Here is a 41985-nt window from a genome sequence, read left to right as displayed (position 1 = left end):
CAGGGGCAGGGTCTCGGAGGCGGTGACCAGTTCCCGCAGCGGGTGCCGGGCCAGGACCGCGTCCACCTCCGGCGTCAACGCCGCCGCCAGACGGGCGGCCGCGGGGCGGGTCTCGTCCCGCAGGGCCGCGACGGCGCCCAGTACAACGTCACATTCCACTGGCGCGAGACCGGCCGCAGCCCGTTCGTACAGCCGCGCCCCCTCCTCCAGCACGAGATCCGTGTCCATCCCCGCCGGGATCTTGATCTGGGCGTGGTGACGCCAGGTGGTGACGGGGTCACCCCAGGCCTCCACGGTGTACGTCCACCGGCCGGGGGCGCCCGCGGTGACCGTGGCGCCCCAGCGGTCGGTGCCGGGCGCCAGCTCGCGCATCGGCGTCCAGGGGCCCGGGCGGCCCTCGGGGTCGGTGAGGACGACGTTGGCGGCGACCGCGTCATGGCCCTCGCGGAAGACGGTGGCCGAGATCTCGAACGACTCGCCGGTGACGGCCTTGGCCGGCCTGCGCCCGTGCTGCACGATCGGGCGGACGTCCAGGACGGGTATGCGCCCGACCCCGGTGGCGTCGGCCGCGGAGGGTGGCTCCGGGGTCGGCGGTGCGGCGTCGGCGGGGCGCACGAAGGGCGCTTCGGTGTCGCGCGTCGGGGGTGCTGACGTGTGGTGCGTGGCGGGCATGACCGCTCCTGTCCGCGTCATACGTGGGTGGGCGGATGGTTGTGGGGAGTGGGTCCTGCGGGTGGGGTGGTGCGTGGTGTTCCTGTGGAGTACCCGAGAGACGGGCCGGTGTACCGCAGGAGCCTTCCCACCCTATTCGGGTGGGCAATCCGGCACTTTGTTAACTACTCACGCGTATGTCTACGCACAAGACCGGCCCCGTTCGTGAACGAACGGGGCCGGAAACAGGGCTCTTCGGTGACGAGTACGACACTGTGCCCTAGGAGGGCGGCACCTGCAGGAGTTCGTCCGGTGAACCGAGGCCCCGGCCGGAGACCTTCCCGGACGCGGCCCCTTTCACGAGCGCCGTGGCCACCTGGGCCGGCGTGGCCTTCGGGTGGCCGGCCAGATACAGCGCGGCCGCGCCCGTCACGTGCGGGGTCGCCATCGACGTACCGGAGAAGGTCGCCCTTGCGGTGTCGCTCGTGTACCAGTCCGAGGTGATCGACACGCCCGGGGCGAACAGGTCGAGGGCCGAGCCGTAGTCGGAGAAGGCGGCCCGCGCGTCCTTCTGGTCACTCGCGCCGACCGTGATGGCCTCCCTCACGTCCGCCGGGGAGTACAGCGCGGCCGGCAGGCCGTCGTTGCCCGCGGCGACGGCGTAGGTGACGCCGGACGCGATCGAGTTGCGGACGGCCGCGTCCAGCTGGGCGTTGTAGGTGCCGCCCAGGCTGAGATTGGCCACGGCGGGCTTGTGCGCGTGCCGGGTCACCCAGTCGATACCCGCGATGACCTGCGACGTCGTACCCGATCCGGAGTTGTCGAGGACCCGCACGGAGACCACCCTGGCCTTCTTGGCCACGCCGTACGTCGTGCCGGCGATGGTGCCGGCGACGTGGGTGCCGTGGCCGTTGCCGTCGGAGGCGGTCGCGTCGTCGTCGACGAAGTCCCAGCCGTAGCTCGCGCGCCCGCCGAAGTCCTGGTGGCTGATCCGGATGCCGGTGTCGATCACGTAGGCGGTCACCCCGGCGCCCCCGGAGTCGGGCGAGGTGTAGCTCCCGTCCAGCGGCAGGCTCGGCTGGTCGATCCGGTCCAGGCCCCAGGACGGCGGGTTCTGCTGGGTGCGGTCGAGAGCGACGCGGGTGTCCTGGACGACCGAGGCGACCTGCGGGTCGGCCGCGAGCAGCCGGGCCTGTCTCTCGTTCGCCCTGATCGCGTATCCGTTGAGGACCGTGCCGTAAGTCTGGCTGATTTTCGCCCCGTATTTCTCGGCGATGCCCTTTCCGTCCGCCGACGGGGCCTTCGTACCCCCCTTGAGCGTCACCAGATAGCTTCCGCTGACGGAGCCGGGCTCACCGGCGCCGAGTATCCGTCCCTCCGGTGCGGCGTGCGCGGGCAGGGTGCCGGACGAGAGCGCGGCGACGCAGGCCACCGCGGTCAGGCCCCCCAGCCGGCGCAGACGCCGGGTGCGCGTCCGTGCCATGTCCGAGTTCCCCCCTCTTTCGACTGCACCTCGCAGCCTCTCGTGCGGGGTGAAGCGCCACAAGGGTGCCTACGGGGGTGGAATCGGCCATGTCCGCCATGGCGGACGGGTGAGGGTTGCGGTGATTTCCGGACTGTGTACGACTGTGCGACCCACCTTGGGTGTCCCGTGGTTCCGGACCCCCTTCGCCCGATACCGTCGATGTTGACGACGGGACGCACACCGCCGTGCGTCCTCCTGTTGTGCACGTATGCCGAGGTGGAATGTGAAGGCGATCCGGCGATTCACTGTCCGTCCCGTTCTCCCCGAACCCCTCCGGCCGCTCGGTGACCTGGCGCGCAACCTGCGCTGGTCCTGGCATGCCGAGACCCGTGACCTCTTCCAGTCCGTCGACCCCGAACGCTGGGCCGCCTCCGAGGGCGATCCCGTACGGCTCCTGGGCGGGGTGTCGCCGACGCGCCTCGCGGAGCTGGCCGAGGACCGCGCCTTCCTGCGCCGCCTCGGCGCGGTCCTGGACGACCTCGACGACTACCTGAACGGCGAGCGCTGGTACCAGGCGCAGTCCGGTGAACTGCCCGCCGCGGTCGCCTACTTCTCGCCCGAGTTCGGCATCACCGCCGCCCTGCCGCAGTACTCCGGTGGCCTCGGCATCCTGGCCGGTGACCATCTCAAGGCGGCCAGCGACCTCGGCGTCCCGCTGATCGGCGTGGGCCTGCTCTACCGGCACGGCTACTTCCGCCAGTCCCTGTCCCGGGACGGCTGGCAGCAGGAGCACTACCCGGTCCTCGACCCGAACGAGCTGCCGGTGGCGCTGCTGCGGGAGGACGACGGCAGCCCCGCCCAGGTCCGGCTGGCCCTGCCCGGCGGCAAGCAGCTGCACGCCCGGATCTGGCTGGCCCAGGTCGGCCGGGTCCCCCTGCTGATGCTCGACTCGGACGTCGAGGAGAACGACCTCGGCGAGCGCGGGGTGACCGACCGGCTCTACGGCGGCGGCAGCGAGCACCGGCTGCTGCAGGAGATGCTGCTCGGCATAGGGGGAGTCAGGGCCGTACGGACGTACTGCCGGCTCACCGGCCACCCCGCACCCGAGGTCTTCCACACCAACGAGGGACACGCGGGCTTCCTCGGCCTCGAACGCATCGCCGAACTGTGCGCCGAGGGGCTGGACTTCGACTCGGCGCTGGAAGCCGTGCGTGCCGGGACCGTCTTCACGACGCACACCCCGGTCCCGGCCGGTATCGACCGCTTCGACCGCGAACTCGTCGCCCACCACTTCGGGACCGACGCCGAGCTGCCGACCATCGATGTCGAGCGGATCCTCCAGCTCGGCATGGAGACCTACCCCGGCGGCGAACCCAACCTGTTCAACATGGCCGTGATGGGCCTGCGCCTGGGCCAGCGCGCGAACGGCGTCTCGCTGCTGCACGGTCAGGTCAGCCGGGAGATGTTCTCCGGGCTGTGGCCGGGGTTCGACCCCGAGGAGGTGCCGATCACCTCCGTCACAAACGGCGTCCACGCGCCCACCTGGGTCGCCCCCGAGGTGTTCCGGCTCGGCGCCCGGCAGATCGGCGCCCAGCGCACCGAGGACGCGCTGACCGTCGGCGGCTCGGACCGCTGGGACGCCGTCGGGGACATCCCCGACCAGGACATCTGGGAGCTGCGCCGCAACCTGCGCGAGCAGCTGGTGGACGAGGTACGGGCCCGGCTGCGCGCCTCCTGGCGCCAACGGGGCGCGGGCGACGCCGAGTTGGGCTGGATCGACGGGGTTCTCGACCCCGACGTCCTCACCATCGGGTTCGCCCGCCGGGTGCCGTCGTACAAGCGTCTGACGCTGATGCTGCGCGACCGGGACCGCCTGATGGAGCTGTTGCTCCACCCCGAGCGTCCCATCCAGATCGTCGTCGCCGGCAAGGCGCACCCCGCGGACGACGGCGGCAAACGCCTCGTGCAGGAACTGGTCCGCTTCGCCGACGACCCGCGGGTGCGCCACCGCATCGTCTTCCTGCCCGACTACGGCATGGCTATGGCGCAGAAGCTCTACCCCGGCTGTGACATCTGGCTCAACAACCCGCTCCGCCCGCTGGAGGCCTGCGGCACCTCCGGCATGAAGGCGGCCCTCAACGGCTGCCTCAACCTGTCCGTCCTGGACGGCTGGTGGGACGAATGGTTCCAGCCCGACTTCGGCTGGGCGATCCCGACGGCGGACGGCGTGGGCACGGATCCCGACCACCGGGACGACGTGGAGGCCGCGGCGCTCTACGACCTCCTGGAGCAGCGGGTGGCGCCCCGCTTCTACGAACACGGCCGGCACGGCCTGCCCGACCGCTGGATCGAGATGGTCCGCCAGACCCTGACCCTGCTCGGCCCGAAGGTGCTGGCCGGCCGCATGGTCCGCGAGTACGTCGAGCGGCTCTACACCCCCGCCGCCCACGCCCATCGCGCCATGGACCCCGACGCGGCGCGCGAACTCGCCGCCTGGAAGGGGCGGGTGCGGGGGGCCTGGCACGGCGTGCACGTGGAACACGTGGAGACGTCGGCCGTCACGACGACGGCGGAACTCGGCAGCACGCTCGGTCTCCGGGTGAGGGTGGGCCTCGGGGACCTGGGCCCGGACGACGTCGAGGTGCAGGTGGTCTCCGGCCGCGTCGACCCGGAGGACCGCATCGCCGACGCCACGACCGTCCCCCTCAAACCGGCGGGCGGCCCCGACCCCGAGGGCCGCTGGATCTACGAGGGCCCCCTGTCCCTGGAGCGCACCGGCCCCTACGGCTACACCGTCCGCATCCTCCCGACCCACCGCCTCCTCGCCTCCAGCGCGGAGTTGGGCCTGGTCACGGTCCCGTCGGAGGAGACGGCGGAGGGAGCGGGGGTACTGTTCCGCTGACCGCGCGGGGGCGGGCGGCCTGTGCCCGCCCCCTGCCGGCCAGGGAACGAGGTCGCGACCCGGCTGGCGGAAACCGGCAGGGAGGCCGGGGTCCTCGACGCGTCAGTCAGCGGCCGAGCGGCCGCCGCAGCCGTGGCCCCCGATCGTCGCCGCCTTCGGGTTCACCCCCATTGATCTGGACTGAGCGACGGTCACCACTCGGAGGTGTCGGCGCACAGTCGGCGCAGGATCTTGCCGCAGCGGCGGGCGTAGGCGGTCTGCAGGCCGCGGGTCGCCGGGCCGCCGGCCTTGGCGAACCACTTGGCGGGGCGGCTGAAGGCCGTCACGGTCAGCCAGACCGTGCCGTCCCCCGTGCGTTCCACCAGGAAGGACTCCTCGCCGCACTCGGGGTGGCCGGTCAGCGTGCCGTACGCCCAGCCGGCCCTACGGGGTTCCTCGACCGTGTAGATGACACGGCAGGGCGCCTTGATCATGCCGGCGAGGGTGACGGTGACGTCGACGTCGGGGGCGGCCCGGTCGGCGCTCGCGTCGATGCCGACCCCGAGTTCCCGGTGCATCTCCCAGGTGAGGACCGCCTCGGCCGCCCGGCGGAAGCACGCCTCGCCCTCCCCGATGCGCGTGCGCACGTCCAGGTGCCGGAAGCCCGGTGGGCAGAAACCGGCTCGCCGGGTCGCGCCGACGTCGTCGTAGGTGAAGTCGCTCGGGGGCATGGGACACAAGAGTAGGGCGGTACCCGGGGCTGCCGTCGCCCCGGGTACCGCCCGCCAACCACCCTCGGGTCAGCTCACGTTGACGGCGGACCAGGCGGCCGCCACCGCTTTGTACTCGGTGCTCCCGGAGCCGTACAGCGCGGCCGCCGCGGACAGCGTGCCCGCGCGGGCCGACTTGTAGTCGGTCGTCGACGTGAAGTACGTCGTCAGCGCCTTGTACCAGATCTGCAGCGCCTTGGCGCGGCCGATGCCGGTGACCGTGGAGCCGTTGGACGTGGGCGAGTTGTAGCTCACCCCGTTGATGGTCTTGGCGCCGCTGCCCTCCGAGAGGAGGTAGAAGAAGTGGTTCGCGACGCCGGACGAGTAGTGGACGTCGAGGTCGCCCACCGAGGAGGACCAGTAGTCGGCGCTGCCGCCGTCCTTGCTGGGCTTGTCCATGTAGCGCAGCGGGGTGCCGTCGCCGTTGATGTCGATCTTCTCGCCGATCAGGTAGTCACCCGGGTCGGAGGCGTTGTTGGCGTAGAACTCGACGCCGGTGCCGAAGATGTCCGAGGTCGCCTCGTTCAGGCCGCCGGACTCACCGCTGTAGTCCAGGCCCGCGGTGTTGGCGGTGACGCCGTGGCTCATCTCGTGGCCGGCCACGTCCAGCGAGGTGAGGGGGTGCGTGTTGCCGGAGCCGTCGCCGTAGGTCATGCAGAAGCAGGAGTCGTCCCAGAACGCGTTCACGTACGAGCTGCCGTAGTGGACGCGCGAGTACGCGCCGACACCGTCGTTCTTGATGCCGCTGCGCCCGAAGGTGTTCTTGTAGAAGTCCCAGGTCTCCTGCGCGCCGTACGCGGCGTCCGCGGCCGCCGTCACGTCGGTGCTGGAGCTGGAGGCGGTGCCGGTGCCCCACGTGTTGGTCGTGTTGGTGAACAGCGTGCCGGTACCGGAGCTGGTGCCGTGCTTCAGGTTGTACGTCTTGTGGTTGCCGCGCGAGGCGTCGGTCAGCGAGTACGTCGAGCCCGACAGCGAGGTGGTGAGGCTGACCGTGCCCGAGTACAGCGTCTTGCCGGTGCCGGTCGCGTTCTCGATGCCCTGGTACTCGAAGAGCTTCTTGCCGGTGGTGGCGTCGGTGATGACGTGCAGCTGGTTCGGGGTGCCGTCGTCCTGCAGGCCGCCGACGATCGTCTCGTAGGCGAGGACGGGCGTGCCGGAGCCGGCCCAGATGACCTTGCGGGCGCCGTCCGCGGTGGACTGGGCGGAGCCGAGGGTCTTGGCGGCGGACACGGCCTGTTTCTCCGCCTTGGCCGCGGTGATCTGCGGCTTGAGCGAGGCGACCTTGACGGCGGCCTTGGTGGCTCTGGTGACGCCCTCGGTCCTGCCGGACTTCGCGGTGTGCACCACGAGGTCGCCGCCGAGGACCGGCAGACCGGCGTAGGTGCGCTCGTAACGGGTGTGCACGGTGCCGTCGGCGTCCTTGACGACGTCCTTGACGACCAGCTTCTCCTTGGCGCCGAGGCCTATCTGCTGTGCCGTCTTCGCGACGTCGGCCTGGGCCTGCTGGATGAGCGCGGTGCGGGCGGCGGTCGACAACAGGGTCGGGGCCGCGGCCGGGTGGGCGATGGCCGGGGCCGCCTGGGTCTGGGCGGAGGCCGCACCGGTGGTCAGACCGGTGGTGAAGAGGGCTCCGGCGGCAACGGCGGTCGCGATGGCCAGAGTCGAGCGCTTGTGACGCGCGTAGAGGGGGGTCACACAAGCTCCTTCGGTGGGGGAGCTCCCACCCGGCGTGGGGCGGCCGGGTAAGAGGTTGGAGTGAAGTTGTGCGGCGGTTGTGAGGAAGCGTGACATCAGGGACGCGTACATGTCATGACCCCCACGTGATGTTGACCGAAAACCGACTCCACGGTGAACGTTTCAGGAATGTAAATGGGCGCCGCCCTGGGGGAGTTGGCCCCCTCCGGGACGGCGCCCTCACGCCGGTGCCGTCACCCGCGGCCTACGGGAACGTCACCTTCCAGCTGTTGAGCGTGCCGACGTCCTGCGCGGCCTGGTCCTGTACCCGCAACATCCAGGTCCCGTTGGCCGTCTCGGCGGACGCGTTGACGGTGTAGGTCTCCTGCACGTTGTCCGCCGAGTCCGAGGAGCTGAAGTTCTTCAGCCGGTACGCGGTGCCCGACGGACCGAGCAGATCGATCACCAGGTCGCCCCGCCAGGTGTGCGTGATGTCGACGCTCACCTGGAGGTTGCTTGGCGCGTTTCCGCTCCTGCCGGAGACCGTGATCGAGGAGCTGACGGCGGGCCCGTTGTCGGGGATCGCGACCGGCGTCGTGTTCTCGTACGACGTCCCGCCCCCGCCGCCCCCGCCGGAGCGGGCGCCCACCGCGACGGCCGCCCAGGCGTCCTGCACCGCCTTGTACTCGGCGCTCGTCGTGCCGTAGAGCTCGCCGGCCGCCGCGAGGGTGCCGGTGCGGGCCGAGGCGTAGTTGGTGGTGGACGTGAACTTCGTGGTCAGCGCCCGGTACCAGATCTGCAGCGCCTTGTCCCGGCCGATGCCGGTGACCGGAAGCCCGTCCGCGGTGGGCGAGTTGTAGCTGACGCCGTTGATGACCTTGGCGCCGCTGCCCTCGCTCAGCAGGTAGAAGAAGTGGTTGGCCGGGCCGGAGGAGTAGTGCACGTCCAGGTTGCCGAGGCCCGAGTACCAGCTGTCCTTGGACGAGCCGTCCTTGCTGGGCTTGTCCATGTAGCGCAGCGGGGTGCCGTCGCCGTTGATGTTGATCTTCTCGCCGATGAGGTAGTCGCCGACGTCGGTCGAGTTGTTGGCGTAGAACTCCACACCGGTGCCGAAGATGTCGGAGGTCGCCTCGTTGAGCCCGCCGGACTCGCCGCTGTAGTTGAGTCCCGCGGTGTTGGAGGTGACGCCGTGGCTCATCTCGTGGCCGGCCACGTCGAGGGCGGTCAGCGGGTCCGCGTTGCCGGAGCCGTCGCCGTAGGTCATGCAGAAGCAGCTGTCGTCCCAGAAGGCGTTCACGTACGAGTTGCCGTAGTGGACGCGGGAGTAGGCGCCCACGCCGTTGTTCTTGATGCCGCTGCGCCCGAAGGTGTTCTTGTAGAAGTCCCAGGTCTCCGCGGCCCCGTAGTGCGCGTCGGCGCCCGCCGTCGCGGCGTTCGAGGTGGTGCCGTCGCCCCAGGTGTTGCTCGTCTGCGAGAACAGCGTGCCGGTGCCGGAGGTGCCGTGGTTCAGGTTGTACGTCTTGTGGCCCCCGCGGTCGCCGTCGGTAAGCGTGAAGCTGGAGCCCGACTGCGTCGTGGTCAGCGGGACCGTGCCGCTGTACTGGGTGTTGCCGGTGCCGGTCGCGTTCTCGATGCCCTGGTACTCGAAGAGCTTCTTGCCGGTGGTGGCGTCGGTGATGACGTGCAACTGGTTCGGGGTGCCGTCGTCCTGGAAGCCACCGATGACGGTCTCGTACGCGAGGACGGGCTTGCCGCCCGCCGCCCAGACGACCTTGCGGGCGCTGTCGGCGCTCGCCTTCGTGCCGCCGAGGGCCTTCGCCCGGCTCACGGCCTGCTTCTCGGCGGCCGCCCTGGTGACGGCCGGGGTGAGGTTCGCGATCTTGATCGCGGCGCTGGTCGCCTTGATGACGTCCTTGGTGGCGCCCGACGTGGCGGTGTCGACGACCAGGTCGCCGCCGAGGACCGGCAGACCGGCGTAGGTGCGCTCGTAGCGGGTGTGCACGGTGCCGTCGGCGTCCTTGACGACGTCCCGGGCCATCAGCTTCTCCTTGGCGCCCAGGCCGATGTCCCGGGCGGTCTGCGCGCGGGAGGTGTCGGCGTCACGCAGCAGCTCGGCGCGCTGTGAGGGGGAAAGCTGCACGGCCGCGTGCGCGGGGTTGCCCTTGACCGCGGGCGACGGGGTCTTCTGGGCGGGGGCTGCGGACGCGGCACCGGACTGGACGGCCGCGGCGAGCAGCGCGGTGACGCCGGCGAGGGCGACGGCGGCGGCCCGGCGGTGCGTGACGTGGGAGGTGCGTCTGCGAGAGGAACTGCTTCTCAACACTGACTCCTTCTGCGTGGCCGCGGGGTGCGCGGCCAGGGGAGCCGGACGGTGGGTCGACCGTCCGGGCAGAACTGGGGGTGGAGCTGTGGGGTTGCTGTGTTGAAGCTGTGGGAAGGGTGGCAGCAGCTCGCGGTTTCTGTCAGGAGCGCGTCAGGAGGTTGGCCGGAAATGGTTCGTTGTCCGGATGTTCATGTTCGCTATACGGACGGCTGGTCGAACGGCCGCGGAAGGCCGTTCACGGCTCCCCGTGCCAGGTCCGCCACAACGCCGCGTACGCCCCGTCCGCGGCCACCAGCTCCTCGTGCGTGCCGAGTTCGGTGAGCAGGCCGTTCTCCATGACCGCCACCCGGTCCGCGTCGTGCGCGGTGTGCAGCCGGTGCGCGATCGCGATGACGGTACGGCCCTCCAGCACGGCGGCCAGCGCGCGCTCGGTGTGCCGGGCGGTCGTCGGGTCGAGCAACGCCGTGGCCTCGTCCAGGATCAAGGTGTGCGGGTCGGCCAGTACCACGCGGGCCAGGGCGAGTTGCTGGGCCTGCGAGCCGTCGGTGGGCGAACCGCCGTCGCCGAGCCGGGTGTCGAGGCCGTCCGGCAGCTCCCGCACCCACCCGTCGGCGCCGACCGTGGCCAGGGCGGACCACAACTCCTCGTCGGCGGCAGACGGTTCGGCGACCAGGAGGTTGTCGCGGACCGAGCCGAGGAACACGTGGTGCTCCTGGGTGACCAGCACGACCTGCCGGCGCAGCTGCTCGGGACCGAGCTCGACCACGGGTACGCCGCCGACCGCCACCGTGCCATCGGTCGGCGCGTCCACGCCCGCGAGCAGCCGGCTCAGGGTCGTCTTCCCGGCGCCGGACGGCCCGACCACCGCCAGCCGCTCGCCGGGCCGCACGGTCAGGTCGACGCCGCCGAGCACCTCGCCCCCGCGGTCGTAGGCGTACCGCACACCGGTCACGTCGATGCGGTCGCCGTCCGGGACGGGGGCGTCCGTCGGCCGGGTGCGCGGGGCCCGGGCGAGGCCCTCGACGCGGGCGAAGGAGGCGCCGCTGCTCTGCAGTTGCTCGATCCGCATCAGGATCTGGTCGAGGGGGTCGCTCAGCCGCTGCAGGTACAGGGCCGCCGTGACGACCGCGCCCAGGCTGAGGGTACCGCGGTCGTGCAGGAACCCGCCGACCAGCAGGACGGCGGCCACGGGCACGAGGTAGCAGACCTCCACGGCGGGGAAGAACACGGTCCGCAGGAACAGCGTGTACAGCCGGGTGCGCCGTGAGGTCTCCAGCGCGTCCCGGCCGGCCGCGACCCGGCGCTTCTCCAGCCGCAGCGCCTCCACCGTACGGGCACCGGACGCGGTCGCCGCGAGGATCTCGGCGACGTCGGAGGTCGCGGCGCCCTCGGCGAGGTAGCCGTCCCGGGCGCGCCGCAGGTACCAGCGCAGGGCACCCCAGATGCCGACCAGGCCGAGCAGGCCGCAGGCGCCGAGGAGGGGGTTCAGGGTGAACACCGCGCCGAGCAGGAACAGGGCCTGGACCGTGTTGACGAGCAGTTCGGGCCCGACGTCGCGCAGGGTGGTGCCGACGAGCGCCACGTCGGCGGTGCCGCGGGCCGTCAGGTCGCCGGTGCCGGCCCGTTCCACGACGGCGGCGGGGAGGGCGAGGGCGCGGTCGACGAACTGTTCGCGGACCCGGGCGAGGGTGCGTTCGCCGAAGCGGTGGCCCGTGTACCGGGCCCAGCGCGCCAGCAGCAACTGCGCCAGGGAGCACAGCAGGATCCACAGGGCCAGACGGTCCACGGCGCTCACGCCCTGGCCGCCGCGTACGTCGTCGACGATGCGGCCGACCAGGTACGGTCCTGCGAGCCCGGCCGCGGCGGCCAGGGAGTTCAGGACGAGGGTGGCGGTGAAGGCCCCGGCGTCGGCGCGCAGCAGGCGTGCCATCGCCCGGCGGACGTCGGCGGGTTCGGCCACGGGCAGCCTCGACGCGGTCAACGGACGGCCTCCTCGGCGTCTTCCTCCCGGGCGACCAGGGCCCGGTACCCCGGTTCGCCCTCCAGCAGGTCGCGGTGCCGTCCCACCGCCTCCACCTTGCCGTCCACCAGGAAGTACACGGTGTCCGCACGGTCCAGTACGAGCGGTGACGTGGTCGTGACGAGGGTCGTACGGCCCTCACGCGCCGCCCGCAGCCGCTCCGCCACCCGGGCCTCCGTGTGGGCGTCCAGGGCCGACGTCGGCTCGATCGCCAGCAGCACCTCGGGATCGGCGAGCAGCGCGCGGACCAGGCGGACCCGCTGGCGCTGACCGCCGGAGAGGTTGCGCCCCTGGGCGTCGACCGGGGAGTCGAGGCCGTCGGGCAGCCCCTGGACGATGTCGTCGGCGACGGCGGTGTGCACGGCCGACGCGATGTCCTCCTCCGTCCGCTCCCGCCGCCCGGCGACCAGTTCCCGCAGCGTCTCGGCGAACAGGTCCGCCTCGTGGTCCGCGACCAGGACGCGCTCCCTGACCTGCCGCAGCGCGATCTCGCCGAGCGGCACCCCGCCCCAGGTCGCCGCCGACGGGGCGTAACGGCCGAGGCGGTCGACGACGGCGGCCGCGTCGGTGGGGCGGGCACAGGCCAGCGCGGTCAGCCGGCCCGGGGCCACCAGCACGCCCGACTCCGGGTCGTGCAGGGCCGACGGCTCGGCGGGCGCGTCGCGGGTGCCGTCGTCCGGCATCGGCTCGAGCCGCAGGAACCGTACGACCCGCCGGGCCGACACCAGGCCCCGGCTGATCTGGTAGCCGCACTCCACCCAGAAGGCCACCGGGCCCACCAGGACCGCCACATAGCCGTACACCGAGACCAACTGGCCGATGGTGATGGAGCCCTGGGCGGCGAGCCGGGCCGCGAGCCAGGTGACGACGGCCAGGAACAGGGTCGGCAGGCCGACGCCCAGGGCCTGGACCCAGCTGGTCACCGCCCCGACCCGGTAGCCCTGGCGGCGCAGCCGCTGGGAGTCGCGCTGGAAGGCATCCGCGAACAGGCCCTTGCCGCCGAGGCCGTTGAGGACGCGCAGGCCGCCCGAGAGGTCGGCGATGCGGGCGGTGAGCACGCCCTGCCGCTCCCGGTACTCGGTCTCCGCGCCCTGCAGCCGGGCCAGCAGCGGTCCGACGAGGACCACGATCACCGGCATGCCCAGCAGGACGACCGCCGCGATGAGCGGCGAGACGGACAGCAGCAGCCCGGCCACCACCAGGTACGCCACCACCGCGCCGACCCCGGGCCCGACCACCGTCAGCGAGGTGCTGATCGTCTGCACGTCGCCCACGCCGATGGTGACGACCTCCCCGGCCCCCACCCGTCGCTGCAGCGCGGACCCCAGCCGGACCGCGTGACCCACGATCACCTTCACCGTGCGGAAGTTGGCGTCCATCCGCACCCGGGTCATCGTGCGGTGCCGCATGATGCTCAGCCAGGCGTTGAACACCCCCACCCCGAACAGGGCGGCCGTCCAGCGGGCCAGGGCCGGGTAGTCTCCGGGCTGCAGGCCCTCGTCGATCGCCCGGGACAGCAGGTACGGCGTGGCGGCGAGCAGCACCATCCACACGCTGCCCAGCACCGCCCCGGCGACGGACCGCCCCGGCTGGCAGCGCACCAGCCACCACAGATAGCGGGCGCCACCACGCCGGTCCGGCTCGCCCGGATCCTCGTATGCGTCGATCACCTGTCCCCCTGGAGCCTCACGCCAGACTGTCCCGCCACGCCCGGTGGAGGTCGGCGAACCGGCCGGTCCCGGCGACGAGTTCGGCCGGGCTGCCGTCCTCGACGATCCGGCCGTGCTCCATGACCAGCACCCGGTCCGCGATCTCCACCGTCGAAAGGCGGTGGGCGATGACCACGGCCGTACGGCCCCGCAGGACCGTCAGCATGGCGCGCTGCACGGCCCGTTCACCCGGGATGTCGAGCGAGCTGGTCGCCTCGTCGAGGATCAGCACGGCCGGGTCGGCGAGCAGGGCGCGGGCGAAGGCCACCAGTTGGCGCTGGCCGGCCGAGATCCGCCCGCCGCGCTTGCGCACGTCCGTGTCGTAGCCGTCGGGCAGGGAGCTGATGAACTCGTGCGCGCCGATCGCCTTCGCGGCCCGCTCGATCTCCTCCCGGGTGGCCTCCGGCCGCCCGATGGCGATGTTCTCGGCGACCGTGCCGGAGAACAGGAACGCCTCCTGCGTCACCATCACCACCCCGCGCCGCAGTTCCGGCACGGACAGGTCGCGCAGGTCGACGCCGTCCAGGAGCACCCGCCCCGCGGAGGGGTCGTAGAAGCGGGCGAGCAGCTTGGCCAGCGTGGACTTGCCGGCGCCGGTCGAGCCGACGACCGCGACCGTCTGCCCGGCGGGCAGGGTCAGGTCGAAGCGGGGCAGGACCTCGCCGCCGGTGCGGTAGCCGAAGCGGACGCCGTCGAAGACGACCTCCCGGCCGGGGTGCTCGCCCTCCCGGGGCGGCAGTTCCCGGGGCTGGGACGGCGCGGGCACGGACGGGGTCTGGGCGAGCAGACCGGCGATCTTCTCCAGGGAGGCCGCCGCCGACTGGTAGGAGTTCAGGAACATGCCGAGCCGGTCGATCGGGTCGTACAGGCGGCGCAGGTAGAGCACCGCGGCGGCCAGCACGCCCAGTTCCAGCGAGCCGCCCGCGACCCGGTAGGCGCCCCACAGGACGATCGCCGCGACGGCCGTGTTGGCGACCAGCCGGGAGCCCACGACATAGCGGGCCATCTCCAGGAGTGCGTCGCCGTTGACCTTCTGGTGCCGCCGGTTCAGCTCCCGGAACTCGGCGTCGTTGGCGGCCTCGCGGCGGAACGCGCGCACCGGGCGGATGCCGTTCATCGTCTCGACGAACTTCACGATGACGGCCGCGATGGCGGTGGACCGCAGCCGGTACACCCGCACCGCACGGCGCTGGTAGACCCGCACGAGGAGGTACAGCGGCACGAAGGACACCACCGCGACCGCGCCGAGGCCCAGGTCCAGCCAGAGCAGCATGGCCGAGATGTAGACGAAGGACAGGATGACCGTCACCAGCTCCTGCAGGCCCTCGTTCAGCAGCTCCCGCAGCGACTCCACGTCCGTGGTGGAGCGGGAGATCAGGCGGCCGCTCGTGTAGCGCTCGTGGAAGTCGACGCTGAGCGCCTGGGCGTGCCGGAAGATCCGGCCGCGCAGGTCGAGGAGCACGTCCTGGCTGACCCGGGTGGAGGCGATGACGAACGCGTACTGCAGCCCGCCGGAGACCAGCGCGGACAGCAGGTAGGCGGCTCCCACCGCGATCAGCGGGCCGTGGTCGGCGCGCCGGAACGCCGGTACGGCGGTGTCGATCGCGTACGCCACCAGCAGCGGGCCCGCCTGCACCGCCGCCTGCTGCAGCAGCAGGAGGAAGCTGGTGAAGGCGACGCGGGCCTTCATCGGCGCGAGCAGGGAGCGCAGCAGCGCGCCGGTGGCGCCCGGCGGCGTGGGCAGGACGTCCCGGTCGAAGGGGTCGCCGGCGTCCTTGCGGCGGGGCAGGTCCGGTTCGTCGTCGGCGGCGGGGACGGATGTCGTCGGGGCCGTCATCGATGGTCCTCCGCTTCCTCGGTGCCGGACATCAGGTGGGCGTACTCCGCGTTGGTGCGCAGCAGTTCGTGGTGCGTGCCGACGGCGGCGATGCGGCCCCCGGACAGCAGGGCGACCCGGTCCGCGAGCAGGACCGTGGACGGGCGGTGCGCCACGATCAGCGCGGTCGTGTCCGCGAGCACGTCCCGCAGGGCGGCCTCCACGGCGGCCTCCGTGTGCACGTCCAGGGCCGACAGCGGGTCGTCCAGGACGAGGAACCCGGGTGTGCCGACGACCGCCCGCGCGAGCGCCAGCCGCTGCCGCTGGCCGCCGGACAGACTGAGGCCCTGCTCGCCGACCTGCGTGTCCGTGCCCTGCGGGAGGGCGTGCGCGAAGTCCGCCTGCGCGACGGCGAGCGCGCGGTCCAGCTCGGCCGCGCCCGCGCTGTCGTCGGCGCCCATCAGCACGTTCTCCCCGACGCTCGCCGAGAACAGGGTGGGCTCCTCGAAGGCGACGGCCACCTTGGCGCGCAGTCGCTCACGGGACATGGCGGTGATGTCCTCGCCGTCCAGCGTGATACGGCCGGACGTCACCTCGTGGAGCCGGGGCACGAGCGCGGTGAGGGTCGTCTTGCCGCTTCCGGTGGCGCCGACCAGGGCCATGGACTCACCGGGGCGGATGTGCAGGTCGACGCGGTCGAGGACGGGTGGGGAGTCCGCGGGCGCGTCCGGGTAGCGGAACCGGACGTCCTGGAAGCGCAGCCCCCGTTCCCCGGCGACCTGCGAGGCCGTACCGACGGTCCGGTCCTCCGGCTGCTCGTCCATCACCTCGAAGTACCGCTCCGTCGCCGTCGCCGCCTCCTGGCTCATCGCCAGCAGGAAGCCGATCGACTCCACCGGCCAGCGCAGGGCCAGCGCCGTCGACAGGAACGCGACCAGGGTGCCCGCGGTCAGCGAGCCGTCGGCCACCTGCACCGCGCCCACCACCAGCGCCGCACCGATCGCGACCTCCGGCAGGGTCACGATGACCGCCCAGATCGTAGCCAGCAGCCCCGCCTTGCGCAGCTCCGTCCCCCGCAGGGTCCGCGTCAGCTCCCGGAAGGCCCGCGCCTGGCTGCGGTGCCGGCCGAAGCCCTTGATGATGCGGATGCCGAGCACGCTCTCCTCGACGACGGTCGTCAGATCGCCGACCTGGTCCTGCGCGAGCCGGGCGACCTCGGCGTACCGCTTCTCGAAGACCACGCACATGACCATCACGGGCAGCGCGGGGCCGAGGATCACCAGGCCCAGGGTCCAGTCCTGGAGCACCATGATGACCACGCCGATCACGATCGTCACGCTGTTGACCAGCAGGAACGTCAGCGGGAAGGCGAGGAACATGCGCAGCAGCATCAGGTCCGTGGTGCCCCGCGACAGCAGCTGGCCCGAGGCCCAGCGGTCGTGGAAGGCGACCGGCAGCCGCTGCAGATGCCGGTACAGATCCGCCCGCATACCCGCCTCCACGCTCGACAGCGGACGGGCCACCAGCCACCGCCGCAGGCCGAACAGCACCGCCTCCCCGATGCCGAGCAGCAGCAGGTACAGCGCTCCGAGCCACACGCCCGCCGGGTCCCGGTCGGCGACCGGCCCGTCCACCATCCACTTCAGGACCAGCGGGATGACGAGGCCCGCACAGGAGGCGACGATCGCGACGAACGCCGCGGTGAACAGCCGTACCCGCACGGGCCGGACATACGGCCACAGGCGCAGCAGGGTTCGTACGGCCGACCGGTCCTTGGTGGTTGCACGTGTCGTCGTCATCAGGGCTGAGCCTACGGACCGGCACTGACAACGCCCACCGAGTTTTGGCCGGACCGGGATCGGCCGCAGGTCCTACGACCTGGGCGTTCGAGGGGTCGTACAGGAGGGGCGAGGGGGGTCTTACGCGGGCATCAGCCGATCGGTTGATGCGGCTTCGAGCGCGACGGCCGATGTGGGGGCGGGCCGCCGACCGCGAACCTGATGCCATGTCCGTCATCGAAGTCAGCGAACTGCGCAAGTCCTACGGCGGCCGGACCGTCGTCGACGGCGTCTCCTTCGCCGTCGAGGAGGGCGAGATCTTCGGGATCCTCGGCCCGAACGGCGCCGGCAAGACCACCACCGTCGAGTGCGTCGAGGGCCTGCGCGTCCCCGACGCCGGCCGGGTCCGCGTCACCGGCCTCGACCCCGTCGCCGACCACGCGCGCGTGGCCCGCGTGCTCGGCGCCCAACTGCAGCAAAGCGAACTGCAGCCCAAACTCACCGTCCGCGAGGCGCTGGAACTGTACGCCTCCTTCTATCCGAGCCCGCTCGACTGGGCGCCGCTCGCCGAACGCCTCGGGCTCACCCCGAAGCTGGCCACCCGGTTCGCCAAGCTGTCCGGCGGCCAGAAGCAGCGCCTGTTCATCGCGCTGGCGTTGATCGGCAACCCGCGTGTCGTCGTCCTCGACGAACTCACCACCGGCCTCGACCCACGCGCCCGCCGGGACACCTGGCAGCTCATCGAGGACGTGCGGGCGAGCGGGGTGACGGTCCTGCTGGTCACCCACTTCATGGAGGAGGCCCAGCGGCTGTGCGACCGCATCGCCGTCATCGACCAGGGCCGGGTGGCCGCCCTGGACACCCCGGCCGGGCTGATCCGCCGCTCGGCGGGCGCCACCGTCATCAGCTTCACCCCGTCCGCCCCGCTGGACGACCGTGACCTCCAGGCCCTCCCCGGGCTGGCGTCCGTCGAGCACCGGGACGGCCGGATCACGCTGGCCGGCACCGACGAGACGGTCAACGCCGTCATCACCCTCCTCGCCCGCCACCGCGTCACCGCCCACCAACTCCGCGTCGTGGACGCCACGCTCGACGACGCCTTCCTCGACCTGACCGAGGCCGACACGAAGGAGGCAGCGTCATGAGCACCGCCGTCCTGCGGACCGAGGTCCGCCTCTTTGGCCGCGAACCCGGCGCGATCTTCTGGATCCTGCTCTTCCCGACCCTGCTGCTGGTGATCCTCGGCTCCATCCCCGGGTTCCGGGAGCACCACAGCGACCTCGGCGGACTGCGCACCATCGACGTCTACGTCCCGGTGGCCGTCCTGCTCGGTCTGATCGTCGGGGGCCTGCAGTCCATGCCGCAGACCCTCACCGGCTACCGGGAGCGCGGCATCCTGCGCCGGATGGCCACCACACCGGTCCGCCCGTCCGCCCTGCTGTCCGCGCAGATGGTGGTGTACGGCGCCGCCGCCGTGGCGTCGGCGCTGCTCGCGCTCGCCGTCGGACGGCTCGCGTTCGACGTGCGGCTGCCGCGGCAGGCCTTCGGCTACCTCCTCGCCCTGCTCCTGGCCGTCCTGGTCGCCCTCGCTCTCGGATCGGTGGTGTCGGCGCTGTCCCGTACGACGAAGATCGCGGGAGCGATCGGGTCGGCCGTGTTCTTCCCGTCGATGTTCTGCGCCGGAGTCTGGCTCCCGGTGCAGTCCATGCCGCATCTGATGGGCAGGATCGTCGGGTACACCCCCTTCGGGGCGGCCGCGCAGGCGCTGAACCAGGCGGCGGCCGGGCACTGGCCGGGGTGGGGTCACCTGGGCGTGCTGGTGGCGTGGATCCTGCTGCTGACGGGTGCGGCCGGCCGCTGGTTCCGCTGGGAGTAGGGGGAGGCCGTGCAGACTGGCGACATGACCGCGAGGGACCGGCAGATCGAGCGGCGCTGGGAACAGCTGCACACCTGGGGGCCGTACGGACTGCTCGCCATCGGTCTGGCCCCCGCGCTCGCCACCTCCGACCCGCACACCCATCCGGCGAAGTGGTACACCGGCTGGGCCCTGGTCGCCACCGCGGTCGCGCTCCAGCTGTGGTGGCACGGCCACCGCCTGCGCCTGCCCGGCCGGGGCCGCACCCCGTCCCGGGCCGGCACGGCGTACTACGTCGTGCGGTGGGCCCTCGCCTTCGCCCTCACCTGGCTCAACCCGTTCTTCGCCTTCTACGCGGCGAGCGGCTACATGGACGCCGACGAGACGATCCGGGGCAGCAGGCGGCAGCGGCTCGGCCTGTTCGCCAGCGCCGTCACCGTGGCCGGGGCGCAGGCCGGCGGGATGCCCTTCCGCAGCGGGGCCCAGTGGATCGTCTTCGCCGCGCTCGTGGTCGCCAACTCCGGCCTGCAGATGGTCGTCGCCCACCTCACCACACAGGAGAGCCAGCGCTCCCAGGAACGTGGCGAGACCATCGCCGAACTCGAGCGCACCAACGCCGCGTTGCAGCAGGCGCTCGACGAGAACGCCGCCCTTCACGCCCAACTCCTCGTCCAGGCACGGGAAGCGGGGGTCGCGGACGAGCGCCGACGGCTCGCCGCGGAGATCCACGACACCATCGCCCAGGGCCTGACCGGCATCATCGCCCAGCTCCAGGTCGTCGCGAACACCCCGGAGCCCGAGCCGGTCCGGGAGCACCTAGGCCGCGCGATGGAACTCGCCCGGCACAGCCTCGGCGAGGCCCGCCGCTCCGTGCACAACCTCGCGCCGGTGGCGCTGGAGAACGACGGACTGCCCGAGGCGCTGAAGAAGACCGTCACCGAATGGGGCGAACGGACCGGCACACGCGCCGAGTTCACCGTCACCGGCACCGCGGAACAGCTCCACGAGGAGGTCGCAGCCACCCTCCTGCGGATCGTCCAGGAGGCGTTGTCCAACGCCGCCCGGCACGCCCGCGCCTCCCGGGTCGGCGTCACCCTCTCCTTCCTCGTCGACGAGGTCATCCTCGACATCCGCGACGACGGCACCGGCTTCGACCCCCTCGCCGTCCCCGCCCGCACGCACACCGGCGGCTTCGGCCTCGACGGCATGCGCGCCCGCGCCGAACGCATCGCCGGCACCCTGACCGTCGAGTCCGAACCGGGGCACGGCACGGCGCTGTCCGCTCGCGTACCGTTGGTCCGCCATGACCAGTGACCAGCCCGTGACCCTGCTGATCGTCGACGACCACCCGGTCGTCCGGGACGGTCTGCGCGGCATGTTCGACTCCGCGCCCGGCTTCACCGTCCTCGGCGAGGCGTCCAACGGCGTCGAAGCCGTGGACCGTACGGCGGAACTCGACCCCGACGTCGTCCTGATGGACCTGCGCATGCCGGGCGGCGGGGGAGTGGACGCCATCCGCGAGCTGACCCGGCGCGGCGCCCGCGCCAAGGTCCTGGTGCTGACCACGTACGACACCGACTCCGACACGCTGCCCGCGATCGAGGCCGGCGCGACGGGCTACCTCCTCAAGGACGCCCCGCGCGACGAGCTGTTCACAGCGGTCCGGGCGGCGGCGGACGGCCGTACGGTGCTGTCCCCGGCGGTCGCCTCCCGCCTGGTCTCCGCCGTCCGCGCGCCCGGCAACGAGCCGCTCTCCACCCGCGAGCGCGAGGTCCTGGCCCTCGTCGCCAGGGGCACCTCCAACCGAGAGATCGCCCGCGAGCTGTTCATCAGCGAGGCGACGGTGAAGACCCATCTCACCCATCTGTACGCCAAGTTGGGCGTCAGCGACCGCGCGGCGGCGGTCGCCACGGCGTACCAGCGCGGGATCCTTGGCTAGTTCTCCGCTTCACCCGGCCACCTTCAGCAGCAGGACCGCCCGCGCCGGCACCGTGATCACCGTCCCCGCCCGGTGCTCCACCCCCGGATCCTCCGCCTGGTTCTCCCCCGACGTGTCGACGACCACCTCGTACCGGTCCGCCCACGGCGGCCCGGGCAGGAGGAAGCTCACGGGCCGGTCGCCCGCGTGCAGGACGGCGAGGAAGCTGTCGTCGAGGATGGGGTCGCCGTGCTCGTCGCGGCCCGGGATGTCCCGTCCGGACAGATACATGCCGAGCGTGCCGGCGGGCGCGTACCAGTCGCGTTCCGTCATCTCCGTGCCGCGTGAGGTGAACCAGGCGAGGTCGCGCAGTCCGTCCGCCGAGTGGGCGCGGCCCGAGAAGAAGGCGCGGCGGCGCAGCACCGGATGCCGGTGGCGCAGGGCGATCAGCCGGGAGGTCAGGTCGAACAGCGCCCGCCAGCCGGGCTGGTCCAGCAACTCCCAGTCCAGCCAGCTGATTTCGTTGTCCTGGCAGTAGGCGTTGTTGTTGCCCCGCTGCGTGCGGCCGAGTTCGTCACCGGCGACCAGCATCGGCACGCCCGTCGACAGCAACAGGGTGGTCAGCAGGTTGCGCAGCTGGCGGCGCCTGAGCCCGCGGACCCGCTCGTCTTCCGTCTCGCCCTCCGCCCCGCAGTTCCAGGCCCGGTTGTCGTCCGTGCCGTCCCGATTGCCCTCCCCGTTGGCCTCGTTGTGCTTGCGCTCGTAGGACACCAGGTCGCGCAGGGTGAAGCCGTCGTGCGCGGTGACGAAGTTGACCGAGGCGTAGGGGCGGCGGCCGCCCCAGGCGTACAGGTCGCTGGAGCCGGACAGGCGGTAGCCCAGGTCCCGCACATCGGGCAGCGCGCCCCGCCAGAAGTCCCGTACGGCGTTGCGGTACCGGTCGTTCCACTCCGTCCACAGCGGGGGGAACGCGCCGACCTGGTAGCCGCCCGAGCCCACGTCCCACGGCTCGGCGATCAGCTTCACGCGCCGCAGCACCGGGTCCTGCGCGATCACCGCGAGGAACGGGGAGAGCATGTCGACGTCGTGCATCGAGCGGGCCAGCGCCGCCGCCAGGTCGAAGCGGAAGCCGTCCACGCCCATCTCCGTCACCCAGTAGCGCAGCGAGTCGGTGATCAGGCGCAGGACGTGCGGCTGGACCACGTGCAGGGTGTTGCCGCAGCCCGTGTAGTCGGCGTAGCGCCGCGCGTCCGACTGGAGGCGGTAGTAGCCGCGGTTGTCGATGCCCTTCAGGGAGAGCGTCGGGCCCAGCTCGCCCGCCTCCGCCGTGTGGTTGTAGACGACGTCCAGGATCACCTCGATGCCGGCCGCGTGCAGCGCCCGCACCATCCGCTTGAACTCGCCGACCTGCTGTCCCGTGGTGCCGGATGCGGCGAACCCGGCGTGCGGGGCGAAGTAGCCGATGGAGTTGTAGCCCCAGTAGTTCTTCAGGCCCCGGCGCAGGAGGTGGTCCTCGTGGGCGAACTGGTGCACGGGCAGCAGCTCGACGGCCGTGACGCCCAGCTTCACCAGGTGCTCGATCGCCGCCGGGTGCGCGAGACCGGCGTACGTGCCGCGCAGGTCCTCCGGGATGCCCGGGTGCAGCTTGGTGAAGCCCCGCACGTGCAGTTCGTAGATGACGGAGTCCGCCCACGGGGTCTTCGGCCGGCGGTCGTCGGACCAGTCGTCGTCATCGTGGACGACGACGCCCTTGGGGACGTACGGCGCCGAGTCCCGGTCGTCGCGGACGGTGTCGGCGACCTGCTGCTGCGGCCAGTCGCGGACGTGGCCGTACACCTCCGGCGGCAGGCCGAAGTCGCCGTCCACCGCGCGCGCGTACGGGTCGAGGAGCAGCTTCGCCGGGTTCCAGCGGCCGCCGGTCCACGGGTCCCAGCGGCCGTGCACCCGGTAGCCGTACCGCTGCCCGGGCAGCACGCCCGGCACGAAGCCGTGCCAGATCTCGTGCGTCAGCTCGGTAAGCCGCGCGCGGCTCTCCCGGCCGCCCTCGTCGAACAGACACAGCTCCACCGCCTCCGCCCCGCCCGCCCACAACGCGAAGTTGGTGCCCGCCACCCCGTCCGGACCGACCCGGAACCTGGCCCCCAGCGGGGTCGGCGCCCCTGGCCGCACCGGCACGCCGGGCACCCTGCGCGGTGCCCCGTTCACGGCGGCGGCCGGAGCGGCGCGCTCCTCCGTCACCGCCTCCTGCTCGGCTGCGCTGGACACCAGTCCGCCTCCCACGGCTCATGGAACAACGCGAAAAGGGGAGTACGGCGTCCCGGCCACGGCACCCCCTCGCGCCGTTCTCCCCGTTGTTCTGCCCAGACCATGGCTCGCACTCACGTTTCCCCGGGGCGGGGCGGTCGTTGGGCAGCCCGTGAGGCATGCAAACAGACGCGCGCGGCGCGCGGGGGCCGCCCTGGCCGCCGTACTGACATGGGCAGGACTGCTGACCGGCTGCACTTCGCACGGCGGCGGCATCGGCGGGATGTTCGGCAAACCCCCCGCCCCGGAGGACGTCATCCGTGTCGTCCCGGACGACGGCAGCAAGGACGTCAGGGCCGACCAGCGGCTGCTGGTGCGGGTGCCCAGCGGGCGCCTGGAGTCGGTGAAGGTCGTCGAGTCCCAGGACGCCCAGGACATCCAGGTGCCCGGCCACATCTCCGAGGACGGCCTGCGCTGGCAGCCCGACGACCCGAAGCTGGCGCTGGCCGCCAAGTACACCGTCGACGCGGTCGCGCTGGACGGCCAGGGGCGCCGGTCGGCCCGGCACACGACCTTCACCACGTACGTCCCCGACGAGCGCTTCATCGGCTACGTCACCCCGGAGAACCGCTCCGTCGTCGGCACCGGCATGATCGTCTCCCTGCAGTTCAACCGGGAGATCGACAACCGCGCGGCCGTCGAACACGCGATCCATGTCACCGCCCGCCCGGCCGTCGAGATCCGCCCGCACTGGTTCGGCAAGGACCGCCTCGACTTCCGCCCCGAGAACTACTGGGCACCCGGCACCCAGGTGACCGTCGACCTGCGGCTGCGCGACGTCGAGGGAGCGCGCGGCGTCTACGGCATCCAGTACAAGACGTTCTCCTTCACCGTCGGCCGCAGCCAGGTCTCCCTGGTCGACGCGGCCCGGCACACCATGGAGGTGCGCCGGGACGGCGTGCTGATGGCGACCGTGCCGATCACGGCCGGCTCGCCCCAGCACACCACCTACAACGGGAAGATGGTGGTGATGGAGATGCTCGAGGTCACCCGCATGAACAGCCGCACGGTCGGCTTCGGCGGCGAGTACGACATCCCGGACGTCCCGCACGCCCTGCGCCTGACCGACTCCGGCACCTTCGTGCACGGCAACTACTGGGCGCCGGAGGCCCCCGGACACGTCAACATCAGCCACGGGTGCGTGGGGCTCCGGGACGTCAAGGGCGGCGGGGCCGACACCCCGGCCGGCTGGTTCTTCGACCGCAGCCTGATCGGGGACGTGGTCGAGGTGGTCCACAGCAATGACAAAAAGGTCGCTCCCGACAACGGACTCGGGGGATGGAACATGGGGTGGAAGGAGTGGAAAGCGGGCAGTTGATGTTGCGACAGAACGGTGACCTTCGGCTGACAAAAATCTCAAATCCCTGCGGTTACTATGCGCCAATGCGCTCGCCTGGCGCACCGGGGTGGGGCCTGACCAGGCCCGGGAGGGGAGATCCAGTTGAACGTGCGACCGATATCGGGGGCGTCGGTTGACGCACGCGCGAGCAGAGCGGGCCGGGGCGGCGGCCGGGGGAGCAAGGGGCTGCTGGCGCTGACAGTCGGCGCCCTGGTGTTCGCCGCCACCGCGTGCGGAGGGGGCGGCTCGGGCGCCGGAGCCGCCTCAGGCGACGGCAAGGGCAAGAACGCGGACAGCACGCAGAGCAAGCAGTCCGAGGCCGTCGTCGCCATCGCCCCGAAGAACGGCGCGACGTCCGTCGACACCAGCGGGGCCCTCAAGGTCACCGCGAGCAAGGGCACGTTGACGCAGGTGGAGGTCAAGGACGCCAAGGGCGGGCTGATATCGGGCTCCATCACCGGCGGCGGCGCCTCCTGGACGCCGTCCACGCACCTGGCCGCGTCCACCAGGTACACGGTCCACGCGGTCGCCAAGGACGCCGAGGGGCGTCAGGCGGCCGAGGACTCCAGCTTCACCACCCTCACCCCGCAGAACACCTTCATCGGTGAGTTCACCCCCGAGGACGGCTCCACCGTCGGCGTCGGGATGCCGTTCTCGATCCGCTTCACCCGGGGCATCACGCACCCCCAGGACGTCGAGAAGGCGATAAAGATCAAGACCGAGCCGGCCGTCGACGTCGAGGGCCACTGGTTCGGCAACGACCGTCTCGACTTCCGTCCCGAGCAGTACTGGAAGTCCGGCACCAAGGTCACCGTCAGCCTGAACCTCGATGGCGTGGAAGGCCGTCCGGGCGTCTACGGCAAGCAGTCCAAGACCGTGAACTTCACCATCGGCCGCAACCAGGTCTCGGTCGTCGACGCCAAGAAGCACACCATGAAGGTCATGCAGGACGGCAAGGTCGTCAGGACACTGCCGGTCACCACCGGCAAGCCCGGATACGACACCTGGAACGGCCAGATGGTCATCAGCGAGAAGCTCCGGGTGACCCGGATGAACGGCGACACGGTCGGCTACGGCGGCGAGTACGACATCAAGGACGTCCCGGACGCCATGCGCCTGACCGACTCCGGCACCTTCGCCCACGGCAACTACTGGGGCGGCGACGCCTTCGGCAACTACAACGCCAGCCACGGCTGCATCGGCCTCGAGGACGAGCGCGGCGGCTACGACCGCTCGCTGCCGGGCGCCTGGTTCTTCGACCACTCCATCGTCGGCGACGTGGTGACGGTGAAGAACTCCGACGACCACACGGTCGACCCGGCCAACGGCCTCAACGGCTGGAACATGCCGTGGTCCACCTGGAAGTCGTAGAGGTCCACTGACGTACGGCCCCGGTGTGAGGTACCGCACCGGGGCCGTCTTGTTAGTGCCCGTTAGCCTGCTTTCATGACCGTGAATCTCGAAGTCGCCGAAGGTGTCGGCACCATCCGGCTGGACCGTCCGCCCATGAACGCGCTCGACGTCGCCACGCAGGACCGGCTGAAGGAACTCGCCGAGGAGGCGACCCGGCGCGAGGACGTACGGGCCGTGATCGTCTACGGCGGGGAGAAGGTGTTCGCGGCGGGCGCGGACATCAAGGAGATGCAGACCATGGACCACACGGCGATGGTCCTGCGCGCCCGTTCCCTGCAGGACTCGTTCACGGCGGTCGCCCGGATCCCCAAGCCGGTGGTGGCCGCGGTCACCGGGTACGCCCTCGGCGGCGGCTGCGAGCTGGCGCTGTGCGCGGACTACCGGATCGCCGCGGACAACGCGAAACTGGGCCAGCCGGAGATCCTGCTCGGCCTGATCCCGGGCGCCGGCGGCACCCAGCGCCTGTCCCGGCTGATCGGCCCGTCCAAGGCCAAGGACCTCATCTTCACGGGCCGTATGGTCAAGGCGGACGAGGCGCTGACGCTCGGTCTGGTGGACCGGGTCGTGCCGGCCGCCGAGGTGTACACCGCCGCGCACGACTGGGCGGCGAGGCTGGCGCAGGGGCCGGCGCTCGCGCTCCGGGCCGCCAAGGAGGCCGTCGACACCGGGCTTGAGACGGACCTCGAGACGGGTCTCGCGGTGGAACGCAACTGGTTCGCGGGCCTGTTCGCCACCGAGGACCGCGAGCGCGGCATGCGGAGCTTCGTGGAGGAGGGGCCGGGCAAGGCCAAGTTCCTCTGAGGGCCCTCGCGGCTCTTGTCATCGACGGCGCGTCTGATCCGGGTCCCTCGATGGGGCGGTTTATGGGAGCCTTAAGGCAACCTTAAGTCTGGCTTGTCGAGGGAGCCCGTCGATTGCCACCAAAGGGGCATTCGCCGCAGCTCATGCAGGCTGTCAAGGGTGCTGAAATGCCTTTGTCATATGTCAACCGGCCTGTTCGGAATGGTGGATTCCGGGGGGTGTATTCCTCCGGAACGGCCACGGAGGGTGCCGCGGGCGGCCATGATGGGGGCATGGCGGGGCTGGAGGGCATGGAACAGCCGCGGGGACATGGCCGTGCGACCGCGGCGCGCTGGTCGCCCGCGGTCGAGGACGAACGGGCGCTCAAGGCACTGGAGTTGTTCGGCAACCCGACGGAGGCCGAGGTCCCGCTCCCCTCCCGCCCCGAGTCCGCCGCCACCGCCCGCCGGCTCGCCCAGGTCGTGGTCCTGCGTCAGTGGGGACTGACCCCGAAGATGACGGAGGACGCGGTCCTGCTGGTCTCGGAGCTGGTGGGCAACGCCGTCCGGCACACCGGCGCCCGCGTGTTCGGCCTGCGGATGCGGCGCCGCCGGGGGTGGATCCGCGTCGAGGTCCGCGACCCCTCGCGGGGGCTGCCCTGTCTGATGCCGGTCCAGGACCTGGACGTCAGCGGGCGCGGCCTGTTCCTGGTGGACAAGCTCTCCGACCGCTGGGGCGTGGACCTGCTGCCCCGTGGGAAGACGACGTGGTTCGAGATGCGGGTCGCCGACCGCTAGCCGACGTCGCGGACCGCTGGCCGGGGCACTGAACCGAGCTGCGAGGTCGCGGGACGTTGGCCGGGTTTCTTGGACCGTTGGCGGGATCGTGGGCCGCCATGGGCCGGAGTCGCCGTCCCGCGGTCGGTCACTTGGCCGAAGCGCGACCCGAATCCCCTCCCCCGTTCGGGTCAATGGGCGCTTTTCTTACCCGGCGGCTCTTAAATGGTGCAGGTGACTGAGACCGATCGCCGCACGGCCCTGCGCACGGGTGCCGGGCTTCTCGCCGCAGGTGCCCTGACCGCCGGATGTGCATCGCACGGTGCCGTCGCACATCCCACCCCCTCCGCCCATCCGTCCACCTCACCCAGCGAGTCCGCGACCGCCGCCACGCCGGCCGCCGCCCCCTCCCCGCGCCGCTTCGCGGGCCAGCCCGCGCAACTCCTCCACGGCCCCCGCAACCGTCCCCGCGTCGCCCTCACCTTCCACGGGCAGGGCGACCCCGCCATCGCCCACTCCCTGCTGACGGAAGCCGAGAAGCACGGCGCGCACCTGACCGTGCTGGCCGTTGGCACCTGGCTGGACCAGTATCCGGACATGGCCCGCCGCATCCTCCAGGGCGGCCACGACCTCGGTAACCACACCCAGCGCCACCTGGGCATCGACACGATGTCGGAGGCGGACGCCCGCGCCGAGATCACCGACTGCGCCGACCGGCTGCGCCGCCTGACCGGCTCCATCGGCACCTGGTTCCGGCCCTCACGCGCCCCGCAGGCCACCCCGCTCGTCACCCGCCTGGCCGGCGACGCCGGTTATCCGCACGTCCTGTCCTACGACGTCGACTCCCTCGACTACACGAGGCCCGGCGCCACCGCCATCACCGGCAAGATCATGGGCGAGGTGCGCAACGGGTCCGTGGTGAGCATGCATTTCGGGTACCCGGACACGGTCACTGCCCTCCCCGCCGTACTGGAAGAACTCGCCCGCCGCGGCCTCTCCGCGGTGACCACCACGGAGTTGTTCAGCTGATGCAGCGCACCCGAATTGCACACGCTCTCGTCGCGACCGTCGCCCTCGCCGCCCTGGCCGCCTGCAGCTCGGGCTCGAGCGGGCACAAGAAGGAGGCGCACGCCAGCAAGGCGCCGGTCACCTCCTCGCAGCAGAATGCCGCCGTCCAGGGGCTGCCCGGCATGCCCCCGGTGCTCGACCCGCAGGACGTCTACGCCGCCGACCGCCCCAATCAGCTCTCTCCGGTCGTCAAGGACTTCCCGTCCCGGGTGTACGTCCCCAACACCAACTCCAACACCGTCTCGGTCATCGACCCGAAGACGTACAAGGTCATCGAGACCATCCCGGTCGGCGTGCAGCCCCAGCACGTCGTGCCGTCCTGGGACCTGAAGACCCTGTGGGTCAACAACGACCGGGGCAACACCCTCACCCCCATCGACCCGCGCACCGGCAAGGCCGGCGCCCCGGTCGACGTGCACGACCCGTACAACCTCTACTTCACGCCCAACGGCAAGTACGCCATCGTGATGGCCTCCCTCGACCGCGAGCTCGTCTTCCGCGACGCGCACACCATGAAGACGGCCAAGACCGTCCCGGTCAGCTGCTACGGCGTCAACCACGCCGACTTCTCCACGGACGGCCGCTACTTCATCGTCTCGTGCGAGTTCAGCGGCGAGCTGCTGAAGGTCGACACGGAGCACATGAAGGTGATCGGGCAGCAGAAACTGCCGTTCCACGGCTCGATGCCGCAGGACGTCAAGATCTCGCCCGACGGCAAGCGGTTCTACATCGCCGACATGATGGCCGACGGGGTGTGGATCCTCGACGGCGACACCTTCGCCCAGCCGACCCTCCTGCGCACCGGCAAGGGCGCGCACGGCCTCTACATCAGCCGCGACTCGCGCGACATGTACATCTCAAACCGGGGCGAGGGCAGCATCTCCGTCTTCGACTTCGCGCAGAACAAGGTCGTCGAGAAGTGGCACCTGCCGGGCGGCGGCAGCCCCGACATGGGCGGCGTCTCCGCCGACGGCAAGGTCCTGTGGCTGTCCGGCCGCTACAACTCCGAGGTGTACGCCATCGACACCCGCACCGGTCACGAACTGGCCCGCATCCCGGTCGGCAGCGGCCCGCACGGCCTCGCCGTGTATCCCCAGCCGGGCCGCTACTCGCTCGGTCACACCGGCATCTTCCGCTGACGGCGCAGCAGCAGCGCCTCCGCGCCCACCGGTCGGTAGCCGGCCGCCTGGAACGTCCGCATGCTGCGGGCGTTCCCCGGCGCGACCTGGGCCCACAGCGGCTCGTCGGCCAGCTGCCGGGCCGCGGTCACCAGCGACCGGCCGAGCCCCCGGTGCCGTACCGCCTCGTCGACCTCGACCGAGACCTCGAGGCGGCCGGCGATGCCGCGCCCGGTCACCAGCACCCCGCCGTCGGCCGACCACGCGCGCACGTCGTCGCGCCTGCCGCGCGCGTACACGATCCGCGGGTGCGAGCCGTCCTCGATCTCGGTCAGCTCGATCGGCGGGTCACCCGGCAGCGGGGCGCCGACCAGCATCGCGTCGACGGTCTCGGCCGTGCGCCCCGTCCGCTCGACGAACGCCGCCAGGAACCGGGGGTTCATGGGCGCGGCGAGCGCGTCGCAGTCGGCGGCCCGCAGGGCGTCGTACACCCACGCGGGGTCCTCGTCGGTGAACACGACGGCGTGCGCGGTGAAGGCGAGGACACCGGCGTCCCGCGCACATGCCTGCGGTACGACGGTCGTGGTGCCGTCGGCCGGCGGGAAGGCACCGTGCGCCGCCGCGTCGAGGATGTCCCGCAACGTCTCCATGACGGCGCTCCTTGAGTCTCCACCCACTGGAAGGCCCACACTCGCAGACATGATCGATGACGGCACCGGACTTCTCACCATCGGTGAGCTGGCGCGGTCCACCGGGCTGACCGTGCGCACCATCCGCTACTGGTCCGACGAGGGCGTCCTGACCCCGGTGACCCGCTCCACGGGCGGCTACCGGCTCTACGACGCCGAGTCCGCCGCCCGCCTGGAGCTGATCCGCACCCTGCGCGAGCTGGGCCTCGGCCTGGCCGACGTGCGCAGGGTGCTGGCCGGGGAGCGGACCGTGGCTCAGGTCGCGGCGGCGCACGTGGTCGCGCTGGACGCGCAGATCCGTTCGCTGCGGGTGACCCGTGCGGTGCTGTCGACCGTGGCACGACGTGGTTCGAGTGCGGAGGAGACGACCCTGATGAACAAACTGGCGCGGCTGTCGGCGGCGGAACGGCAGCGGATCGTGGACGACTTCGTGGAGGAGGTCTTCCACGGGCTGGACACGGCGGACCCCTGGATCCGGGAGCGGACCCGGACGATCGGCGTGCACCTGCCGGACGACCCCACCCCGGAGCAGGTCGACGCCTGGGTGGAGCTCGCCGAACTGCTGCAGAACCCGGACTTCCGGGCGGCGATGCGCAGGATGATCGAGTTCAACGCGGCGGACCGCGGCCCGGACACGCCGTCGGGCACCTCGATGTGGTTCATCCGCCGGATGGTGGACCTGGTCGGCGCGGCACGGGAACGGGGCGTGGCGCCCGAGTCGCCGGAGGCGGACGCGGTGCTCACCGAGGTGTTCGGGGAGGGCACGGACCGCGCGCAGGTGCTGCGCCGCATCGACATGGGCAACGAGGTGGCCCGCTACCGGGAGTTGGCCGCCGTCATCAAGGGGGAGCCGGAGCCCCCGAGGTTCCAGGAGGAGTTCGGCTGGGTGGTCGCCGCACTCACGGCTTGGCCGGGCCGTTAGTCTGACCTGCGGCAGAACGCCGGTAAGACAGATCAGACGCGACACAAAGGGGCGGATCGGTGGCGGACATCGAAGAAGCGCGCAAGGAGTTCCAGCGGATCGACACCGACGGCGACGGGTTCATCACCGCCGCCGAGTTCAAGACCGCCCTCGCCCAGGGGGGCGACTGGAACGTCACCGAGACGGTCGCCGAGGCGATCATCAAGTCGCGTGACCTGAACGGTGACAAGGTGCTGTCGTTCGACGAGTTCTGGGCGCACCTGAACAAGTAGCGTGCGACGAAGGGGCGCCGCCGGTCGATCGACCGGCGGCGCCCCTTCCCCGTCGATCCGGGTCAGCGCGGGGCGGAGAGCCACTGGCTGAGCCAGGCGAAGGCCGGTGGGTACTCCGCGGACCAGGTGTTGTAGTTGTGGCCGCCGGTCGGCAGGAACAGCGTACGGACGGTGACCGGGGAGTTGGCCGCGGCCGCCTGGAACTGCGTGATGTAGGAGACCGGGCTGGCCCGGTCCTCGCGCGAGGTGGCGAGGAACAGGCTGACGTGCGCCTTGGTGTGCCGCACCAGGTAGGTCGGGCTGTTGACACGGCGCACGGTCGGGTTCGTCAGGACCGACTTGTCGCCGGTCAGCGGGTCGGGGTCGAGGGCGGCACCCGCGCCGAAGACCTTCGGGTACTGCAGGGGCAGCCGGGCGGCGCAGAAGCCGCCGGTCGAGAAGCCCATCAGGCCCCAGCCGGAAGGACCGCGCAGGGTGCGGAACTTGTGGCTGATCAGGTCCGGGACGTCCACCGACATCCAGGTCGCGACCTTGCGGTTGGGCAGGTCGGTGCAGTCGGTGTCCACACTGCCGGGGTTGACCACGGGCATCACCAGGATGAAGGGGTGCGCCTTGTTCTGGTTCAGCAGGTCCGAGTAGGCGCCCGGCATGCCGCCGTGTTCGAGCCAGGACTGGGGGGAGCCGGGCACGCCGTGCAGCAGCATCACGACCGGGAACCGCTTGTGCCGGTAGGCCGGGTTGTCGTACTGGGGCGGCGTCCACACCAGCACCTGCCCGGACAGGGCGGACTTGCGGCCGTGGAAGTAGGTGTCCAGGACGCCGCCCTTGGTGCTGTGGTTGAACTTCGCGCGCTGTACGGGGGGTCCCGGCATCGCGATCGCGTTGGCGTTGTGCGTGGTGCCCATGAGGTCGTCCCAGGACGCGTACAGGCCGTAGCTGTTGTTGATCCAGGTGGCCACGACACCGATCGCGGTGAGCTGGCACAGGCCGATCATCACGGCGTGCGCCAGCCAGCGCACCGGCCTGGGGCCGCGGATTCTGGTCCACAGGGCGATCGTGCCGATCATCGCCACGGCCGTCGCGACGATGAGGGTGACGAAGAACGACGTTCCGGTGAGGGACACGCGCCGACCACCTTTCTGGACCACTGGGCGGGGACGAAGCGGGCGATACCCGCCGTAGCGTCCCACAACGCCCACACATACCTGCTACTGGGGAAGAGGGGACTCGGCGATCACCGGTTCCGGCCGACCGGGACGGGCTGGGGAAAGTGATCACCGCGTCGGTGCCAGGAACCTGCCCTCATCCGTTCGGTCGACACTCGGAATAGTCCCGGACTCCCTCGGGTTGACGCCCCCCAGACGTATGCGTGCGCATCGATCACGAAAGGTCTGTCATGAAGATCGGCATCATCGGCGCGGGCAACATCGGCGGCAACCTCACCCGGCGGCTCACCGCCCTCGGGCACGACGTCGCCGTCGCCAACTCCCGCGGTCCGCAGACCCTCACCGAACTGGCCGAGGAGACCGGCGCCACCCCGGTCCCCGTCGAGGAGGCCGCCCGCGGCGCGGAGGTCGTCGTCGTCACCGTCCCGCTGAAGGCCGTACCGAACCTCCCCTCCGGGCTGCTCGCCGGGGCCGCGGAGGGCGTCGCGGTGGTCGACACCGGCAACTACTACCCGCAGCAGCGGGACGGCCGGATCGCCGCGATCGAGGACGGGGGCCTCACCGAGAGCCGCTGGACCGAGCGCCACCTCGGCCAGCCCGTCATCAAGGCGTTCAACGGCACCTACGCGGCCGACCTGCTCGAACGCCACCGCCCGGCCGGCGACCCCGACCGCATGGCCCTCCCCGTGGCCGGCGACGACGAGGCGGCCAAGCGCAAGGTGCGCGCGCTGATCGACGAGCTCGGCTTCGACACGGTCGACGCCGGCGGCCTCGACGACTCCTGGCGCCAGCAGCCGGGCACCCCGGTGTACGGGCTGCGCGAGGGTGTCGACGGCGTGACGAAGGCGCTCGCGGAGGCGTCCCCGGAGCGCCCCGCGGACTTCCGAGGCTGAGCCGTAGCTCAGACCACCCCGAGTGGCCGGTGCGGCCCGTCCGGCAGTTCCACCTCCACCGGATCCCCGGGCCGCACCACGCCACCCCTCACGACCACGCTCATGATCCCGGCCCTGCGCCGCAGCGAACCGTCGGCGTCCCGGCCCACGACCTGCTTCAGCAGGCCGCCCTGGAAGTTGTCGATCTGCAGACAGGGGTTGCGCAGCCCGGTCACCTCGACGACGGCCTCGTCGCCGAGCCGCAGCAGGGTCCCGACCGGCAGCCCCAGCAGGTCGATCCCCCGAGTGGTCACGTTCTCCCCGAGCTCCCCGGGCGCGACCGCGAACCCGGCCTCCCGGACCTCCTCGAACAACTCCTCGTGGATGAGGTGCACCTGCCGCAGGTTCGGCTGCGAGGGGTCCCTGGCCACCCGAGACCGGTGCTTCACCGTCGTCCCGGCGTGCACGTCCCCCTCCACCCCGAGCCCTTCGAGCAGCCTGACGCTCTCCCGGTTCGGCTTGGTGAACGAGTACGTGCCGTTGCTGCTGACCGCGCTGACCGACCCACCCATGACGAGAAGCTCCCCTCTGCCCCGCGACGCCACCGCGTCCCTGTTCGGAGCCTACGTCGGCGGCTCAGCCCACCTGTGCCCATTTCGTCAGCGCGGCCTTGTCGGCGAAGTTCGCGACATCCATGTCGTGCGGTTCGCTCGTGTACTGGTGGAAGCGCCAGGAGGCCTTGATGCGGGGCTTGCCCGCCGTCACGTAGTCGGCGATCCACAGGCCGTCGCCGGCGTACGACGTGGTGTCGATGTTCAGCCAGAAGTCGCGGTTGGTGTAGAGGATCACCCGGTTGTGCGGCCGGAGCTGCTTCACCTTGCGGATGAAGTGGTCCTTCTCCGCGTTGCTCGCGTGCGTCCCGGAACTGGTCGTCTCCCAGTCCACGGCGAGGACGTCGCCCGCCTTCTCGGGGGCGTGCGTGACGAAGTACTCGGCCTGGGCGTCGAGGTCGCCGGGCCACAGAAAGTGGTAGAAGCCGACGACCAGGCCGGCCTCGCGGGCCGTCCTCGTCTGGGCGGCCAGTCTCGGATTGACGTACGAACGGCCCTCGGTCGCCTTGACGAAGGCGAAGGACAGGCCGTCCGTTCCGTACGAGGCGGACTGGTACGCGCTGACGTCGATCCCGTGCAGCATGGGGGGACTCCCTGAAGTTCCGTCGTGGGGACAGGAGTTGAAGGCACCCAATACCTTAGGACGGCAACCCCGAGCAAGCCCCGTTCGCCTAGGACCTTCGTCCGGCACGCCGAGGCCACGCACCGAACATCGCGGGCACCGCACTGGACCTTCAAAACACCCCCTAGCACTCGATGATGTTCACCGCGAGCCCGCCCCGCGCCGTCTCCTTGTACTTCACCGACATGTCGGCGCCCGTGTCCTTCATCGTCTTGATGACCTTGTCCAGGGACACCTTGTGCGAGCCGTCGCCGCGCATCGCCATCTTCGCCGCTGTGACCGCCTTCACCGCGGCCATGCCGTTGCGTTCGATGCAGGGGATCTGGACGAGGCCGCCGACGGGGTCGCAGGTGAGGCCGAGGTTGTGCTCCATGCCGATCTCCGCCGCGTTCTCGACCTGTTCGGGCGAGCCGCCGAGGACCTCGGCCAGGGCGCCCGCCGCCATCGAGCAGGCGGAGCCGACCTCGCCCTGGCAGCCGACCTCGGCGCCGGAGATGGACGCGTTCTCCTTGAAGAGCATGCCGATGGCGCCCGCGGCGAGCAGGAAGCGGACGACTCCGTCCTCGTCGGCGCCCGGCACGAAGTTGATGTAGTAGTGCAGGACGGCGGGGATGATGCCGGCCGCGCCGTTGGTCGGGGCGGTGACGACCCGCCCGCCCGCCGCGTTCTCCTCGTTCACGGCCATCGCGTAGAGCGTGATCCACTCCATGGCGTGCGCCAGCGGGTCGCCCTCCGCCCGGAGTTGGCGTGCGGAGACCGCTGCCCGGCGACGGACCCGCAGCCCGCCCGGCAGGATGCCCTCGCGGGACATGCCTCGGGACACGCACGCCTGCATGACCCGCCAGATCTCCAGCAGCCCGGCGCGGATCTCGTCCTCCGTGCGCCAGGCGCGCTCGTTCTCCATCATCAGCGAGGAGATGGACAGGCCCGTCTCGTTGGTCAGGCGCAGCAGCTCGTCGCCGGTGCGGAAGGGGTACTTCAGCACCGTGTCGTCCAGCTTGATGCGGTCCGCGCCGACCGCGTCCTCGTCGACGACGAACCCGCCGCCCACCGAGTAGTACGTCTTCGACAGCAGCTCGGTGCCGGAGGCGTCGTACGCCCATACCGTCATGCCGTTGGCGTGGTACGGGAGCGCCTTGCGGCGGTGCAGCACCAGGTCCTCGTCGAAGGAGAAGGGGATCTCGTGCCTGCCGAGCAGCTTCAGCAGCCCCGCGGCCCTGATCGACTCCACCCGCTCGTCGGCCGTCTCCACGTCCACCGTGCGCGGCGAGGCGCCCTCCAGGCCGAGCAGCACCGCCTTGGGGGTGCCGTGGCCGTGGCCGGTCGCGCCGAGCGAGCCGTACAGCTCGCAGCGCACCGAGGCGACGGAGGGCAGCAGGCCCTCGTTGCGCAGCCGCCGGGCGAACATGCGTGCAGCGCGCATCGGGCCGACCGTGTGGGAGCTGGACGGGCCGATGCCGATCGAGAACAGGTCGAAGACCGATATGGCCACGGGGACTCCTTGGTGCGGGGGAGGTGGGGCACCCGGCGAAGGGCGCCCCACCGGGGCTTACTTGTTCAGGCCGGGGTACAGCGGGTGCTTGTCGGCCAGGGCCTTGACCCGGGCCTTCAACGCCTCCCCGTCGAACGACGGTTTCAGCGTCTCGGCGATGACGTCCGCGACCTCGGCGAAGTCCTCGGCCGTGAAGCCGCGGGTCGCCAGGGCCGGCGTACCGATCCGCAGCCCCGACGTCACCATCGGCGGGCGCGGGTCGTTCGGGACGGCGTTGCGGTTGACCGTGATGCCGACCTCGTGGAGCCGGTCCTCCGCCTGCTGTCCGTCCAGTTCGGACGCGCGCAGGTCGACGAGGACGAGGTGCACGTCCGTGCCGCCGGACAGGACGTTCACCCCGGCCGCGTGGGCGTCGGCCGCCGTCAGCCGCTCGGCGAGGATGCGCGCACCGTCCACCGTACGCCGCTGGCGCTCCTTGAACTCCTCGCTCGCCGCGACCTTGAAGGACACCGCCTTCGCCGCGATCACGTGCTCCAGGGGGCCGCCCTGGAAGCCGGGGAAGACGGAGGAGTTCAGCTTCTTCGCGAAGTCCTTGCTGCGGGCCAGGATGATCCCGCCGCGCGGACCGCCGAGCGTCTTGTGGGTGGTGGAGGTGACGACGTCGGCGTACGGCACCGGGTTCTCGTGCAGCCCGGCCGCCACCAGCCCCGCGAAGTGCGCCATGTCGACCCACAGGTACGCGCCGACCTCGTCCGCGATCCGGCGGAACTCGGCGAAGTCCAGCTGCCGCGGGTACGCCGACCAGCCGGCGATGATCACCTTCGGCCGGTGCTCCCTGGCCAGCTTCTCCAGCTCGGCCATGTCGACCAGTCCGGTCTGCGCGTCCACGTGGTAGGCGACCACGTCGAACTGCTTGCCGGAGAAGTTCAGCCGCATCCCGTGGGTGAGGTGGCCGCCGTGCGCCAGGTCGAGCCCGAGGATGGTGTCGCCGGGCTGGGCCAGCGCGAACAGGGCGGCCTGGTTGGCGGAGGCGCCCGAGTGCGGCTGGACGTTGGCGTACTCGGCGCCGAACAGCTCCTTGACCCGGTCGATGGCGATCTGCTCGGCGACGTCGACGTGCTCGCAGCCGCCGTAGTAGCGGCGGCCCGGGTAGCCCTCCGCGTACTTGTTGGTCAGGACCGAGCCCTGCGCCTCCATGACCGCGAGCGGAGCGAAGTTCTCCGAGGCGATCATCTCGAGGGTGGACTGCTGGCGCGCGAGCTCGGCGTCGACCGCGGCGGCGATCTCCGGGTCGAGCTCGTGCAGGGACGTGTTCAGTGAGGACATGCGTCTACGGCTCCTCAGCCGGCGTTCTGGGCGGTGTACTCGTCGGCGGAGAGCAGGTCGGTCGGCTCCTCGGTGACGCGCACCTTGAAGAGCCAACCGCCCTCGAAGGGAGCCGAGTTGACCAGCGAGGGGTCGTTCACCACGTCCTCGTTGATCTCGGTGACCTCACCGGTGACGGGGGAGTACAGGTCGCTGACCGACTTGGTCGACTCCAGCTCGCCGCAGGTCTCGCCCGCGGTCACCGCGGAGCCCACCTCGGGAAGCTGGGCGTAGACGACGTCGCCGAGCGCGTTGGCCGCGAACTCGGTGATGCCGACCGTCGAGACGCCGTCCTCGGCGGCCGACAGCCACTCGTGCTCCTTGCTGTAGCGCAGCTGCTGGGGGTTGCTCATGGCCTGAATTCTCCTGTACACGGGGAGTGGTGATGAATGAGGGACTGCTGGAACACGCGTGAGCAGCGGACCTGTGCGCGGGGTCGCGCCCCGGTGGGGGGTGCCCCGCCCAGTCTCTACTTCTGGCGCTGGTAGAAGGGCAGCGCCACGACCTCGTACGGCTCGTGGCTGCCGCGGATGTCCACACTGACACCCGGTGTGCCCACGGCCGCGTGCGCGGCGTCGACGTACGCCATGGCGATCGGCTTGCCCAGCGTGGGGGAGGGGGCGCCGGAGGTGACCTCGCCGATCACCTCGCCGCCGGCCACGACGGGGTACCCGGCGCGCGGGACCCGGCGGCCCTCGGCGACCAGGCCGACCAGGACGCGCGGCGGGTTCTCCTGGGCGCGGGCGGCGGCCGCGGCGAGCGCCTCGCGGCCCACGAAGTCGCCCTCCTTCTCGAACTTCACCACCCGGCCGAGCCCGGCGTCGAAGGGCGTCAGCTCCGTGCTCAGCTCGTGCCCGTACAGCGGCATGCCCGCCTCCAGGCGCAGCGTGTCCCGGCAGGACAGCCCGCAGGGGACCAGGCCCGCCGCCTCGCCGGCCTTGGTCAGCGCCTGCCACAGCTCGACGGCGTGCTCCGGCTTCACGAAGAGCTCGAAGCCGTCCTCGCCGGTGTACCCGGTGCGCGCGATCAGCGCGGGGACGCCCGCGACGGTGCCGGGCAGGCCGGCGTAGTACTTGAGGCCGTCGAGGTCGGCGTCGGTGAGGGAGGCCAGGATGCCGGGCGACTCGGGGCCCTGGACGGCGATCAGCGCGTAGGCGTCCCGGTCGTCGCGGACCTCGGCGTCGAAGCCGGCCGCGCGCTCGGTCAGCGCGTCCAGCACGACCTGGGCGTTGGAGGCGTTGGCGACGACCAGGTACTCGCTCTCGGCGAGCCGGTAGACGATCAGGTCGTCCAGGATGCCGCCGTCGGCCCGGCAGATCATGGTGTAGCGGGCGCGGCCGACGCCGACGGAGGCGATGTTCCCGACCAGGGCGTGATTCAGCAGGGCGGCCGCCTGCGGGCCGGTGACGGTGATCTCGCCCATGTGGGAGAGGTCGAAGAGGCCGGCCCGGGTGCGCACGGCGAGGTGCTCGTCGCGTTCGGAGCCGTAGCGCAGCGGCATGTCCCAGCCGGCGAAGTCGGTCATCGTCGCGCCGAGCGAGCGATGCAGGGCGTCGAGCGCGGTGCGGCGGAGTTCGGTGCTGCTCATCGGGCGGTCGTCTCCCAGGGCATGACGGGACGGGGCGAGGTCGTTCCTCCCCATCTGTCATCGGAACCTGAGAGGTTCGCCATGACCGCACCGGACATGGCTTGCACCGTGGGTGGGGCCACCGCGCACGGCGGCCCGCTTTTCAGATGTGCCTCGCCCGCGCGGTAACGGGGCCTGAGAGATTCAAGGGAGGGACTTGCTCCTTCGGCGCCCCAGTGACGCAGACGTACTGGGGACTCTCCCGCGCGGATTCAAACGGCCGGTATGCAGTTGGCGCGCACATCATTGCACGCCTCGTCCGCTCGCGGCAGGCCGCTCCTTTGTGACAGCCCTGTGGCCGGAAACGAACGTAACCGCGAGACACCGTGCATTACCGTCCCTTTACATGTGGTGGGGAGAACCTTGACTGACCCCGCAGGGAGGACGATCACGGTGAACAGGACCACGGCGTACGCACTGCCCCGGCAGCCCGCGGCCTCGGCCCGCGAGCGGTGCGACGAGTTCCCGGCACCGGTGGTCCGTGACCTTCGCGACCGCGCCGGGCACAGCCCCCACGCCCTGCTCTTCGGCCCCCGCGACCTCGTCGTCGTCACCGGCCTGCCCGGCAGCGGCAAGTCCACGCTGATGGCCCGCGCGGTGAACGGCGTCCGGGTCGACTCCCAGGACGCCCGCGACCGCTGGGAGGGTCGCATGCCGGGCTTCCTGCCGTACGCGGTCTACCGGCCGCTGGTCCGCCTGGCCCACTACGCGGGTCTGCGCCGGGCCCTGCGCGGCGGCGAGGGCGTCATGGTGCACGACTGCGGCACCCACGCCTGGGTCCGGGACTGGCTGGCCCGCGCGGCCCGCCGCCGCGGCGGCACCCTGCACCTGCTGCTCCTGGACGTCACCCCGGCCAGGGCGCTGGCGGGCCAGCGCGAGCGCGGCCGGGGCGTCTCCCGCTACGCCTTCCTGCGCCACCGCACGGCGGCCGCCCGCCTGATCCGCTCGGTGGAGCAGGGCGAACCGCCCCCCGGCGTCGGCTCGGTGGTGCTGCTCGACCGGGCCGCGGCGGACGTCCTCGGCAGGATCGGCTTCACGGGACGTCCGCATGTCGGTCCCACCCGCTAGCCTTTCCAGCCTCAGCAGTTGTTCTCGGCAGGCGGTCGGACACAGATGGACTTCCCAGCGGACCTTCCCGCGGACTTTCCCATGCAGGCGCACCCCCATCCGCACGGCGGCTGGCCCGGCAACGAGCTGGAGGAGGTGCTGTCGGCCTCCCTCGGCGTCCCCTCCGCGGGCGGCCGGATCATCGAGGTGCTCGGCCGCAGCTTCCTGTGGATCCCGCTGCCCAACGGCGGCGGCCTGGACAGCGGCCCCCTCGACCTGCCCACGCTGGAACTCGAGGGCCAGGCCTACGTCCCGGTCTTCAGCTCCGAGGAACAGTTCCGCCAGGTCGTCGGCAGCCACATGGCGTACACCATCGCCCCGGCCGTCGAGTTCGCCCGCGGGCTGCCCCCGCAGGTGGGGCTGGCGATCAACCCCGACGGCGTGCTCGGCGTCCCGCTGCCGCCCGCCGCGGTCGCCGAACTGTGCCGGGCCGGCCGCACCGCCCTGGACGGCCCCGCCTCCGGTGGCCGCGTCAAGCTCTACGAACCGGACTGGCAGGACGACCCGATCGACTTCCTCGCCGCCGCGTCCGAGGAGTTCACCGCCACCGGCGTGGTCCTCACCGCCCGCCGCTGCCTCGCCGCCATCGAGACCGCGGACCCGGTGATGTTCATAGGCGTCGAACTCTCCCAGCGGGAGGGCGACCTGAGGGCCCTGCCGCTCGAGGCCCTGAGCCGTGCGGTGACCAGGATCCCCACCCAGTGGCCGGTCAACCTGGTCCTCCTGGACGTGACGGACGACCCGGTGGCGATCTGGATGCGGGACCGGGTACGCCCTTTCTATACGAGGCACCACTTCTGAACAGCACCCGAGGCCACGCACGCACAACGGTTCCCTGGCTGCCGGGCGCTTAAGCTGTCACCCATTAGCTGTCACCCACTGCGGGGCAACTCTTCGAAGGGGCGGTACGTCAGGTGAGCGCGAGCCTCAGCGGCAGCGTCGAGCACATGCTGCGCCAGGTGACGCCCGGGCGCTACGACGCCTACGAGGCCCTGCTCAGGGCGCTCGCGACCCCCGGTTCCGGCCAGGTCTGGATGCTGCTGTGGCACGGCCAGGCAGGCTCCCCGGACGCCCAGTACGGAAACATGGAAGTGGACGGCCACGGCTACGCCCCCTGCGTCACCTCGGCCCAGGAGCTGAGCGCCAGTGGCTGGAACCGGTCGTACGAAGTGGTCGACGGTCTCGACGTGGCCCGCACCCTCTACCCGGACCACTTCGGCCTCTGGCTCAACCCGCACGCCCCGGGCGGCGGTGTCGGCATCCCGTGGCCGGACCTGCGCCGCATCGCCACCGGTCTGGAGCGCCAGCCGGCCGGCCCGCTGCGCCTGTCGGAACCCACCATCGAGGTCCCGCAGTTCTACGCCCTGCTCACGCAGAACGCCCACCGCACCCCGGCCGTCCGCTCGCTGCGCCGTGCCTGGGTGCAGCCGGCGCTCGGGGCGCCGTACCTCGCCATCGGCCTCGACGTGTACGACACCAGCCCGCCCGCCGTCGACTCGGTGCGGGCGATGATGCAGCAGTCCGTCGGCGCGGTCCCGGACGGCCTGCCGGTGTCCACCGTCGCGATGTCGGATGACTACGA

35 protein-coding genes and 1 riboswitch (1 of these 36 cut by a window edge) are annotated in these 41985 nt (G+C 71.5%); of the genes, 17 read left to right on the top strand and 18 right to left on the bottom strand.

The window, feature by feature from the left end:
* A partial coding sequence (locus tag ACIRVK_RS31440) for a maltotransferase domain-containing protein (RefSeq protein ID WP_404253039.1) occupies window positions 1–672 on the bottom strand: 672 nt, incomplete at its 3' end.
* 259 nt (window positions 673–931) lie between these two features.
* Window positions 932–2134 carry a S8 family peptidase gene (locus ACIRVK_RS31435; protein ID WP_404253037.1) on the bottom strand — a complete coding sequence of 401 codons (1203 nt, stop codon included), beginning with the start codon at window positions 2132–2134 and terminating at the stop codon, window positions 932–934.
* 265 nt (window positions 2135–2399) lie between these two features.
* Here ACIRVK_RS31435 and ACIRVK_RS31430 point away from each other — a divergent pair, with 265 nt between their 5' ends.
* Window positions 2400–5018: a glycosyltransferase family 1 protein gene (locus ACIRVK_RS31430; RefSeq protein WP_404253047.1), complete on the top strand. Its 2619-nt coding sequence runs from the start codon at window positions 2400–2402 to the stop codon at window positions 5016–5018.
* Between the two features lie 191 nt (window positions 5019–5209).
* Here the strand turns inward: ACIRVK_RS31430 and ACIRVK_RS31425 are convergent, their stop codons facing one another.
* From ACIRVK_RS31425 to ACIRVK_RS31395, 7 genes are all read right to left on the bottom strand, one after another.
* Window positions 5210–5728 carry a DUF1990 domain-containing protein gene (locus ACIRVK_RS31425; RefSeq protein ID WP_404253035.1) on the bottom strand — a complete coding sequence of 173 codons (519 nt, stop codon included), beginning with the start codon at window positions 5726–5728 and terminating at the stop codon, window positions 5210–5212.
* Between the two features lie 69 nt (window positions 5729–5797).
* Window positions 5798–7462, bottom strand: coding sequence for a M4 family metallopeptidase (locus tag ACIRVK_RS31420; protein ID WP_404253033.1), 1665 nt, complete (start codon window positions 7460–7462; stop codon window positions 5798–5800).
* A 244-nt stretch (window positions 7463–7706) separates the two neighbouring features.
* A complete protein-coding gene (locus ACIRVK_RS31415; RefSeq protein WP_404253031.1) occupies window positions 7707–9761 on the bottom strand; it encodes a M4 family metallopeptidase in 2055 nt (684 codons plus the stop codon).
* 238 nt (window positions 9762–9999) lie between these two features.
* A complete protein-coding gene (locus ACIRVK_RS31410; RefSeq protein ID WP_404253045.1) occupies window positions 10000–11694 on the bottom strand; it encodes an ABC transporter ATP-binding protein in 1695 nt (564 codons plus the stop codon).
* Window positions 11695–11741: 47 nt separating this feature from the next.
* Window positions 11742–13454, bottom strand: coding sequence for an ABC transporter ATP-binding protein (locus ACIRVK_RS31405; RefSeq protein ID WP_404253029.1), 1713 nt, complete (start codon window positions 13452–13454; stop codon window positions 11742–11744).
* A 16-nt stretch (window positions 13455–13470) separates the two neighbouring features.
* Entirely contained in the window at window positions 13471–15330 is a 1860-nt protein-coding gene (locus ACIRVK_RS31400; RefSeq protein WP_404253027.1) for an ABC transporter ATP-binding protein, read from the bottom strand.
* On the bottom strand, window positions 15327–17108 hold the full coding sequence (locus ACIRVK_RS31395; RefSeq protein WP_404253025.1) for an ABC transporter ATP-binding protein: 1782 nt from the start codon (window positions 17106–17108) through the stop codon (window positions 15327–15329). The genes ACIRVK_RS31400 and ACIRVK_RS31395 overlap by 4 nt, the downstream gene beginning before the upstream one ends.
* 206 nt (window positions 17109–17314) lie before the next feature.
* On the opposite strand from ACIRVK_RS31395, the gene ACIRVK_RS31390 reads away from it, so the two are divergent.
* From ACIRVK_RS31390 to ACIRVK_RS31375, 4 genes are read left to right on the top strand one after another with little or no spacing between them, the layout of a single operon-like run.
* Entirely contained in the window at window positions 17315–18232 is a 918-nt protein-coding gene (locus tag ACIRVK_RS31390; protein ID WP_404253023.1) for an ATP-binding cassette domain-containing protein, read from the top strand.
* Window positions 18229–18963, top strand: a complete 735-nt coding sequence (locus ACIRVK_RS31385) for an ABC transporter permease (RefSeq protein WP_404253021.1) — start codon at window positions 18229–18231, stop codon at window positions 18961–18963. Before ACIRVK_RS31390 ends, ACIRVK_RS31385 begins: the two co-directional genes overlap by 4 nt.
* 24 nt (window positions 18964–18987) lie before the next feature.
* The gene (locus tag ACIRVK_RS31380) at window positions 18988–20256 is read left to right on the top strand and encodes a sensor histidine kinase (RefSeq protein WP_404253018.1); all 1269 of its coding nucleotides are present in this window, start codon (window positions 18988–18990) and stop codon (window positions 20254–20256) included.
* Entirely contained in the window at window positions 20246–20881 is a 636-nt protein-coding gene (locus ACIRVK_RS31375) for a response regulator (protein WP_404253016.1), read from the top strand. Before ACIRVK_RS31380 ends, ACIRVK_RS31375 begins: the two co-directional genes overlap by 11 nt.
* 9 nt (window positions 20882–20890) lie before the next feature.
* Here the strand turns inward: ACIRVK_RS31375 and glgX are convergent, their stop codons facing one another.
* A complete protein-coding gene (gene glgX / locus ACIRVK_RS31370; protein ID WP_404253014.1) occupies window positions 20891–23125 on the bottom strand; it encodes a glycogen debranching protein GlgX in 2235 nt (744 codons plus the stop codon).
* 151 nt (window positions 23126–23276) lie between these two features.
* Here glgX and ACIRVK_RS31365 point away from each other — a divergent pair, with 151 nt between their 5' ends.
* The 6 genes from ACIRVK_RS31365 to ACIRVK_RS31340 all read left to right on the top strand — a co-directional run bounded on the left by ACIRVK_RS31365 (window position 23277) and on the right by ACIRVK_RS31340 (window position 29679).
* Window positions 23277–24482 (top strand): Ig-like domain-containing protein, encoded by a 1206-nt coding sequence (locus ACIRVK_RS31365; protein WP_404253012.1) that lies wholly within the window; start codon window positions 23277–23279, stop codon window positions 24480–24482.
* Window positions 24483–24605: 123 nt separating this feature from the next.
* Window positions 24606–25874 carry an Ig-like domain-containing protein gene (locus ACIRVK_RS31360; protein WP_404253010.1) on the top strand — a complete coding sequence of 423 codons (1269 nt, stop codon included), beginning with the start codon at window positions 24606–24608 and terminating at the stop codon, window positions 25872–25874.
* Between the two features lie 75 nt (window positions 25875–25949).
* On the top strand, window positions 25950–26717 hold the full coding sequence (locus ACIRVK_RS31355) for an enoyl-CoA hydratase/isomerase family protein (RefSeq protein ID WP_404253008.1): 768 nt from the start codon (window positions 25950–25952) through the stop codon (window positions 26715–26717).
* Between the two features lie 272 nt (window positions 26718–26989).
* Entirely contained in the window at window positions 26990–27493 is a 504-nt protein-coding gene (locus tag ACIRVK_RS31350) for an ATP-binding protein (RefSeq protein ID WP_404253006.1), read from the top strand.
* A 204-nt stretch (window positions 27494–27697) separates the two neighbouring features.
* The gene (locus tag ACIRVK_RS31345) at window positions 27698–28501 is read left to right on the top strand and encodes a polysaccharide deacetylase family protein (protein WP_404253004.1); all 804 of its coding nucleotides are present in this window, start codon (window positions 27698–27700) and stop codon (window positions 28499–28501) included.
* Entirely contained in the window at window positions 28501–29679 is a 1179-nt protein-coding gene (locus tag ACIRVK_RS31340; protein WP_404253002.1) for a YncE family protein, read from the top strand. The genes ACIRVK_RS31345 and ACIRVK_RS31340 overlap by 1 nt, the downstream gene beginning before the upstream one ends.
* Here ACIRVK_RS31340 and ACIRVK_RS31335 read toward each other — a convergent pair.
* Entirely contained in the window at window positions 29658–30308 is a 651-nt protein-coding gene (locus ACIRVK_RS31335) for a GNAT family N-acetyltransferase (RefSeq protein ID WP_404253000.1), read from the bottom strand. The two genes, ACIRVK_RS31340 and ACIRVK_RS31335, sit on opposite strands and share 22 nt — an antisense overlap.
* Before the next feature lie 49 nt (window positions 30309–30357).
* Between ACIRVK_RS31335 and ACIRVK_RS31330 the strand changes: the two genes are divergently transcribed.
* Window positions 30358–31269, top strand: coding sequence for a MerR family transcriptional regulator (locus tag ACIRVK_RS31330; protein ID WP_404252997.1), 912 nt, complete (start codon window positions 30358–30360; stop codon window positions 31267–31269).
* A 59-nt stretch (window positions 31270–31328) separates the two neighbouring features.
* The gene (locus ACIRVK_RS31325) at window positions 31329–31541 is read left to right on the top strand and encodes an EF-hand domain-containing protein (protein WP_404252995.1); all 213 of its coding nucleotides are present in this window, start codon (window positions 31329–31331) and stop codon (window positions 31539–31541) included.
* A 62-nt stretch (window positions 31542–31603) separates the two neighbouring features.
* On the opposite strand, the gene ACIRVK_RS31320 is transcribed toward ACIRVK_RS31325, so the two are convergent.
* Entirely contained in the window at window positions 31604–32665 is a 1062-nt protein-coding gene (locus ACIRVK_RS31320) for an alpha/beta hydrolase (RefSeq protein ID WP_404252993.1), read from the bottom strand.
* A gap of 272 nt (window positions 32666–32937) precedes the next feature.
* Here ACIRVK_RS31320 and ACIRVK_RS31315 point away from each other — a divergent pair, with 272 nt between their 5' ends.
* Window positions 32938–33600 carry an NADPH-dependent F420 reductase gene (locus ACIRVK_RS31315; protein WP_404252991.1) on the top strand — a complete coding sequence of 221 codons (663 nt, stop codon included), beginning with the start codon at window positions 32938–32940 and terminating at the stop codon, window positions 33598–33600.
* 8 nt (window positions 33601–33608) lie between these two features.
* Here the strand turns inward: ACIRVK_RS31315 and ACIRVK_RS31310 are convergent, their stop codons facing one another.
* From ACIRVK_RS31310 to gcvT, 6 genes are all read right to left on the bottom strand, one after another.
* A complete protein-coding gene (locus ACIRVK_RS31310) occupies window positions 33609–34151 on the bottom strand; it encodes an MOSC domain-containing protein (protein ID WP_404252989.1) in 543 nt (180 codons plus the stop codon).
* A gap of 64 nt (window positions 34152–34215) precedes the next feature.
* Entirely contained in the window at window positions 34216–34773 is a 558-nt protein-coding gene (locus ACIRVK_RS31305; protein WP_404252987.1) for a glycoside hydrolase family 25 protein, read from the bottom strand.
* 163 nt (window positions 34774–34936) lie between these two features.
* The gene (locus tag ACIRVK_RS31300; protein ID WP_404252985.1) at window positions 34937–36304 is read right to left on the bottom strand and encodes an L-serine ammonia-lyase; all 1368 of its coding nucleotides are present in this window, start codon (window positions 36302–36304) and stop codon (window positions 34937–34939) included.
* A gap of 57 nt (window positions 36305–36361) precedes the next feature.
* Entirely contained in the window at window positions 36362–37630 is a 1269-nt protein-coding gene (gene glyA / locus ACIRVK_RS31295; protein WP_404252983.1) for a serine hydroxymethyltransferase, read from the bottom strand.
* Between the two features lie 14 nt (window positions 37631–37644).
* On the bottom strand, window positions 37645–38022 hold the full coding sequence (gene gcvH, locus ACIRVK_RS31290) for a glycine cleavage system protein GcvH (protein WP_363186967.1): 378 nt from the start codon (window positions 38020–38022) through the stop codon (window positions 37645–37647).
* A 116-nt stretch (window positions 38023–38138) separates the two neighbouring features.
* Window positions 38139–39257, bottom strand: coding sequence for a glycine cleavage system aminomethyltransferase GcvT (gene gcvT, locus ACIRVK_RS31285; RefSeq protein ID WP_404252980.1), 1119 nt, complete (start codon window positions 39255–39257; stop codon window positions 38139–38141).
* Between the two features lie 152 nt (window positions 39258–39409).
* Window positions 39410–39511: riboswitch (glycine riboswitch) on the bottom strand.
* Window positions 39512–39689: 178 nt separating this feature from the next.
* Between gcvT and ACIRVK_RS31280 the strand changes: the two genes are divergently transcribed.
* The 3 genes from ACIRVK_RS31280 to ACIRVK_RS31270 all read left to right on the top strand — a co-directional run.
* Complete coding sequence (locus ACIRVK_RS31280) at window positions 39690–40364, top strand: AAA family ATPase (protein ID WP_404252978.1); 675 nt, start codon at window positions 39690–39692, stop codon at window positions 40362–40364.
* Between the two features lie 45 nt (window positions 40365–40409).
* A complete protein-coding gene (locus tag ACIRVK_RS31275; RefSeq protein ID WP_404252976.1) occupies window positions 40410–41204 on the top strand; it encodes an enhanced serine sensitivity protein SseB in 795 nt (264 codons plus the stop codon).
* 146 nt (window positions 41205–41350) lie between these two features.
* Window positions 41351–41985, top strand: partial view of an enhanced serine sensitivity protein SseB C-terminal domain-containing protein gene (locus tag ACIRVK_RS31270; protein WP_404253043.1) — the 5' portion only. Its footprint extends 124 nt past the window's final position; the window shows 635 of its 759 coding nt (coding positions 1–635); it begins with the start codon at window positions 41351–41353; the stop codon falls past the right edge of the window.

Source organism: Streptomyces sp. NPDC101152, from assembly GCF_044768275.1.
In the GTDB taxonomy this organism is placed as follows: domain Bacteria; phylum Actinomycetota; class Actinomycetes; order Streptomycetales; family Streptomycetaceae; genus Streptomyces.
Note: the sequence above shows the minus strand (reverse complement) of the source record. Positions and strands in the feature narration are given on the sequence as shown.

Excerpts from the sequence above, each read along its gene's own strand:
- ACIRVK_RS31435 (WP_404253037.1), bottom strand. The coding sequence starts at position 2,134 with ATGGCACGGACGCGCACCCGGCGTCTGCGCCGGCTGGGGGGCCTGACC.
- ACIRVK_RS31425 (WP_404253035.1), bottom strand. The coding sequence starts at position 5,728 with ATGCCCCCGAGCGACTTCACCTACGACGACGTCGGCGCGACCCGGCGA.
- ACIRVK_RS31410 (WP_404253045.1), bottom strand. The coding sequence starts at position 11,694 with ATGGCACGCCTGCTGCGCGCCGACGCCGGGGCCTTCACCGCCACCCTC.
- ACIRVK_RS31400 (WP_404253027.1), bottom strand. The coding sequence starts at position 15,330 with ATGACGGCCCCGACGACATCCGTCCCCGCCGCCGACGACGAACCGGAC.
- ACIRVK_RS31395 (WP_404253025.1), bottom strand. The coding sequence starts at position 17,108 with ATGACGACGACACGTGCAACCACCAAGGACCGGTCGGCCGTACGAACC.
- ACIRVK_RS31390 (WP_404253023.1), top strand. The coding sequence starts at position 17,315 with ATGTCCGTCATCGAAGTCAGCGAACTGCGCAAGTCCTACGGCGGCCGG.
- ACIRVK_RS31385 (WP_404253021.1), top strand. The coding sequence starts at position 18,229 with ATGAGCACCGCCGTCCTGCGGACCGAGGTCCGCCTCTTTGGCCGCGAA.
- ACIRVK_RS31380 (WP_404253018.1), top strand. The coding sequence starts at position 18,988 with ATGACCGCGAGGGACCGGCAGATCGAGCGGCGCTGGGAACAGCTGCAC.
- ACIRVK_RS31375 (WP_404253016.1), top strand. The coding sequence starts at position 20,246 with ATGACCAGTGACCAGCCCGTGACCCTGCTGATCGTCGACGACCACCCG.
- ACIRVK_RS31355 (WP_404253008.1), top strand. The coding sequence starts at position 25,950 with ATGACCGTGAATCTCGAAGTCGCCGAAGGTGTCGGCACCATCCGGCTG.
- ACIRVK_RS31350 (WP_404253006.1), top strand. The coding sequence starts at position 26,990 with ATGGCGGGGCTGGAGGGCATGGAACAGCCGCGGGGACATGGCCGTGCG.
- ACIRVK_RS31345 (WP_404253004.1), top strand. The coding sequence starts at position 27,698 with ATGGTGCAGGTGACTGAGACCGATCGCCGCACGGCCCTGCGCACGGGT.
- ACIRVK_RS31340 (WP_404253002.1), top strand. The coding sequence starts at position 28,501 with ATGCAGCGCACCCGAATTGCACACGCTCTCGTCGCGACCGTCGCCCTC.
- ACIRVK_RS31335 (WP_404253000.1), bottom strand. The coding sequence starts at position 30,308 with ATGGAGACGTTGCGGGACATCCTCGACGCGGCGGCGCACGGTGCCTTC.
- ACIRVK_RS31330 (WP_404252997.1), top strand. The coding sequence starts at position 30,358 with ATGATCGATGACGGCACCGGACTTCTCACCATCGGTGAGCTGGCGCGG.
- ACIRVK_RS31315 (WP_404252991.1), top strand. The coding sequence starts at position 32,938 with ATGAAGATCGGCATCATCGGCGCGGGCAACATCGGCGGCAACCTCACC.
- ACIRVK_RS31310 (WP_404252989.1), bottom strand. The coding sequence starts at position 34,151 with ATGGGTGGGTCGGTCAGCGCGGTCAGCAGCAACGGCACGTACTCGTTC.
- ACIRVK_RS31305 (WP_404252987.1), bottom strand. The coding sequence starts at position 34,773 with ATGCTGCACGGGATCGACGTCAGCGCGTACCAGTCCGCCTCGTACGGA.
- glyA (WP_404252983.1), bottom strand. The coding sequence starts at position 37,630 with ATGTCCTCACTGAACACGTCCCTGCACGAGCTCGACCCGGAGATCGCC.
- gcvH (WP_363186967.1), bottom strand. The coding sequence starts at position 38,022 with ATGAGCAACCCCCAGCAGCTGCGCTACAGCAAGGAGCACGAGTGGCTG.
- gcvT (WP_404252980.1), bottom strand. The coding sequence starts at position 39,257 with ATGAGCAGCACCGAACTCCGCCGCACCGCGCTCGACGCCCTGCATCGC.
- ACIRVK_RS31275 (WP_404252976.1), top strand. The coding sequence starts at position 40,410 with ATGGACTTCCCAGCGGACCTTCCCGCGGACTTTCCCATGCAGGCGCAC.